The sequence below is a fragment of the Microcoleus sp. PH2017_34_RAT_O_A genome, from assembly GCF_020737885.1.
Taxonomy (GTDB): Bacteria; Cyanobacteriota; Cyanobacteriia; order Cyanobacteriales; family Microcoleaceae; genus Microcoleus.
Genome location: NZ_JAEQDD010000077.1, coordinates 1 through 57671 on the forward strand (window position 1 = coordinate 1; position 57671 = coordinate 57671).

Below are 57671 nucleotides of genomic sequence, written 5' to 3' on the forward strand. Positions count from 1 at the left end.
TATTCCTGTAGTTTTAGGACTGTGGACTAAAATTACTAACGTAGATGTCTAACATTGACTACTTTTGGGTAGCTTTGTCCAGGTTTTTACGAGCGGTAAATTCACTTAAGGAATAAGAATTAAATAACTTACAATTTTTATTCTTCTTGTGGGATGGGCGTCCCGCCCGTCCTTTCTGGACGGGCGGGACGCCCATCCCACAAATATGTGTAAATTATTTAATTCGCGATCCTAAATGAAACGTAAAATACAGCTTGCACTCAAGCTGGCTCTGTTGCTCTTCTTCCTTCCTTTTAGATTAAGTGAACTGTTTGATGCCTTCTTGCTTCTTCATTCTGCTTGGTGACGTTCTTGCAAGTAATTTTGCGACAGGGGAGTCCGTACCGCCGGCAGTAACTCTTCTGGTTTCGTGCCTCGTTGCTGTGAGTGCCGCCACCCAAACAAGCCAGCACTCACAGCAACGGGGAACAAGCAAAGCATCACTACCAGACATTTTTGCAATCCCGATTGTTTGAACGATTTCGGAGTCGGTGTAGTTACCCGAGTTGCTTGGATCGCCGCCGACTCAGAATTAGGAATAGAGTTCGGTGAATTAGCAGCAGAAGACCGATCGCTCTGGTGAACCCAATCCCTGCGATCTTTTAATTGGTCGGGAAAATATTCCCAGACTTCGCCGTCATCTGTGTCTGACTCCTGCGGTTGATTGGCTGCGGTTGGCGGGTATGGGGCGATCGTCGAGAGTGCAGGCGGCGCCTTCCATTCTGTACCCCCTCCCGCCGACGGCGTTCCCGGTAGGATTAAATTTGGCACCGGAGAACCGGATGGGCCGCTTTGGGCTGGGGCGCCCGTCAGATAGCCGTCAAAGTCCGGGTGCTGGTAGAGAATCGGCAAAGCCCAGTATAACTGGTGAGAACCGTAGGCAGAAATTAGTCCCGCCCTGGCCCGACTCAGGCTGAGATCGACTGGATAGCCTTGATTCAGGTTGCGGTAAAACAGTCGCGTCAGAGTTAGGGCTACATCGTCGGGAATGCTTTCTGCCATTGCTAGCACTGCCGGAATGCCCCGCTTGATTAAGGCTGCGGTTAAATTGCGTTCCGAACTGTCCTCGCCGATGTCTGAGGGGTCGCCGTAGGCCCCGCGGCAGGAATTGAACACGGCCATCTGAATGCCGTTGTTAACCAGCAATCCGGCTAAGTCGTCGCCGCTCAAGGTTTCGGTTAACCCGGTGCGGCTGCTGACTAGGTAGAGTTCGCCACCTCTGGAACCTAAGTTGCTGTGGCCTGCGTAGTGCAAGACTTGGTAGTGTCCTTGTTCTAGGGCTTGAGTAAGCTGTTCTCGATCGGGCTGTTCGAGAATCGTCAGTTGAATTTCGGAGTGTGGGCCGTTTTTGAGGGGATTAGCGCTCCGGTTTTGCAGTTCTTGTTGCAAGTGGAGCGCTTCTCGTTTGAGCTGCAAGCTGTCTCGATCGCTCGGAGAGGCGATCGCCACTAAAATTTTTAGCGGGCCGCTGCTGGGTACCACCCGGGTTTGTTTGAACAAACTTGTACCTGGTTGGTAGCGGGAAAACACGACATCGGTGCCGGTTGCTAAAGGGCGATCGCCCGCGTGCAGCACTTCCCACGGCAGCCGCGGCAAGTGCCTGCCTTTGAGTCCCAGGCGCAGTTGCAGCACTTCTCGGCGGTGCTGGGCGATGCCTTGAGCGCAAGTCCAGCTATCGCGCAAGTTTCCTTGAAACAGTCCGCTGTATAATTGTTGCCCCAGGGCTACTAAATTCGGCGCTGAGTTTTTTGTCGATCGCCCTGTGCGACCGGCAGCACCAGTTCCTTGGAACACGCCCACCATCGGGTCATTCATCAGTTGAGCAGACAGTGCCAGCCATTGGTCGATCGGCCAGCGGACTTGTTGCTCTGCTAAGGGTACACCGGGTGCAACCTTTTCTGTCCGCACTAGATATTCGTCGTCCCCAACTGGGGTGACTGAGAGTTTAAATTCTTGGCTCACCAATTTAGCGCCCCCCCGCCTCAAGTCTGAATGTGCCTGCGTTTTTGCAGCTAGCAATCGCGATCGGCAAACTAATTTTTACTCTTTCAATCAAAGTTTCTGAATGCGCTTCCCCCGATCGGGCGATCGCTGGGATCAAATATATTTGTTCAAACACTTTGAGGCTATAAAACTTGTACTTTAATAACAGTTTATTAGTTTTGATTGCCCTATGGCTTGGTGAAAGCCGAATTTTCTCCAATCTTGCTATTTTGAACATTTTGCACCTCTACCGCAGACCCTTTTACATTCGTCGGAAACTTGAGTTTGTCATTGCTCAGTAAAGTTAAATAGGAGGCACTTTACCAGGCGGATCTCTAGTTCTTATTAAGATTACTTCAGCTATCGCCCACCTGTTTCAGGGCAATATCGCAGGCAATTTTGAGTAAATTTTTGGCGGTAGCGATCGATCGCTGTGTCCTCACCACTTATCCTCTACCATCAACCCCCCATTTCAAATCTTGATTTTGTGTCAATTAATGAATTGGTCAGCCGGCGAGTCCTCATCCGTAAGCCCTGAGTCCTCATCCATAAGCCCTGAGCGGCGATCGCTAATCGATAGAGCGACCCTCTAAAATTCCTCATCGATTATTGCTAATTTACCGCTTCTATGTTAATGTTATTTTTTTGTTTAACTGTCTTAATCTAGCTAAAGTGAAGCAGGAAAAATAAAGTCAAGTGTCCGAGAAGTTTTCAGAATACAACTGCTATCGAATATTCCAGCCCTTTCCAGCAACCAGGATTTTTCTCATCTAGAGGACTGAGCCTCATCCAGCCTCTTTTTCGGTGAAATATTGGGAAAAGGCAACCATAAACTTACAAATAAACCGGGTTTATCGTGTCCACCACGGGTCATTTGCGCTCAAAATGCCGATCGAGCTTGTAATTTTAACCAAAAACAATGCCACTTTTCAGTTGACAGTTGACTGTTGACAGTTGACTGTTGACCGCTTGAGGGCTACCTCTCCATAAAAGGAAGAGGATTGAAACAGTGAAGAATTTTGTTTTATTTCCCCCTAAAAGGAGGAGGATTTAAACCCATTCTTCTTGGCAAAAATTAATGCAATTGTAGGCAAGGTTCAAGACAATACAAAATCTGTCATTACTAATCTCAAATTTAAAATCTCAAACCTAAAATCGTATAAATTATGTGTTTATTGCTATGTGTTATAGAATTTTACAAGAAAGAATTAGTCGAAAGCCGGAACCCGGAGCGGGAGAAATTAAAATCAGGCTATTCATTACTCCAATACTCGGACTTTTCGGTAGAGGCCGCTCTCAAACTGTCAACTGTCAACTGTCAACTGTCAACTGTTGAAAATCTGTATTGAGCCAGATATTATTGGGCAGAATTGCTATTTTGTTCTAAAATACAAAATCTTATCAGTTCGCGAGGCTGGCTCGAATTCAGATAAACTTATACGACAGAAAATTAAAACAAATATTTGCCGGGGCGAATCATCTAATTTATTTATTAATCATCGGGAACTAAAATTAGGAGCGTACAGTCACTGGCAAAAGAGATGCAAATCCTAAGTCAGGGAAGGATTTGTCAGAGCTGGGAGTGTTACAAAAAGTTAAGGCAACTAGGCTCGATCGCAGGAAAAGCAAGGTAAAATTTGGGTAATAAAGGTTTTGGGTAGTTATGTGGGAGTTGTCAGTTGCGAGTTTACATTCTGCTAACTTACTGTAGAAATTACGTAGAAAATCTACAATTCGGCGCATTTAGGTGCAGCTTACTGTAGAAATTACGGAGAAAGTCACAAGCGTTTTGCGCTGTGGCACAACTCTTGCGGTGTATGTGGCGGATCAATTATTTTTGGTGCACCATTGCAGAAGATAAAACTCGCAACTGATGGAAATAACCCCTTGCAGTTTAAATAGCATCTATAAACAGAAAGGTCGGAGATCGGCGGCTCTAGCAGGCGAAAGTATGAAATTGTAAAATTATGCTTCTGCTATATCCTCCTTGCTGATAAACTGACTCTAAGAAACTTAGCCCTTTTTTGGAAATATCAAAGATGGAAGAAGAAATGTTGTTAGAAAATGTATCGGGAACACTTTTTCCCGATCGAGATGAAACAGAAATTTCTGACCTGAAAAAAACCAGTTTGTTTTCACCGATCGCCCTGGATGATGAGCAGCCAAAACTCGTGTTTTCCGCCAGCGAACTCGATCGACTCGCCGATTTTCGGGATGCTAGTGCTATCAATTCCGATAGCGGGTTAGGCAAGTTAGTTGACAATGCGATCGCACAAAACAGCGGCATCACTAACGGCAAAGTTCCGAATCCGCCTCCTCCTAAAGACACATCCCCCAAAGTTGCTGATGATAGCAGCAAAATGGCTGAATTGAGCGGCGTACCCGAAGAAGGTACAGGCAACAAAAATGACAAAAATGACAAAAAAGATAACAGCGGCAGCGATCCCCAGACGATCGAAGGTACTGATGGCGATGACATAATTGTTGCCACGGGCGCTAACCAGTCGCTCTACGGCAAAAGAGGCAAAGACAAACTCAAAGGAAAGAGTGGCAAAAATAAACTCTATGGAGGCAAAGACGGCGACGATTGCGAGGGCGGCGATGGCGATGACGAAATAAGAGGCGATCGCGGCGACGACAAGTGCGACGGCGGCGAAGGCAACGATACCCTCTACGGTGGCAAAGACAACGACACTCTTTCTGGTGGCACCGGCAACGATACCTGCAAAGGCGACGACGGCGATGACTGGGTACACGGTAACGACGGCAAGGATGACGTTGACGGCGGCAGCGGCAATGATACCGTCTACGGCGGCAAAGGCGACGACACCTGCAATGGTGGCGAAGGCAACGATACTGTCAGGGGCGATCGGGGTAACGACAACGTTAACGGCGGCGAAGGCAATGACACTGTTAACGGTGGCAAAGATAACGATACCGTCATCGGCGGTGCTGGCAGCGACGTTTGCAGCGGCGACGACGGCGACGACACCGTAATGGGCGGCAGTGGCGACGACACCGTAATGGGCGGTGCCGGCAACGACAACGTTAGCGGCGACGAGGGCGACGACAGCGTTGTCGGCGGTGAGGGCACAGATACCTTGATCGGTGGCGAAGGCAACGACGTTTGCAGCGGCGACGAAGGAGACGACAGCATTGTCGGTGGCGCTGGTGACGACACCCTGATGGGCGGATCGGGCAACGATACCCTCGTTACTGGCGACGGCAATGACATGGCAGACGGCGGCGACGGTGACGACAGCGTTGTCGGCGGCGGATCTGGCAACGATACGCTGATGGGTAATGCTGGCAACGATACGATCGTTGGTGGTACTGGCAACCATACCTGTACCGGCGGTGCTGGAAATGACGTTTTTGTCATGGATATGGGTAACAATACCACTCCCGGAAGTTCCGTCATCACTGACTACGAAGACGGCTTCGACAAGTTTCTGCTGTCTGGCAGCTTGAACTTTAGCAGCTTGTTGTTTGTACAAGTCGGCCTCAATACCGAAATTCGGCTCAGCAGCAATCAGTTGGTGCTGGCACTATTGTTGAATGTTAGCGCCACGATTCTCAATGCTGGCGACTTTTTGGGAGTTAATGGTAGCTCTCCAACCCCAACTCCAACTCCAACTCCAACTCCAACCCCAACTCGAATAGTTAATACCCCTCCGCGATCGCAAGCTAATAAGACACTGATAGTCGGTTCCGACGGCAACCCGCAAACTATTACTGGTGACTTATTGAAGTTTGTCGATAACGAGCAAGGTGCTAGCGACACAGTGTTTAAGTTAACGGAGCTGCCTGATGCTAAAACCGGGAAACTATTCTTTAAGGGAGCAGATGTAACACAAGTCGGTTTGACCTTCACTCAAGTAGAGATTAGCCTCGGCTTGTTAACTTTCCAAGCTACAAAAGGTTTTACCGGTGCGGCCAGTTTTGGTTTTGAAGTTAGCGACGGCAAAAACATTCTCACCAGCCAGCGTTTTAGCTTCAAAGTCGAGCAAAATGTCTTTAATTTTGTTGGCAATACAACTCCTCAAGTGATTGTCGGTTCCGAGACGCTAGATAACGACATCCAAGGCGGCGACGGCGGTGATGACATTACAGGCGGTAAGGGCAAAAACAAAATTAAAGGAGGTAAGGGCAACGACAAAATTAAAGGCGGCGATGGCGAGAACGATATCGACGGTGGTGATGGCGATGACGATATCATCGGTGGTAAAGGCAAAAACAAAATTAAAGGAGGTAAGGGCAAAAACAAAATTAAAGGCGGTGATGGCGATAACGAGATCGAAGGTGGCGATGACGATGACGAGATCGAAGGTGGTAAAGGCAAAAACAAAATCAAAGGAGGTAAAGGCAAAAACAAAATCAAAGGCGGTGATGGTGAGAATGATATCGAAGGTGGCGATGACGATGACGATATCATCGGTGGTAAAGGCAAAAACAAAATCAAAGGAGGTAAAGGCAAAAACAAAATCAAAGGCGGTGATGGCGATAATGATATCGAAGGTGGCGATGACGATGACGATATCGAAGGTGGTAAAGGCAAAAACAAACTCATCGGCGGTATTGGCAATGACAAAATTAAAGGCGGCGATGGCGAGAATGAGATCGACGGTGGCGAAGGAACCAATACTCTAATTGGAGGCGCTGGTAAGAATCGCTTTATTTACAAAGTTTCCCGCGAAAAGATTAAAACAGTTCTAGATGCTGACTTAATTACTGACTTTAAGGCTGATGAAGATCTCTTAGAGTTGTCTGCCGCAGCTTTTGGCAATCTCAGCCTTACCAGCTTGACTCGACTGGCGATTACGGCTACTTCTACTGTTGGATCGATCGGCAGTTCTAACTTACTCGACTTCAGCGCCGATATCACCGTTACCAGCATCGCCACTTTGCAAGCGCGGTTTGCAGCTTTGGGCGGCAACAGTGACGCACCTACTTTCTGTCAGTTTACAGATGCCGAAACTAACCGTTCCGTGCTGGTATTTGCTGTTGGGGCGCGCTTTGAAATTGTCACCAGTTTCTCGCTGAAATTTAGCCTGCAAATCAGGAACTTTGTCTTCAGCGGCCCGCAACTAAATGTTCCTGTCGGTACTTCCGGCCCTGACAATTTAAACTTCGGCACTTATCCGGCCGCAGTTAATTTCAAGGCTTTGGCTGGCGATGACAACATTGTCGGCAGCAACTTTAACGATACCATCGACGGCGGTGACGGCAACGATACCATCACCGGCGGCCTCGGTGCTGATGTCCTCAGCGGTGGCAGTGGCACAGATCTGTTTGTTTACAACACAACTAAAGAAGGTGGCGATAAAATTGCTGATTTCAAATCTGGAACAGATAAATTCCAGTTTGTATCGAGCGAATTCGGCAATGTGACTACTACTAACTTTGACGGTGTTAGCGGTTCAACTCCTGACATTACCGGCAAAGAGTTAGTCATTTTCACTGGCGGAACCTATGCCAGTCTCGAAGCGGCACAAGCTAAGGCTACAGGAAGTTCTACAACTCCTGGTTTCTTCGCATATAACAATGCTGCGAACGAAACGGTGTTGGTGTTTGACTCTAACGGTACAGCACCAGGCGGTTTCACAACTGTTGCGAATCTGGGTACTGCGGCGGGGACTTTGGGCACAGCAGACTTTGTGTTTACTGGTGCGATCGCAACTTCTCCGACTGGTACTTCTACAAATTCCGGCAGCATTGTAGATTTAACTGCTGCTGGGAATACCTATCCGAGTGGTAGCAATAATTTCGGTTCAGGTGTTGGCGGTTACAACTTCAGCACACCCGTCTTATTTACCGGAGATGCGAAGGCTAACAATGTCACTGGTACTCAATTTGCTGACATCTTCAGCGGTGGTAGCGGTGCAGATATTCTGACTGGCGGCAGTGGTGCAGATATCTTTGTTTACAATTCTCCCGGTGAAGGCGGTGATACGATTACTGACTTTGCCTTTGGGGTTGACAAATTCAAGTTTGCCAGTGGTGCTTTCGGGAATTTGACTACTACTAACTTTGACGGTGTGACGGGTTCAACTCCTGACATTACTGGCAAAGAGTTAGTGATTTTCACCGGCGGGAATTATTCGACTGTGGAAGCGGCGCAAGCTAAGGCTTTGGGCGGTTCTACAACTCCTGGTTTCTTCGTATATACGAATACGAACAGCGAGACGGTGTTGGTGTTTGACTCGAACGGTACAGCGGCAGGCGGTTTCACAACTGTTGCGAATCTGGGTACGGCTGCGGGAACTTTGGGCACAGCAGACTTCTTGTTTACTGGTGCGACTGGTTCTGCTCCGACTGGTACTTCTACAAATTCCAGCAGCATTGTTGATTTAGTTGCTAATCCGGGTACTTTCCCGACAACTGGAGTTTACAACTTCGGTTCTGGTGCGGGCGGTTACAATTTTACCACTCCTGTCTTGTTTACTGGCAATTCAACTGTGGCGAATAACGTCACTGGTACTGAGTTGGCTGATATCCTCAACGGTGGTGGCGGTGCAGATACGATCGCTGGTGGCGGCGGTGCAGATACTATCACCGGTGGTGCCGGTGTAGATATTTTGACTGGCGGTTCTGGTGCAGATATCTTTGCTTTCAAGGCTCCCGGCGACGGCCCGGATACGATTACTGACTTTACCTTCGGAACTGACAAATTGCAGTTTGCTGCGAACGCTTTCGGCAATTTGACTTCTACGAATTTTGTCAGTGCGAGCGGTTCAAATCCTGACATTACTGGCAAACAATTGGTGATTTTCACCGGTGCCAATTATTCGACTGTGGAGGCGGCTCAAGCTAAGGCTGTGGGTGGTTCTACAACTCCTGGTTTCTTCGTATATACGAATACGAACAGCGAGACGGTGTTGGTGTTTGACTCGAATGGTACAGCGGCAGGTGGTTTCACAACTGTTGCTAATTTGGGTACGGCTGCGGGGACTTTGGGCACAGCAGACTTTGTGTTCACAGGGACGATCGTTGCTTCTCCAACTACCCCTGCTCCGACTTCTGGTAGCATTGTCAATTTAGTGACTAATCCGGGTACTTTCCCGACAACTGGAGTTTACAACTTCGGTTCTGGTGCGGGCGGTTATAACTTTACCACTCCTGTCTTGTTTACTGGCAATTCAACTGTGGCGAATAACGTCACTGGTACTGAGTTCTCCGATATTTTGAACGGTGGTTCCGGTGCTGATATCTTCAACGGTGGGGCTGGTAATGACAGCATCTCCGGTGGTGCTGGTAATGACAGCATCTCCGGTGGTGCTGGTAATGACACTTTAATCGGCGGTTTGGGAACAAATGCTCTCAGCGGTGGATTGGGTTCTGATGTGTTTGTGTTCACCGGAACTACTGCTGGTGGCGGGGATATCATTACGGATTACAGCATTGTTGATGATGTAATTAACATTGACAAGATTGCTTTTGCTGGGTTGGGTTCGGGGCCTTTGGGTGTGAATTTCTACCGGTACAGCAGCACTGTTGCTACTGTAAGCGCGATCGAGTCATCCTTGACTTCGCCGTCGATTATTGCTCTCTTCGATAGTGCAGCTAATACTACTAAGCTGTATTACGATAGCAACGGTTCGACGGTTGGTGGCAACAGTTTGTTTGCTACTGTCAATGTCAATTTGGGAGTTTCGGGTAATTCTGAATTGTTCTTGTTCTAAACGGCAAGAATTCTAATCTGAATATCAAGGGTATGCACGGGGATACAGCAATGCTGTATCCCAACAAGATAAGGACACGGCAATGCTGTGTCCTTATTTTGTTGTTGTTGATTTTCAAACAATTTAGTGGCTTTGTTTTGGGCGGGGAAACGGCACTACCCCGTCTTTTTTTGCGGTGTTGTTGATGGTGGATACGATCGCGCGATCGCCTTTTTGGGGATTTGTGCGATGGCTTACGCCCCGCTACGCTACGCCGGGATACCGATAAATTTGTAGGGGTGAAGCATTCGGGCGAGAATAGTTGATTCCCAACCTACCATCCAATACCCGAATGCTTCACCCAGCCCCCACAGACAAGTCATAATTACCAAATATTGGTCAACCCTTGATGCGCGAGAGTCAATGAATATTTGGTTTTGATAAACTGCCGGCGTTGCGATCGAGATCCTTTGATGGGGCGAGGGCGAAGCATTTGGGCATGAAATCTTGGGTTTTTTGTTGTGAATTGTCGCCCAAATGCTTCGCCCCTACGAGTAATTCGATCGACTTTTGGGGGAAATGTGCGATCGACTATTAGAAAATTAACTCTTCAACCCACGGAGGTGGGTTTGTCTGTGTAGACGCGGTTTCAACCGCCGTCTCTATTACTGTTGAATGATTTTGAATAATTGGTATTACCTCGTTTCCAACCGCTGCCGCCATTTGCTGCTAATAACATCGATCGCAGTCACGACAACTAACAATACCAACATCATCGTAGTAGCCTTATTGTATTCAAAAGCTCGAATATAATTGACTAATTCAAAACCAATACCGCCGGCGCCCACCACACCCAACACCGAAGCCGCCCGAATGTTGTATTCAAACATCCACAGCGTGTAACCCAACGCTAGCGGCAACACCTGGGGGAAAATGCCGTATTGGGCAACTTGCAGCCAAGATGCACCCGCCACTTGCAACGATTCGATCGATCGCGCTTCCACAGACTCGATCGCCTCCTGATAAAATTTAGCAAGATAACCTATAGTATAAATTCCCAAAGCCAAAGTACCAGCAGGCGCGCCCAAACCAGTCGCGGATACAAACAGCAATCCCAGGACAATTGAAGGAACCGATCTCACCGCATTTTGCAATAAATTAGCTAGCCATTGCAACCACTTTGGTGCTATATTGTGGGCGCTGCAAATCGCAATCGGTACGGAAAGAATTGCGCCGATAGTCGTTCCCCACAAGGACATTTGAACTGTTTCGATTAAGGCATTAATTGCAACATCTATAATTTCGAGATTTGGGGGCCACAAGCGGGACATAAAATCTGTCATGTATGGCCAACTGCTAGCCAATGTTGTGGCATCTATTTCTAATCCCTGCAAGGCCCAGCCATAAATTACAATTAAGATTGTTGTAATACCTGGGGTTTTAATCAAGCTATAATTTTTTGAGAAGTTAGTTGATTTTTTTTCGATCATTTCAGTTGGTTTTGAGATTTATGTACGGCTATTTTTGGGTTTGATGAAGGGGCTTTTTTTGTGAACCGCAGAGGGCGCAGAGGGCACAGAGGAAGAGTTGAGAAGAGGGGAGTTCACACTGCTAGTTTGGGCGGTGTTAGTTTGCTGAATTTGTCGGACAGGTTGTGACATTTGCCATCATAGACTATTTGACCGGCATCTAGGACGATCGCTCTTTCTGGATATCTGCTTGCCATTCCTAAGTCGTGCAATACTACAACTACTGTCATTCCTTGTTCTTTGTGCAGAAGGGCGAGGATTTCCATTACTTGTTGGGCGGCGATTACGTCTAATCCGGTGGTGGGTTCGTCTGCTAGTAAAATCTGGGGAGATTGGATGAGGGCGCGGGCGATCGCCACTTTTTGCTGTTGTCCGCCGCTGAGTTGTCCGGTTTTTTGGTACGCTAGGTCTTGCAGTCCGAAGTTTGCCAGTAATTCAAAAGCTCGATCGCGCTTTTGCTTCGGAAAACCCCACAGAGTCTCCCAAGTATTCAATCCTCCCAAGCAACCACACAGCACATTGTCGATCGCAGGTAGCTGTTTAATCAATCCGCCGCCTTGAAAAATCAAGCCAATATCGCGCCGAATTCGCCTCAATGTGCGCGGAGTTATTACTGTATCGTTAATTCTAATTTCTCCGGTTTTGACGGGAACTAATCCGACAAATGAACGCAAAAGTGTGGATTTTCCTGCACCGTTTAAACCCAGCAGCGCTACAAATTCGCCCTGTTTTATTTTGCAATCAATTCCGTTCAAAATCGGGCGTTTTAGCGAGGTTGAATAAGCTGTTTCTATTTTACTGCATTCGATAGTCATAATAAGAAGGAAGAAGGAAGAGGGAAGAAGGAAGAGGGAAGATTTTTTAATTGTCTTCGCGCGAGAATGAGTAAGAGATACACATAAAAATTTTAGTTTAGCTGACTTTTAATTGGCTGTATTAACTTGGTAAATATTTGTTGATAAACTTTGCCCTTAATATAATTTACGATCTAACTGTTACAATAAAATAGGTTTGTAGTGAGGACTTTAGTCCTTCTTTTTCTGAGGACTAAAGTCCTCACTACGAACCTTTGTTTTACTGTGTAAGGATTTTTGTCCGGCTTTTTTTGCGGACTAAAGTCCTCACTACGAACCTTTGTTTTACTGTGAGGATTTTTGTCCGGCTTTTTTTGCGGACTAAAGTCCTCACTACGAACCTTTGTTTTACTGTGAGGATTTTTGTCCGGCTTTTTTTGCGGACTGAAGTCCTCACTACGAACCTTTGTTTTATGGTTCGAGTTTAGCGCGCTGCAAAGCTTGGCGCAAGGTTGCCAAATGGCGCGCATGATCGACTTTTACTAATTTTTGGGAATTGTACAAACTGCGGAACAATTGATTGTTTGCAGGTTCGTTCATTTTCATGAAAGCATTGATCAGTTTTTCGCGCATCGGTGCCGGAATGCGATCGTCAATTACAATTCCGTGGGCTGGAACTCCTGGAATCTGCTGCAAAACTCGCAATTTCTTGCCTTCTTCTGCTGTAATCCAAGGCGGTAGTAAAGCGTATTCGGAAACTGCTGCGACTTCTGCTTGACCTCTTAAAACTGATTGCAAAGCGCTGCCGTAACCATCGCCGTAGGTAACATTTCCAAAGAAACTTTCGAGTCTATCCGGGCCTGAGACTAATCCTTGACCTACTAATTCTGAGACTGGGAAAATAAATCCCGAACCGGAAGTTCGAGAAGTGAAAGCCATTTTTTTACCCTTCAATTGTTCGAGGGTTTGCTTTGCTGAACCTTTGGGGCGCAGCGGACTATCTTGCCGCACTACAAATACAGAATCGTAGGTATTTCCGCCGGAATAATCGCTGCGAACTTCTGCTAAATACATCCGCGCTTTGGCTAATTGTTCTGCTTTTAATGCCGCGCGCCCTGCTACAAATGCGACATCTGCCCTGTCGGCCCTCAAAGCTTCTACAGCAGCGGTTTCGTCGCCGATGACTGCATCAATAGGAATTCCCATTTCTTTGGATAGTATTTGCGCTACTTGATTGGCTTTGTTTTGCAAGTCTGTAGCATCTCTGCGGTTGGCAAATACGATCCTAATGCGACTTATAGCTGCTTGTGCTGTTAAATCTCGCTCGCCCTTTGGTGCTGTTTGCGCGATCGCCTTCTGCCCAACTCCGACTGCATTCGCTGTCAAACCCGCTAGCAGCAACAATCCTGCGCTAGCGCTTGCTAGCACTTTAAACTTTGCATTCATCAATCGATCTCCTAACCTAACCTAAACTATTTGATAATTAATTGCAATAATCTTCAACTTATCCTACAACGCTTTTGGTAATTAGTTGCAATAGTCTATTGATAATTATTTCCGATATGTCATATCATCAAAATTGATTAAGCTTTGATTCTATGTATGATATAATGCCGCCCAAGCACCCCAGGCAGAAAAAAATATGACAGCCAACCTTACCGATAAAAATGCTTTGCAAGTCTGTTTTGCTGATGTGGAGGCGGCGGCAAAGCGCTTGCAGGGCAAAGCTTTCAAGACACCTGTGCTGACTTCGCACACAGTCAACAAACAAACCCATTCTCAAGTATTTTTTAAGTGCGAAAACTTTCAGCGGACGGGTTCGTTTAAGTTTCGCGGTGCTTGTAATGCTTTGATGCAGCTATCTGAAACGGAAAAACTCAACGGAGTAGTGACTTTTTCTTCGGGAAATCACGCGCAGGCGATCGCCCTTGCCGCACAATTACTCTCAATTCCTGCTACTGTCGTAATGCCAGCAGACGCGCCCAAAGTCAAGCAGGAAGCGACTCGCGGCTACGGTGCCGAAATTGTTTTGTACGATCGCACTCGCAATTCCCGCGAAGATCTCACCGCCCAAATTGCGAGAGAACAACACTTGACAATTATTCCTCCTTATGATGACGCGCGAGTGATCGCGGGACAAGGTACGGCGGCGATGGAATTGATCGCAGAAGTTGGGGAGTTGGATTTGCTGCTGGTTTGCTGCGGCGGTGGAGGTTTATTGTCGGGATGTGCGATCGCAGCTAAAACTTTGTCTCCCAAGTGTACAGTCATAGGTGTAGAACCGGAGCAAGCAGATGATGCCGCGCGATCGTTCCGCACCAAAACGCTGCAAACTGTTAGCAACCCAGATACGATCGCAGACGGCGCGCGCACACCTTCTTTGGGGAAATTAACTTTTCCTTTGGTGCTGCATTATGTGGACGATATGGCAACTGTTTCGGAAGCGCAAATTCGCAATACAATGTTTTTTATGTGGGAGCGGATGAAGATTGTTGTCGAGCCTACGGGAGTGTTAGCTGCGGCGGCTTTGCTGTCAGGAGTTGTGAAAGCAGAAAATAGCAGAGTTGGTGTAATTGTCAGCGGTGGAAATGTGGATATTAGAGAGGTCGATCGCTTTTTTTCGTAGATGGGGATACTTCTCTGATAAAATGCTCCCACAACAAACTTTGATATCACAGCACAATGTCTTCAGAAACAAACTCAGCAGCTCAATCGACAACTGGTGCAGATGCGATCGATGTGGCGATCGCCTCAGGAATCGATTTTGACGGCACTGCGATTCCGAAAGCAAAATTAGACCTGTACGAGAAAGTAATGGGATTAGAAGCCGGAAGACAGCGCAGCGGCGTGTCGAACACCATGCGATCGCGCATTGTCCGAATTGGAGTCAAACACCTGCCTCAAGCAGAACTCGATCCAATGCTAATTGCTGCCGACTTTGCACCGCTAAAAGACAAAGAAGTTGCGTTTTATTACGGCGGTAAATAGAGCGTATTTATATCATTTTCGGTTGCATTCCTTGGTATGGTGCGTCGTTGCGAGATTTTCAAGCTGATTCCTAGATTTTCAACAGTGACGCACCTTACGAGACTGCGAAACTTCTCCCAGATGTGCGCGATTTTTCTCAAAAACCTAATTTTTTGCATTCAGGACTACTTTTGCAATCCCAAATTATCGATCGACCTCCCAACCCCTGCCGATTTTGCTTAAAATAGACATAACCCAAACTCATAACATCTGTCATGCAAAGCTATACCCTCGCAGAAGTATGTAATCCACAGGGGACAGTCTTTAACCGAGCTGCTGTGGAGCCAGTTTTACTCACAGATAAATCGCAGCCCAGCCACGTAATTATGTCGGCTGATGCCTATCAGGGCTTGATAGAGCGACTGATGGAACTAGAAGATATGCTTTTAGGAAAAGCCGCAAAATCTGCCCTGAGTCAGTCTCAAATGGTTGGTACCAAAACCTTTGTAGAAACACTAAAACAACTGGCAAATGGCGAAACTTGATGGTTTACAAACAGTGCTCGACTTTCTCAAGGGTTTGCAACCTAAAATAGCGGCTCAAATTGCTAAAAAAGTGTTAGCGCTGAATGTCGATCCTTTACCTAATGATAGCAAGCAATTAATCGGATATCTGGGTTATTATCGGGTAGATAGTGGCGAGTATCGGATTATTTACAACTTTAATCCCGAAGAAGATTTGGTAGAAATTATTCTAGTTGGTAAGCGTAACGATGATGAAGTATACAAAAAATTAGAGCGCCTTTTCTAAAAAACTCATTCTCAGTGATGCTGCTCTAAATATTGGTAGGGTGCGTCGCTGCGAGATTTTCAAACTGATTCCTAAATTGTCAAGAGCGATGCACCCTACAATACTTTTTTGATAACTCCTATATTTCAACTAAGACGCAAGTATAACTGCAACTATGGCTAGCACAAGAGCGATAATTTGCGGGATTGTAATTGCTTCTTTCAGGAAGAAATATGATAGAAATACAGTAATTAGCGGGTACAGTGATGTAATGCTGATGACGCTGATAACTGGCCCGCTTTCAATGGATCTCAGAAAAATCACCGATGCTACAGTTCCGCAAACACCGATTAATAAAGCAAATACGATTCCTGTAATATTCCCCTCAAGACTCAAGTCTTTACTGCTGGCCAGAATAAATACTGTAGTTAAAATAGCGCCGATTGTTTCATAAACAAAAACTGTTTTATAGTCAATAGATTTAGTTGCTAACTTGCCAAAAAATCCCCAAAAGCCGTATAATAATGAACAAACGAGTGCATAGATTAACCAATTGGGTATTTTAACCATAGTTTCCAGAATTTAAGTAAGTTGTTTGGTGCTGGTTGTACTCGATTTGCGATCGCAGTTGATGAATTTTCGCTAATCGCCACCTGTACGGTTCTTAAATCTCCGGTTTCAAAGCACGTTCCATCAGCGATAAAACAGCTTGTTCGGGAGTAATTTTACCATTCAGCAAACGGTAAACTTGACTGGAAACAGGGACTTCAATCTCGCGCCGATCCGCCAAATCAATTAACACATTAGTAGTATTAACTCCCTCAGCAGTGCTCTGCAATTCCTGCAAAACTTCCTCCAAAGACTTACCTTTCGCCAATCCGAAACCAACCCGATAATTGCGCGACAAAGCACTATTGCAAGTAGCGAGTAAATCTCCCAAACCAGACAAACCATAAAAAGTTTCGGCGCGTGCTCCCAAACGAACCCCTACCCGAATCATTTCCGGCAAGGCGCGAGTTAACAAAGCAGATTTAGCATTAGTTCCTAATTGTAAACCATCGCAAACACCAGCGGCGATCGCAAAAACATTCTTCAAAGTGCCCCCCAACTCAGTCCCCAGGGGATCTTGATTGACATAAACCCGAAAAATATCCGAACTGTAAATAGTTTGTACTTGCTTCGCCGCCGCTAAATCCAAACTCGCCGCTACCGTGGCAGCGGGTAATCCTCGCTGAATTTCTTCGGAAAGATTGGGGCCGGAAAGTACGACAATTGGATTATTAGGAAAGGCATTTTGCCAAATTTGAGATGGAGTGCGCGTCGTGGCGGGATCTAAACCTTTGGTGACAGTAACTATAATTGTACGGGGATTTGGATTTAAGGCAAGCAGGCGATCGACTGTTTCGCCAACTCCTTTCATCGAAACTGCCGAAACCACAACATCGGCGCCAGTTATAACCGATTCTAGACTAAAAGAACTGCGGCGCGACCACAAATTTACCCGATCGCCCTTTTTACCTCCCAGATTTGCCAGGGCCGAACCCCATGCACCTCCACCTAATATTGTCAATATTTTCATTGGTAATGGGTAATGGGTAATTGGTAATTGGTAATTGGTAATTGGGAATTGGGAATTGGGAATTGGTTATTTGGTTATTGTCACCAAAACATAACAACTGTCAACTGTCAACTGTCAACTGTCAACTGTCAAACGCGGCCGCAATCCGTAATGACGGTAACGCCAATAATCGCGTAAAATGCGATCGTGATCGAAACACAATTGCTCGGGAATCTGCCAAGACTCAAAAACTTGTAAATTTTTAGCATCATCCGCAGCTTGAGGTTCGCCAGTTGCCGCAGCCAAGAATACAATACTGATTGTATGTTGCCGCGCGTCGCGATTTGGATCGGAATAAACGTAAAATTGCTCGATTAATTCTACATTCAAACTTGTTTCTTCTAAAGCTTCGCGTTTTGCCGCCGTTTCTACCGATTCCCCATAATCGACAAAGCCGCCGGGAATCGCCCAACCGTAGGGAATATGCAAGCGTTCTATAAGTACGATCGGTCGCTGCGGGCGATCGACCAATTCGATGATAATATCAACTGTAGGAGCAGGATTTTTGTAAGTCATTCTGTTGGGAATTGGGCGAAGCGAAGCGGAGGGATTGAGAATTGGGCATTGAACTGGTTCCTAGGCAGAGCCTGGGAACCGATACCCAGAGGCTCTGCCTGGGGACGAGCATTCTTCCTTTTCTTGTTCCTGCTAAATCATGCTAAACCGCGAACTGGCACGCGCTGCCTCTGCAAAACTTCTGCATAAAGCTTTTCCAACTCAGTAATATTTTGACTGAGAGTGTAGCGCTCGATCGCCCGTTGGCGCGCTTTTTGGCCCAGCAGCATTCCAAACTCAGGATGATCGCAAAACAACGGCAGCAAAGTTAGTAACTGACTCCGCACCCGCTGAGTGTTCAAAACTATCCCCGCGCCTTCCTCCAACGCCTCGCCGTCAGCACCGGCATCCGTTGCCAAGCAAGCTAAACCGCAGGCCATCGCTTCCAGCAGCGACAGGGACAATCCCTCCACCAAAGAAGGCAGAATAAATACATCTGCACCGCGCAGAATTTCGATCCGGCGTTCCTCCTCGGCGACAAATCCGAGCCATACAATGCCGTCCTCTTCGCCGTAGGACAGTTGCAGCGAGGCGGCGAGGGGCCCGTCGCCTACGATCGCCAATACGTTGCCAGGGCCAAAATTACATTGTTTCCAGGCCTTCAGCAAAGCCTCAACATTTTTCTCGGGGGCAATGCGGCCTTGATATACAAATATGCGATCGGCTTTTAATTCCGACTTCAACCCCGAAGGCCCGGGCGAATACTTCTGGGCGTCTACGCCGTTGGGAATCACAGCTACCCGTTCTTCCGGCACTCCCAACTTCACCAAAATATCTCGCTGAATGTAAGAAAAGACGATCGTCGAGTCGTAGTTAGCCAAAAACGGAGCGTACAGTTGATACATCAGGTGTTGGGTTCCCGATGTCAAATTCCGCAATTTGCGATCGAACGGCGGGTGAAAAGTCGCCACCAAAGGCAAATTCAATTCCTGACAAATTTCCGGCAGCAAAAAGTCTAGGGGCGAAAGCGTCAGGGAAGCGTGAACAACATCCGGTTTCAGCCGCCGCAAAGACTTCATCAACACTGTGCGGGATTTGAGAGTTGGAATCGTATAAATTTGCGATTTGTAGTGACAGGGTAAAGAAACTTCGTTGCAACTCGCGGGCGAAAGCGAATTGGTATATGAAGTTGGAGTAATTCCACTTCCCCATTTTCCATTTGCTACGCTCCACGCGGCATTATTCCTGTCAATTTGGCCCGCTTCTTGGGCAAAGTGCAGGAAACTGACCTGGTATTCCCGGTCTAATAAGGCGTTAGTGACTTCCCTGGAGTAAGTTACATTACCGCAAAAAGGTGATTTTTTTCCTAGCCAAGCGATGTGCATTCGAGTAAATCAGAGTTTGTTATGTTTTAAATTCGATCGACTTTGCTATTAGTGCTACGGGAAATATACCAGGTTAAGACGCCACCTGCGATCGCCAATCCCGCTAAAGCCAAAAATACCGTCGGCAAACCCAGAAATGTTTCTGCTACTCCCGCTAAAGCTAATGGTAAACTCAAAGCGATATTAGTCGCATTGTTTTGCAGCCCGAAAACTTTTCCCCGCATTTCTTCTGGGGTTTCTGCTTGAATTGTCGTCTGCATCGGCACTCCCACCAACGAAGCAAACAAACCCAACAGGGTAATGAACAGCACCGAGATCCACAAATGGTGTGTAAATGCAGAAATACCCATCAGAGCAATTGCCATACCAACAGATCCGATTAAACTAAGTTGGGAATGAGAAAATTTGTGGCCGAGATAGCCGACAGTCGTCGCCCCAGCAGCCATCCCGACGCCCACCGCAGCCAGCAAAAATCCAAATTGCGACGCTTTCATACCGGGCAGGATTTCTGCCAGCCGCACCGCTAGAACTGCTAAGGCTGCAAAAATGGAAAATAGAATAATTAGTTGAATTAAAGCATTGCGGACTTTCGGTTGATCGTTGATGTAACGCAGCCCGTCTTTTAAATCTGCTAGGGGATGCGGCGGTTCGTGTTCGACTTCGTTTTTTTCGCCTGTTTTCATCGACAGCAACAGCACTCCGGCGAAGGCGTAACTTCCGCCGACTACTAATTCTTTGCCGATGCCGAGTCCGCCACCGAGATTGGTAAATAGAGTGTCGGCTAAGGCTAGTAAGGGTTCTCCGACTGCAAAGCCGATAATCACCGAACCCATCATGGTTGTGGTGTAGAGCGAGTTTGCCGATAGCAGGTGGCGGCGTTCAACAATTAAGGGAATTACTGACTGTTCTGCTGGGGCGAAAAATTGAGTTAGGGTGGAAACTAGGAATGTCACTAGCAGCAGCAAGCAGAATCCGAGCGGTAGTTGACCGAGTTCCCACCCGTCGGAGAGCCACAACAGCAAAGGCAATGTCAAGACGAAGCCTCCCCGCAGCAGGTTTGTGGCTACGAGCACTGCTTTTTTTGACCAACGATCGACATATACGCCCGCAGCAGCCCCAAATAACACCGCAGGTATGGTAAAGGCGATCATGATTGCCGATACCCACCTGCTGATGGTTTGATCTGGCGCTTGAAATCTGCTGGCTACCAGGGCGATCGTCAGTACGAGATAAACTTTATCTGCTAGTTGCGAGAAAACTTGCCCGCTCCACAGCGCTAGAAAATTTCGGTTTTTGAGCACCGGCAGAAATCCGGTTTGTTGCTCGGGAGTTTCGCCTGCTGCTTCCGCGAGATCTGCTGCGGTTGCTGCTGTTGACAGCGCGGGGATGGCTTCTGGTTGCTGGCTGTTGCCGTTGTTCCAGTCTGTTTCTGGATTTGTGGGATATTTGTCCATTTCTGGGTCTTGGGCGTTACTCCATTGTCGATCGGCAAAGACGGGCGATGAGTTAAAATCTGGAAAATTTTCTCGTTCTTCCATCTTGTGGTGGGTCACAGCTAAAATAGATCTTCTCAAATCAGTATCGGACAGTCGCATCATAGGATTTGGGGTGGATCGCCTGGGATGGTTGAGCTTGGGGGGGATGGGAATTTCAAATTGAGGCGTTAACCTCTAAATTTAATAACTCGTAACTTTTCTTATTATCTAGTTTTGCAAGAATTTTGAGCATTTACCTGAAATTGCTTACAGGTTCGGATATCCCGCAAGCTGGGTGAGATTTTTACTCCACGAGATTCAAAATTTAAAACTCAAAACTCTCCAAGTACGTGTCGATCGAGCTTCCCGATCGAATCGTGCAACCTAAATGATACTGGGCATATTGCCGCAAAATATTTTCTACTGATATCCAAGTCCCCCGATCGGCAATCCCCTCTCCTAGTTCTGCACTCCCCAACTGTTGCAGTGCAGCTAATTCTTTAGCATTAATATGGAAATTTGTCAAGTGTTTGCTGTCGCTCGTTTGCCGGGAACGGGAGCTGGATCTGTACAGGCTGCCAGTTTGTGAGGAAAGTTCTGCCTCTAGGTTAGCTAGCTCTGGCAAGCTGAAGGTTCCCCCAGAGGGTATACTAAACCCGGTTTGCCAGTTCGGATCTGTGAAATTTGGGATGAGTGGCACTCTGGTGGCACAGCAGACTTGGACTTGGGGCGCGAGGCCTGCTAGGGCTAGCAAGTGAAAAATACCCTGGGCTAGATGGGCGACTAGCAGGGCGGCGGATTCAATTTCTGTGCGATCGGACAAACGCTCCAAACGGCTCAAGTGTTCGCCCAGCAAAAAGAAAAGTGATTCTTGCGGTTCGTCGGAAAGGGCGCTGGCGATCGCCAATTCGGCCAAATATTGCGCGGCTGATAGTTTTCCCAGGTTGCGGCTCAAACCCGGATAGGATTCGACGGTGGACGCTTGGGTAATCTTGTCGAGCGATCGACCTTTGGCGATGAGCAATTCGTTGACTACAAATAATTCGCTTCTCCCGCCAATGCTCGATCGTTGTTTGCGAACACCCGGTGCTACGGCTTTAATTAAGCCAAATTCCCGTGTCAAAACTGTCAGCAGGCGATCGGATTCGCCGATCGGCGCACTCTTAAGATTGATTCCAATTGCTTTGTAAGTTCGAGTCACTAGATTATAGATTTTAGATTTACAACGGCACTCTTATACGAATTAATTTTGAGGTATGTTGTTGCGCTTTAGCGCTCTTTTCTTAGATATATGAAAGAGCGCTCAAGCGCAACTACGTACCTTTCCATCACTAATGACTAGGAATTAATTTTGAGGTATGTTGTTGCGCTTTAGCGCTCTTTTCTTAGATATATGAAAGAGCGCTCAAGCGCAACTACGTACCTTTCCATCACTAATGAGTCTGATTTAAATTATCCCGCTGGCGGATTAATTCCGGGCCGCGAGAAGTCCCCAAACGAGTCGCACCAGCCACGATCAAATCTATAGCTTGTTCGTGAGTGCGAATTCCTCCGGCCGCTTTAATACCAACTCTTCCCTTAGTAAATTCCTTCAACAACCGTACATCTTCAACTGTCGCCCCACCAAAAAAGCCCGTGTTAGTTTTGATATAAACGGCGCCCGCCTCCATGCAAAGCTCAGCCGCTAATTGTTTTTCCTCATCAGAAAGCATCGAGCATTCGATAATCGCCTTGATAGTTAGTCCGGTTTCTTCGCAAATTTCGGCCAATTCCCGGTGAAATTCGTCGCTTTTTCCGGCTTTCAACAATCCTAAATTGACCGAGACATCTAACTCAACGGCTCCGCTGTCTGCCGCTTCTAGAGCTTCGTAGAGTTTGACTGCTGATGTGGTTGCTCCCGTGGGAAAACCTATGACTGTCGAAACTTTTGACTTTGTGCCGTGCAGAAGACTTACCGCTTGTCGCACGTAGGCGGGATACACGCAAACTGTGGCAAACCCAAATCTTTCTGCTTGTTGGCAGCAGTGTTCTACTTGCTCGGGAGTGGCGCCCGGATCGATGAGGGCGTGGTCGATATAGGGGGCAATATCGATATCTGGCCCTTGTGCAGCCATTGCTGTTTTTTCTCCGAAGCAACTACATCTTTATTATGTATCGAATTTACCAATTCTTAACTTGCCTCAGGCTCTGAGTTGCTGCTCAGACCAACTGTTGTGGGAAGTTTTTCATCCATTTATGATAAAAAAAATAAATTTTAGTATCTGCCTTTAGATACATTTTTAATCTTTCTTTAGGTATACTTTGTTAAAAGGAGTTGCGGTAGAGCCTGCGTCAGCTACCCTAGAGCAGAGCCTGGTAGCAGTCACTGTTTTTACTCCGATTAGTGCTTTAAAAACATAACAGCCAGTGCCAAGCATGAATCATTTAGAACTCGAACAAGAAATTGGAAAGATGGCTAGAGCGATGATGACTCGCAATAGCTTAATTGGTAAAGATTTGATTGCAGATCTCAGAGGGCGGCTGTCAACAGACAGCGTAGCTGCTTTGATGATTGTCAGTATTGAGCGCTTGATTTGGTCTGACTGTGAGTCGGTGATCTGGAGTTTGAGTTATTTGATTCCTGCTGATGTGATGGAAGAAATTCGCCGCATTACGGCGCTGGTTGTTTGCAAGCGCTTGATGGGCAAGGGTTTTGTGCTGGGGAAGGATTTTAGTATTGATGCTTCAGGCAGGTTGCTGTTGAGCGAGACTGCTCAAACAGCGGTTGTGGTTGCTTGAATTGGGTAAGCAGAAGTTGGATCTATTGGCACTACGAGATTTGCACTTTTAGTGTAATTGCAAACCTAATTTTGGATGGGGTAATAGTTGACAGTTGACAGTTGACAGTTGACAGTTGACAGTTGACAGTTTGAGAGCGACCTCTACCCTTAAGTCCGAGGATTGGAGTAATGAATAGTCTGATTTTAATTTCTGGTAATAGTTGCGTGACTCGCGCCAGCCTGAGATTTGCAGCAGCTCCAACCAGTGATGAGTGTGGTTAGCTAAAAGAGCATTTGATGAGAGGAAAATAGTCGGTTTCAACTGTCAATTGTTGAGGTTGTTAATGGCTGTTTGTACGGGCGATCGCCCTGTATCAAAATTTTCTGATTTGTAGTCAAATTACAGTTTAACTCCGGGCATTTTTCGTGTAGAATCATCCCTAAGATAGATGCGAAGTATTATGAACTTAATTCAAAACTTGGAAGCGGCTTGGTATTATCATCTGGGTTCGCGCCACCTCGAAGCTAACGATCATGATAGTGCTCTGGCGAATTTTGACAGAGCTGTGAACTTGCAATCGGATCATTATAAGGCTTGGTTCGGGCGAGGTATGGCTTTGGGCAACTTAGAACGACACTTAGAGGCGCTTTCAAGTTTTGATGAGGCCTTGGCGGTGCAGCCGGATGCGAGCTTTGGCTGGCACAACCGGGCTATTGCTTTAGGAAAGTTGGGCCGCTTTTTGGAGGCTCTTAACAGTTTTGACAGGGCTCTGGAGTTCAACCCATATGCGGCGAGTATTTGGCACAACCGGGGACTTTTGCTAATTGATATGGGGCTTTACCAGAAGGCGGTTCTGAGTTTCGATCGCTCTTTGAGTTTGCAGCCAGAGGCGCCTTGGGCGTGGTACAACCGAGGGAATGCTCTGTTAGAGCTAAAACTTTACTATCAGGCGCTCAACAGTTTCGATCGCGCGATCGAGTTTAACCCAGATGATGCCAAGGCTTGGTACAATCGCGGTCTAGCTGCCAACTCCATGGGACTTTACAAGCAAGCAGTGGCTAGTTTTAGTCGATCGATCGCTCTGAAACCGGACAGAGCCGAAGCTGTAGGCGAGCGACGAATTGCTTTGCAAAAATTAGTCGGCTTAAATCAGAAAAATGCCAAGTTCACTCCCACATCAGAGTGTATCTTTGAGGATTATTTGATTTGGTACAATCGGGGTGTGGAATTGGCGCGGCAAGGTAGCTATTCAGAGGCGATCGCTTGCTATGAAACTACCTTAGAAATCAATCCTAATTTTGCTAACGCTTTTTACAATCAAGCTTGCTGTTATGCGCTGCTGGGCTTTGCTGATTTGGCCCTTGACAATTTGCAGCGGGCTGTGGAGTTTATGCCTAATTTATACCGAGAGCTAGCTGTAGCTGACTCCGATTTAAGCTGTATTTGGAAACAAGAACGTTTTGCAGCACTGATCGAAGGTTGAGAGGTCAGTTGACAGTTGACAGTTGTCAGTTGACAGTTGTCAGTTACGTTAAATCGAAATTATAGCGCAGTGCGAGCGTCTCGCTCGCGAGCTGTACACTACTCGCGAGCGGGGACGCTCGCACTGTAAAAAAAATGCTTTTTCCAAAACTGAGATGCTCCCCTAATATTGTTTCCGGTTGCATCGGTATTGTTTAATCCGCCAACAATCAACAATCAACAGTTAACAGTTAACAGTTAACTGTCAACATCATTTCGGTGTAACCAGAATTGATATAACTAACCAGAAAGAATTGGTTGAAAGCCCGCCCGCCGGAGCGGGAGAAATTAAAATCAGACTATTCATTACTCCAATACTCGGACTTAAGGGTAGAGGTTATTCTCAAACTGTCACAGGTCAACTAAGAGGGCAGGCACGCACCATCCACTGCCCCTACCAAAGATCAACTGTCAACTGTCAACTGTCAACTGTCAACTGTTGAAGTTCTGGGCGGTTGATTTTACGCAAAAAAAAGCTCGCGTTTCGGGCGAGCTTTTGTGGTTGGGCGAGGGAAATTTAGATCGCCATCAAGAATGTTTTTGCTATCTATCTCGATCTATCGCACCGCAACTCTGATCGAGGATTTAACTGGCCTGTTGGCAACTATCAGCACCTTGTAGGTGCCAGACTCGGGGAGTTGAGCAAAAGTTTGACCTTCGCCTTGATCTAGGAGTTGTCCCGATGGAGATTCGATCGCCACATCGAGATTTTTGTTGCTAGCATTCACGGTGATTGTCTGTCCCTGTTTTCCGGGAACTGTCAGGGGCTGGATTTGGTAGCCGGACATTTTGAGCCTAACTGTGGCTTCTGTTTCCCCGTATGCTATGGGAAGTGCGCGATCGGGCCTATAAGTCCACTTGGCGTTAAAGTCGCGTTCGAGTACGAAGGCGCTAGTCTCACCTTTCGGAGTAACTCGCACGCGATAAATGCCGGACTCTGGCAACTGACCTATCCACTGATTGTCACTTTTGTCAACAACTCCCAGATTTTGACCGTTGGGGCTGTACAGTTGGGCTGTCAGTTTTCCCGCCCACAGCGAGAGTGTGAGTTCTCGCCCTTTGACGCCTTCAAAAATATAGGTGGTTGGTTGGCTGATGGTGGCTCGAATTTCCGAGGTTGACATTCGCTCGATCGGCTCTAGCTTCGCAACCGGGGCTGGGGTAACTGATGTTGGCTCGATCGGTTCTTGCTTAGCAACTAGGACAGAAGTAACGGGTGTATTAACAGTTTGTGTAATTTCCGCAGCGGCCATCCGCTCGCTCGGTTCAAATTTGGGGGCTACAGGGCTGGCAAATACGGATTTTGCCGTCATCATGAGTAGCATTCCAGTCAGTAAAATTAGTTTTTTCATGTCGCACTTGGCAGGGGTAAGGAGTTGTATATGGTTACTTGTGTTTGCCTGTTTGCACCGGATTAAGTAGGCGCGATCGCGATCGGCTACAGCAGTATAGAGGATACCTGAATTTCCCGTACTTGCACCAAACCTACTGGTAGCAAATTTACAATGCGGGAGCTAAGTGGTAGCCTCAGTTTGCCGTGACATTTTAATCATACTCCTGACAGCATAGTATCGGTGAAAATATTAGTAATTTGGTCAAGGAAAATTAAAGCTTTTATCGGGGAGTTGGCCCCAAAAAATGCCAACGCCCAAAAAACCCGGTATCTTCGCTCCGGGATTTAGCTTGCTACTAGAAAACCGCTATCACCCGCAGGGGGTGACGGTTTCTACTGTTAGCTGTTGCGGGCGATCGCACAAACTCTATTTTGTAGAGAGCGCTTAGAGGCGAGTAGCGTTTCTCCAGGCGGGTTTAGTTGCGATTTTTGTGCAAAACCGGGCTTTTACAGCGAGGTTTATTTGTACTAGGAACCCGACAGAATCTTTAGGTAAGCTTCTACTGTGTTCGACAAGCCCATTTCTAACGCTTCCGCAATTAAAGCGTGACCGATCGAGACTTCTAGTATATCAGGAATAGAGCAAAACTTAGCTAAATTTTGCAAATTTAAATCGTGTCCGGCATTCACTCCCAAACCTACAGATTGAGCCGCTTTAGCTGCTAAAACATACTGTTGAAAAACAGATTCTACATTCCCTTCACGAAAAGCAGTTGCATAGGGTTCCGTGTACAGCTCTACTCGGTCTGCTCCAACTTCTTTGGCTAGGGGCATGAGAGCAGCATCTGCGTCCATAAACAAGCTGACTCTGATGCCGTTGTCTTTTAATTTTTCAATAATTGGTAAGAGGCGATCGCGATTTTCGGGAATATCCCAACCGCTATCCGAGGTGAGCACGTCTGGAGCGTCTGGCACTAAGGTACACTGAGCCGGTTTGACATCGCAAACTATATCCATAAATGGCGGCTGAAACGGATTTCCTTCGATGTTGAACTCGACGGTTAGCATTTTGGCTAATTCGTAAACATCGGCAGCTTTGATGTGCCTTTCGTCGGGGCGGGGATGGACTGTGACGCCGTGGGCTCCGGCGGCGATTACTGTTTTTGCAGCTTCGGTAACGCTGGGAATGCCGATATTTCTAGAGTTTCTGAGGAGGGCGATTCTGTTGATGTTGACGCTGAGTTTTGTCATGGGATGTTAATATTTAAGGTTGCTGCTACTATATTAATCGCTTTAGGAACGAAATCTTTAGCACTTTAGGTTATAGCGGTTCTCAAAAAGATTCGCGGACGTTGTTGGGCTTGGGCCCTCTAGGTTTAATAGGATATTCTTGCACAAGATTGACAGTATATTGCTACAATCCTAAATTTTATGCCAATTGTTAAAACTTTCATATTACCTTGATAAACTGGTTTTACCGTTTTCGCGATCTGCGTGGCAAATTGCAGTGCCTTGTCGGTCATCTCTGGGTCGAAACGGCAGTCCTGTTTCCCTAATTTTGAGAATTGGTATTAGAGTATAATAGACCTCTTACAAAAATCGGAAAACACCCGGAAATTATCTGCGTTTATCTGTGTTGCATCTGTCTGACATCTGCGGTTGAAGGATCGAAGATATTGTAGGGTGCGTCAGCGAGGAGCCTAATTTTTAGGTGGGGAGCCAGAAGTGGCTGACGCACCCTACTACTAATTTTGAGAATTGGTATTAGAGTATAATTTCGCTTCTGCCTGCGGTAATGTATCTGCAAAAAAAGCCTCGGCTGTTTGCTGTTTTGCTGCTAAATCTTCCAGATTGGCAATGCAGAAAAGCGGTGTGACGCGATCGACTATTGCGGCCGGAAAATCTCGGGTGAAATATTTGAGTTTAAAGTCGTATCTGTGGGGACGGTAGATCGTGCCCAAGAGTTCGATCAAGGGTAAAAGCGTCCAGTTGTGATAGTTGCCGATCGCATCTACTAAATGCCCGCGATATATCTCTTTTTTGACCAGAGGTTGCAGCAAATCAAAAAGAATTTTGATTTCGTTGAATCTGGCTTGCATTTGGGAAAGATGCTTGTTTGTATCCAAATGAGGCGGTACAATTAAATTGGCTTTGTCAAAAGCGATTCCCTACGGGATAGCTTCGCTTCACGGGACTTTCCCGTGTCTCTCGATTTCCAGAAATTCGTTGCGGCTGCTGCGCCGGAAAACGGCAAAATCAATTAGCAAGAACGGTGGGGTTTCTTTGAGCCGCCAAAAGCACTGGGATTGACCGTGCCAAGCAGGTTATTGAACTCGATATTTGAGTTCGATTTCACCAATTTCGGCGATAGTTTTTTCGACAATCTCAAACGCTTGTTCGACACAGTTATCTGCAACCACAACTGCAATATCGAGGTCTGACCATTCGTCTGTGTAGCCGTGGGCTGCTGAACCTCCCTGCCACAAAGCGAGAACAAAATCTAAAGGTTGTAGGGTTGAAACAATCTTGTCGAGAATGATTTGTCTCATGGGATCAAGCTATAGTTTGAGTTTTCCTTGGCTTCGACAAGTTTAACAAATATCGCGGGTTGAGATTGCTGGGGAACTGTTACGATCGCAATTGCTAATGTGTCCGGTTGGGTGCTGCTGCGGAAATTTAGATGGGAAGTGGCGAAGGAGAGCGGTATTTTTGGGGAAAGTGCGATCGCCCGCCAAGTAGGCAGAGGCATAATTAGTTAGTTGAAATACTCCCCGACCGTCGCGGACGGGGATTCTTCACGCTTCACCGACAGATACTACCGAAATAGTTTTACTCCGTCTCGACGTGCATTTAGAGTCGTGGCGATTCCCCATCCCGACTTTATTTATATTCTTGGCGGCATTCTCGTCGCGGTCGTGTGTAGCCCCGCAATTTACGCACTGCACTGACCGCACTTTTAAGTCTAGCTTGCCCCATTTGTATCCACATTCGGAACAAACTTGGCTGGTCGGTTCCCAACGACTAATTACTACAAACTCTCTGCCGTATTTGACCGACTTAGCCTCGCAAAATACTCTGAATTGTCGCCAACCCTGAAGGCTGATTGCCCTAGAAAGTTTGCGGTTTTTCATCATTGCCGACACATTCAAGTCTTCTAAGATGATGGCTTGGTTTTCGCTGACCACTTTAGTCGATAGCTTGTGCAGGAAGTCTTGGCGCGTGTCCGCAATTTTGTTGTGCGTTTTGGCTCTTTTAATCCGAGTCTTTTCCCAGCCTCTGGAGCCTTTTTCTTGTCGGCTCAACTTGCGCTGCAACTTCCTCACTTTGCGGTCAATCTTTGTGTAGATTGGGCTTTCAGCTTTTGTGCCATCACTCATGAACGCGAAGGTTTTTATCCCCAGGTCAATCCCAATGCTTTGGTTTTTAGGATTGATATTGACTGGTTCGATCTCGACCACGAAACTGAGAAAATAACGGTTGGCACAGTCTTTAATTACTGTTACAGAACTAGGTTCAGACGGCAGTTCTCTTGACCAAATTGGATTTACACTCCCAATTTTTGCCAAGTAAACCGTTTCATTGTTAATTGAAAAACCGCCGCGAGTTAGTCTTGCCGATTGCTGATTGGTCTTTTTCTTAAACCTGGGACTGCCTAACTTTTTGCCTTTGGGCTTGCCATTGAGAGAGCTAAAAAAGTTTTTATAAGCAACACCTAAATCGGCGATGGACTGCTGCAATGGTATTGCTGAAACTTCTGACAGCCAGCACCTTTCTTCAGTCTTTTTCGCTTCAGTGATAAGCAATTTCTGCAAATCTCCGTTGCTTGACAATTTGGAGGAAGCCTTGCACAAAGCCAACGCATCGTTCCAAACTACCCGGACGCAGCCGAACAACCGACTTAAGCTTTGTCGTTGCTGGTTTGTTGGGTAGAATCGGTAGCGATATCTGGCTTTCACGTTGAGGTGCTATAGTTGGTCTGTTGCTCAATTATACATCGGTGCGCTCAAGGTGAAAACTCTTCTTCGCAAAGAAAGGCACAGCATTACGGATCTGAAAATTCACTTGGTCTGTGTGACCAAATATCGTAGGTCGGTATTTACTGCCAACAGCCTTGCGGTGATTGAAGCGTCGTTTAGGGATGTGGCTAAGAAGATGAATTTTCAGATTCGAGAGTTTAATGGAGAAAGCGACCACATCCACGCTTTGATCGAGTATCCTCCCAAGCTATCGATTTCTGCTATGGTGAATGCACTCAAGGGCGTTTCTAGCAGGAAATATGGACAAGAGGGGTTTCCAAAGCCTTGCGGGAAAGAAGCTTTATGGAGTCCTAGCTATTTTGCTGCTTCTGTCGGAGGAGCGCCACTGGAAGTCCTCAAACGCTATATCCAGAATCAAGAAAAGCCGTCTTGAAAGACGGGGCTTTAAACCCATTTCTTTGGTAAGCGCGATCGCCCGCAATTGAAAATCAGTCTTAAATTCTCACTCATCAGAAACCTGCCCGATGTCAGGTAACATGAGAAAGGATTAATTTTTAACAGCGCGGCATGGCTACTATTTGGGAACTCGACTTTTACAGCCGTCCAATCCTAGACGAGCGAGAGAAAAAAAAATGGGAAGTGTTGATTTGCGAAAGCCCGCTGAATGTAGGCGACAAGGCAGAATCTCTGTTTCGCTATTCGCAATTCTGCCCCAGTACAACCGTGAATTCCCTGTGGCTGGCTGGTGCAATTAAAGATGCGATCGCCTCTGCACCGAAACCACCCGAAAAAATCCGCTTTTTTCGCCGCCAAATGGCGAACATGATTACCAAAGCCTGCGAGGAATTGGATATTCCCTCAGCCTCCAGCCGCCGCACCCTCGCCCTCAGCCTGTGGCTGGAAGAACGGATGCAAGACGTTTATCCCGCCGAACCGGGTTATCAGCCGGTTGTGAACCCCACCGTTCAATTTGTACCCGAAACGCCCATAGCGCTGCCGGATGCCTTGATCGGCGAAAAATGGTCGTTTGTGAGTTTGCCGATCGCAGCTTTTGACGAAATGTCCGAGTGGGATATTGGATTTGGCGAAGCTTTCGGACTCCCGATGACACGCCTCGCCCCGGAAACACAAATTCCAGGATTAATCATCTACTCATCGAGAGCAACGGCTTTAGCAGGTTGGATGTCGGGTTTGGAATTAGCTTTTCTCAGATATGATAGCGCCCCTATCCCTAGGCTGGTATTAGATACGGGAGCTAACGATCGCTGGATTATAGCTAATCTCAGAGACTCAGCAACTGAGAAAGAAGCGAAAGGATTTGAAGCGGCGAAAAAGCAAGCAAAACAAGTACATTTTTTAGCAATTCAGTCGAATCCACAATCGGAATCTTTTGCAGGATTTTGGCTGCTGCACGAACTAACTAATTAACTAACTAATTAGTCGATCCCTTGGCAATAACCGATCTGGCATCGGTCGCAAAAATTTGGTAATTGGTAATCGGTAATTGGTAATTGGTAATTGGCAATCGGTAATTGGTAATTGGCAATCGGTAATTGCTTCCAATGACAAATGACAACCGACAAATGACAACAGTCAACTACCAACTGCCAACTGCCAACTGTCAACTGTCAACTGCCAACTGTCAACTGTCAACTGTCAACTGTCAACTACAACAATGACCAATCACCAATCAGCAGAACAACTGCTAGAATTAGCCACCAAAGCAGGTGCCGAAGCTGCTGAGGTATTGGAATCGCAATCGCTCTCGCGGCCGGTCTTTTTTGAAGCAAACCGCCTCAAACAGCTAGAAACTGCCCAAGCAGAAGGCATTGCGCTGCGGCTGTGGCGGGACGGGCGGCCGGGTTTGGCGGTGGCCTACGGGCCCGTGGAACCGCAGATTTTGGTCGATCGCGCGATCGCACTTTCGCAACTCAACGAGCCGGAAACCATCGAACTCGGCACCGGTGACAAAGTTGTGTATCCCGATCGCGGAGTGTCAATCCCAGCCGAACAGCTAGTAAACTGGGGAAAAGAAGCGATCGCGATCGTCCGCGAAGCCTATCCCGAAAGCCTCTGCACCGCCGAGCTCGACTGCGAAATCGAAAGCACCCGCTTGCTGAATACCAGAGGCTTGGATTCTAGCCACACCGACACCACCCTCAGCGGTTACTTGTCAGCAGAATTAGTCCGCGGCGAAGATTTCCTCAACATTTGGGATGGCGAAACCGAACGCGGCACCCTCGACTTAACCACCAGCGCCAAGCGCGTTTTGCAGCGTTTGGAATGGGCGAAAGAAAATGTAGCCCCCGCCACGGGCCGCGTGCCGGTACTGTTTACAGCCAAAGCAGCCGATTTGCTGTGGGGGACTGTCTGTGCGGCGTTGAATGGTAAACAGGTACTCGAAGGCGCTTCTCCTTGGAACGATCGATTGGGCCAACAAGTAACATCGCCCCTTGTCACTCTCTCGCAGCAGCCGGATATCGGGCCCTATAGCTGTCCTTTTGATGACGAAGGTACTCCCACTCGGGCGATCGTCTTTATCAACAGCGGAGTATTGCAGCTATTTTATACCGATCGCACCACCGGTCGAGCCTTGGGAAGCGGCACCACCGGCAACGGATTTCGCCCCGGTTTGGGCAGCTATCCAACGCCGAGTTTGTTTAATGTTTTGATTAAACCAGGAGAGCGATCGTTAATTGACTTAATCACTCAATTAGACGACGGCATTGTCATCGATCAAATGCTCGGCGGCAGTGCCGGAATTTCCGGCGATTTTTCAATTAACGTCGATCTCGGCTACAGAGTCAAAAAAGGTCAAATAATCGGCAGAATCAAAGACACCATGGTAGCCGGCAACGTCTACAGCGTCCTCAAACAATTGGTAGAATTAGGAGGAGACTCCGAGTGGAACGGTTCTTGCCACACACCATCTGTAATTGTAGAGGGATTGTCCGTCACCGGCAAAAACTAAATTCATGGGAATTGGGCAAACAGGGCATACGGCATTGGTAATCGATAATGGGTAATCGTTCATAGTTAATAGTTAGTGGTTAGTGGTTAAGCCCAAGTGCATTTAAATTGTGCAGTCAAGTTTGATAAAATGCTTGTGGGTGGGGTGCATCTGGTTTTAACAAATATGTTTGTAGGGGCGAAGCATGACCGCAGTCAATATGGGATTATAACTAATAATTTATATGCGGTCATGCTTCGCCCTCCCCAAAAGTGAGTGAGATGCACCCGTGTGGTGGCTCCCAGAAACCGCCCAAAAAATACAATTAAGATGCCCAACAGCTTAGTAGTTAATAGTTAGTGGTTAGTGGTTAGTGGTTAGTGGTTACTTGTGAGGAGTTTTTCTAATAAAAAATAACCAATTCCCAATTCTCAATTCCCTGTTTGGCCAATCCCTTCGCTCCGCCCAATTCCCAATTATCCATTCCCAATTCCCAATTCCCAATTCCCCATTCCCCATTCCCAATTCCCAATTCCCCATTCCCCATTCCCAGACATAATATGCGTATTTGTTTTATCGGCGACTCTTTTGTCAATGGTACAGGCGACCCCAAATATCTTGGTTGGACAGGACGTGTTTGTGCGGCAGCCAGCGGGCAAAGACAGGATATCACCTACTATAATTTAGGAGTGCGGGGAGAAACCAGTACGGATATAGAAACTCGGTGGTTCAGCGAAATTTCTTGTCGCTTACCTCACTACTGCGACGGCAGAATAGTATTTTCCTTTGGCGTCAACGACACTTATTTTGAAAACGGAAAAACTCGCGTCTTACTTGAAAAGTCAATTGAAAATCTCCGCTATATTCTCAACTCTGCGAAAGAAAGAGTGCCAGTCTTAATGATAGGGCCGCCGCCAGTTATTGATGTCGAGCGCACAATCAGAATAGCCAGTTTATCCGAGCAGTTTTCCCAAGTTTGTAGCGAGTTAAATGTGCCTTATTTAGATATTTGTACCCCGCTGGAAAAATCAGAGATTTGGATCGAAGAACTTACCAACAATGACGGTTCCCATCCTCGGGCTGCTGGTTACAAGGAAGTGGCTAAAATAATTCACAATTGGGAGGCTTGGAAAGATTGGTTTAAAAATATAAACATATCAGATAAAGAGACGGTAACTCTGTTTAGAGCAGTCGGAAAAAAAGAAATGGAATTAATTAAAGAAAGCGATTTTATGGTATTTCCGCCGCGACTGTCTTTCCAGCCTATTTTTTATCCCGTACTTCACAAAGCATATGCCATACAAATTGCACGAGATTGGAATACCAAAGATGCAGCATCGGGATATTTTGGTTATGTAACCAGGTTTAGAGTTTTGGCTGAATTCTTGAATAAATATCCCGTCCAAACAGTCGGCAGTTCGATTCACCAAGAGTATTGGATTCCAGCAGAAGAGTTGGCAGACTTCAATCGCAATATTGTCGGCAAAATTGAAATTTTTGCTGAATATCAACCGTAAAATAGAATCAACAGGACTTACGGATTGCTGCTCAGAAACCGGGTTTTTTCCTAAGAAACTGGTCGATCGCCTTTAATTCCTGTAAAAAATCGGTTTCTATAGGTTGGACTGGCTCAGTCTCGATAAAATAGGAGGAATGACAGATGTTAGATTTTAATCAATTTGAAGTTGTGAGTTTTGACTGCTACGGCACTCTCATAGATTGGGAAAGTGGGATATTACCAGTCTTGAAACAGTTGCTGTCCAACCGCGAAATCGATTTTAGCGATGAGGGAACTTTAGAAATGTTTGCTGAGTTTGAATCGGAACTGGAAAAAGACAAGGGTGAGTATATCAAATATCGGGAAATCCTGCAAGAAATAGTCAGAAAAATTGGTAAAAAATTTAGTTTTGAACCGACAGAAACAGAGTCGGCAACAGAAATTAATTGTTTGGTTGAATCGATAAAAAATTGGCAGCCTTTCCCGGATACAGTTGCAGCTTTGAGAGCGCTCAAGCAAAAATATAAATTGGCGGTAATTTCCAACATTGATGACGATTTGTTTGTTGGTACTGCCAAACATTTAAAAGTTGAATTCGATTGGGTAATTACGGCGGAACAAGTACGATCGTACAAACCGTCAACTCGCAACTTTGAAATGGCGATCGAGAAAATGGGCATACCACCGTCAAAACTCCTGCACGTCGCTCAAAGCCTGTATCACGACATTGTACCAGCCTCATATATGGGAATATCGACAGTTTGGGTAAATCGGAGATACGATCGAACAGGATTTGGTGCGACACTGCCGGCCAGCGCCCAGCCGGATTTAGAAGTGCCGGATTTGACAACGCTGGTGGAGGCGATCGCCTAAATAACCGCAGATGTCAAAATAGTTGCTTGAAATTACCAAAAGGTGGAGATTAGGATGAAGTTTAAAATCTTGACTGGACTGTTGACAGGATTAGTTGTTTCAAAAACCACAGGTTTAGTAAATTGTCAACCGAGTTATGCCGAAAATAAAAGCTTTTCATTGAGAATTCCAATCGACCAAAATTTCAGATTGTTGGCTTCAACGAAGGTGGATTTAGGCGCGCAGGTAGCGAGTGAGGTTTTGACACAAAACCAAACAGCGGAAGAATTTTACAATCAGGCTGTAGAGAAGTACAAACAAGGAGATTATCCGGGTGCTATAGAGTCTTACACTCAAGCGATTAAACTCAACCCCAATTATGCCGAGGCCTATAACGATCGCGGTGTTGTCCGATCGAACTCAGGAGACAAGCAGGGTGCGAAGGCAGATTTTGACCAGGCAATAAAAATTAAGCCCAATGATGCTAATGCCTATATCAATCGAGGCAATCTCCGCGATGAGTCAGGAGACAGACAGGGTGCGATCGCAGATTACGACCAAGCCATCAAAAATAACCCCAACAATGCCACCGCCTATGTCAATCGGGGCAATGTCCGGGATGACTCAGGAGACAGTCAAGGTGCGATCGCCGATTACGAACAAGCCCTGAAAATTAACCCCAACTATGCTTTAGCCTACTACAATCGGGGGATTACTCGATCGAGGTTAAAAGACAAGCAGGGTGCGATCGCAGATCTTCAGAAATCCACAGAATTATTTCAGAAACAAGGCAATAAAGTTCTTTACGAAAAGGCAATAAATATAATTAATAGACTTCAAGAATCACCATAAACCAATACGGTGGACTTAACGCTTTTTGACGAATGTCATCTCAAGATTTTCTAGGCAATACAGGCATTTCTTGAAAGTCAGATTGTTCTTAAGTCAACCGTATTGTACCATAAACAACTAAACTATTGACCGCATCGATCCATGCCAAGATAAAACTTTTGAGGATCAAACTGTCTCGCCCACTACTCAATTTTCAACTTAAACTATGAATTTACTCTGCCGACTACCAGCGACATTAATTGGTGTGACTGCAACTATTTTGATCTCCCAATCCCCGGCAGTTTACGCCAGAGAAGCTAAATCAATCACTGTTAAATCAATTACTGGGCAGATTGATACTTACGATCGAGTGGATTTGTCTGTGCAAGTTGCGAGTGAGCTATCGGCGGCAGGGGAAACAGCGGAGGATTTTTACAATCAGGGTGGACAGAAGTACGACAAAGGAGATTATCAGGGTGCGATAGAAGCTTACAGTCGAGCAATTTCACTCAATCCTAATTATGCTTTTGCCTATAACGATCGCGGTAATGCCCGCTCTGCCTCAGGAGACAACAAGGGTGCGATCGCAGATTACAACGCAGCCCTGAAAATTGACCCCAACTATGCTAATGCCTACTACAACCGAGGGATTGCCCGCTCAGGCTCAGGAGACAACCAAGGTGCGATCGCCGATTTCGACGCAGCCCTGAAAATTAATCCTAAGTATGCCGAAGCCTACGGCAATCGAGGCAATGCCCGCAATAGATTAGGAGACAAGCAAGGTGCGATACAAGATTACAACGAAGTTCTGAAAATTAATCCCAACGATGCCAAAGCCTACTACAACCGCGGGAAAACTCGCTATCAATTGGGAGACAAGCAGGGTGCCCTCGCCGATTACAACCAAGTTCTGAACATTAACCCCAACGATGCTGCGGTATATACCAGTCGGGGTAATGTTCGCGATGAATTAGGAGACCAACAGGGAGCAATCGCCGATTACGAAAAATCCCTGAAAATTAACCCCAACTATGCCTTTGCCTATCTCAACCGTGCTATTACGCGATCGAGCTTAGGAGACAAACAGGGAGAGGTGGCAGACCTTCAGAAAGCCGCCGACTTATTTCAGCAACAAGGAAACAAAGAGATGTACCAAGAGGTACTAAAGATAATTAAAAGAATTCAAGGGACAACATAAAATTTTCCTTAATCTAATATCTGAAAGTCGCTAGAATCGCAGAAACTTTCAGCTTTGACAGTTATAAAACCACACTCAACCATCAACTAAAAGCATGAATTTTAATCGACGACTACCAGCAGCATTAATTGGTTTAACTGCAACTATTATCATCGCCCAGCCGCCCGCAGTTGCAACAAACTCTGCCAAATCAATCAGTGATAGTTATGCTCGAATGGATTTGTCTGTGCGTGTGGCCAGCAAGCCTCTGGGGAACGAGCAAACAGCAGAGGAATTTTATAATCTGGGTGTCAAGAAGTACCGCGAAAAAGATTATCCGGGTGCTATAGAGGCTTACGATCGAGCAATTGCGCTTAATCCTAATTTTGCCAATGCCTATATCGGTCGGGGTAATGCCCGGGATGATTTAGGAAACAGCCAGAGTGCGATCGCCGATTACGACCAAGCCATAAAAATTGACCCCAAAAATGCCTCAGCCTACTTGAACCGGGGTGTTACCCACTTAAGGTTAAAAAACAATCAGGCTGCGATCGCCGATTACAACCAAGCCATAAAAATTGACCCCCAATATGCTGAAGCCTACATCAAGCGGGGTTTTATCCTGTATATCTTAGCAGACAATCAAGCTGCCCTCGCCGATTACAACCAAGCCATAAAAATTGACCCCAATAATGCACCAGCCTACATAGGCCGGGGTGGTGTACGCGCACAATTAGGAGACAAGCAAGAAGCGATCGCAGATCTTCAGAAAGCCGCCGACTTATTTCAGAAACAAGGAGACAATGAGAGTTCTCAAAAGGTGCTAGAGTTAATTAAAAAAATTCAAGGCACACCGTCAAGTCCTCAATAATCTAGAGAGCATCGAACACGCTAACTTGGGTAGTGCGCCCTCTTGAACTCGCACTACCAAAAACAACTTTTTGCAAAAAAGAGTATAAGTAGGAGGGTAGGCAAAGAAAGGTACTACCCCTACAGATTTATCTAAATCATTTATGATTCAATACGCTTGGGTTAGCAATTGTCCGAAGAGAGGAACGAAGCATAAGCCCTAGCCCTTTCAGGGCGGCTTCGCCAACGGGCAGGCACGCGCCAACGCAGAGTCTATTTTTCATATCGTTTTATTGACCGGACGGTCTTAACCCAAGCGTATTGATTTATGATTGCCATATCAAAAATATTTACTGTTTGGTATAACACAGGATTTCTCAGATTTGACAGTTCGGAAAAAATAAATTTTTAACTAAAATTATGAACTTACATCACCGAATACCAGCAACATTAATTGGTTTAACTGCAACTATTTTCATCGCCCACCACCCCGCAGTTGACGCCAGAGAAGCTAAATCGATCGCGGCGGCACAGATTGAGCATTACGATCGAGTGGATTTGTCCGTGCAGCTTGTGAGTGAGGCTGGGGCGCCTGGGATGACGGCGGAGGAATTTTATAATTTGGCTGGACAGAAGTACCACCAAGGAGATTATCAGGGCGCTGTAGAGGCTTGCGATCGAGCAATTAAGCTTAATCCTAATTATGCCAATGCCTATATGGGCAGGGGTATCGCCCGAGCAAAATTAGGAGACAAGCAGGGTGCGAAGGCAGATTTTGACCAAGCCCTGAAAATTGACCCTAATTATGCGTTAGCCTACTACAACCGAGGTTTAGTCCGCGATCAATTGGGAGACAAGCAGGGTGCGATCGCCGATTACGACCAAGCCCTAAAAATTGACCCCAACAATGCTCATGCCTACTATAACCGAGGTGTCACCCGATCGAGCTTAGCAGACAAGCAGGGTGCGATCGCCGATTACGACCAGGCTATAAAAATCAACCCAGACTATGCTGAAGCCTACGCCAACCTTGGTATTGCGCGAGCGATATTAGGAGATAAGCAGGGTGCGATACAAGATTTACAAAAAGCCGCCGACTTATTTCAGAAACAAGCAAGAAAAGATGATTATGAAAAGGCACTAAACCTAATTAAAAGAATTCAAGAAAAATCATAAATTTTTCAACACTTTGTAATCTCAATTAATGTCGCAGCTAATTCATCTTCTTTAATGTGTTGCCACTCTAATTAAATTTGCTTCATTTTGGAACAATGCTTAGGCAAGAACAAAGATATATAAACCCTGCTCTTCCTACTTTGACCATAACTGTTCAACCTCCTGACATCGATGTATTAGACCGTCGTCTTGTAAAATGATTATTTACGAGAACTGCTATAGTATAGAAATCAAAATTATGGCATCGAAAAAATAGTAAATTAGCCATTAATATTTGCTGTATTTCCCCAAACATACCGAATGTTTGCTAAAGTCTAATCGAGCATACAATTCTTAGGTCATCTACCCTATTTATGCCGTACATTACTATCCCTAAACAACTTAGGGAACCTTCCAGCGTCATCGAATCTCAGCTTTTTTTACGCCCCAAACGCCTCGCTATTTTTGAAGCTTGCCTGATCGGTTTAATTTCAGGATTGGCTGGCGTCTTGCTCAAATTAGGAGTCGGATGGCTCGGCAGTTGGCGAGTTGCTACCTCAACGCTAATTCCAGCTTTAATTTTGCTTCCGGCTGTCGGTTTATTAGGCGGGTTTCTAACAGGTTTTTTAGTTGAACGTTTCGCTCCAGAAACTGCTGGTAGTGGCATTCCTCACGTCAAAGCTGCCCTCGCTGGTGTCAATCTTTCTTTGAATTTACGAGTAGCTGTCGTTAAACTTCTGACCACTATTTTAGCAGTTGGTTCCGGTTTAACCCTGGGAAGACAAGGCCCAACCGTCCAAATTGGAGCGTCTTTGGCCGGCTGGATAGGTAACTTGATGCCGACTTCCCCAGACTACCGCCGCCAATTGATTGCTTGCGGTGCAGCGGCGGGACTGGCTGCTGGTTTTAATGCTCCGATTGCAGGGGTTTTGTTTGTAGTTGAAGAACTGCTGCACGATGTTTCTGGCTTGACTTTAGGTACGGCAATTATTGCTTCTTTCATCGGTGCGGTTGTTTCGCAGCTTTTGGGCGGAGATAGTTTAAATCTCAATTTGCGAGAGTATAAAATTAGTTTTTTTCCTCAGGAAATTCCGTTCTATATACTGTTAGGAGTTTTAGCGGGATTGCTGGGAGCTTTGTTCAGCAAAGGGATTATTGCTGGTTTGCACTTCAATCGAAAAACGCTGAAATTAGCCTTACCTTGGCGAATTGCTTGTGCGGGGTTTATCTGTGGTATAGTCATCGCTGCTTTGCCAGAAAATTTTCGCAATAATACTGGTTTGCGCGAGTTTTTGCTAACCGGAGAAGCTAGCGGAACCACCAGTTTAATTGCTTTTATCGCTCACTTTTGTTTGACAATTCTTTCCGCAGCTTCGGGAGCTCCGGGAGGATTGTTTGCACCTTCTTTAGTTCTCGGTTCGGCACTCGGCCATATCGTGGGAATTATCCAAGCACATTGGCTGGGTGTTGGTTTGCCGGTAACTTACGCTTTGGCGGGAATGGGAGCGTTTTTTTGTGCGGTTTCTAGGGCGCCGATTACGGCGGTAGTTATTGTGTTTGAAATTACGGCGGATTTCAAATTGGTGCTACCTTTGATGATCTGTTCTGTAGTTGCTTATTTAGTCGCCGAAAAGGTGGACAGCGGCTCTTTGTACGATCGCCTTTTGGAGTTTAGCGGCATTCATCTCACCAAAGATAAACCTGCGGTTGATGGTTTGAGCGACTTGTACGCAGCTAACGTGATGCAGCGCCGAGTTGAAACTCTTTCGAGTCAACTGACTTTCGATGAAGTGATGCAGGCTTTTTCGCGATCGCACCACCGCGGCTTTCCGGTAGTTGAAAATGGTAAACTGGTCGGAATTATCAGTCAAACCGATTTAGCAAAAGCCAGCGAGCAGAATTTGTCCGGCAAGACACTGCTCAAAGAATTTATGACTGCACAGCCGATCGCAGTCAAAGCCAAGGATACCCTAAGCGAGGTACTGTACAGACTCAATCACTACAATATCAGCCGCTTGCCCGTCATAGAAGGACGGCATCTAGTTGGAATTATTACCCGCAGCGACATAATCCGAGTAGAATCCGATCGCCTCAGCGGAGAAACAACCCAAGGCCCGCATCCAGAACCCTCCTATGTAGTCTATCAAACCCGAGCGCCACAAGTCGGAAACGGCCGCTTATTAGTGCCGCTTTCCAACCCGCAAACAGCACCCGCCTTGCTGCGACTCGCGGCCGCCATTGCGCGCGATCGCAATTATGAATTAGAATGCCTGCAAATCATCATCGTACCGCGCAACAGTTCCCCCTCAGAAAGCGCAGTGCGAACCACAAAAAGCCGCCGCCTGCTGCAACAAGCCGAGCGCATTATCCGCAATTGGAACTTGCCAGTACACACTCAAATTCGGGTAGCTCACGACGTGCCTCACGCGATTTTAGAGACAATTAGGGAGCGTCACATTGACCTAATTTTGATGGGCTGGCAAGGCGAATTATCCACAACTGGACGCATTTTTGGCGATGTGGTCGATACCGTAATTCGGCAAGCAGGCTGCGAAGTAGTTTTAGTTAAATGGAGCGAAAAACTATTAGTAACACGCCAGAAAAATGAGTTTTCAGCCGCTAGCAGCGGGCGGGAATATGCGTCTACAGAATGGCAGTTAAATGCCGCAGGAGTTGATGACGCAGAAAATTCTCAATTTGTGACATCAAATTCATCAGCGACACCAGAGACTGAATTTTCCTCGCCCAATTCCGACATTCGGGCGCCAGAATTGGGATTGCACACACTGATGGGTTTGCAGCGCTGGTTAGTACCAATTCGCGGCAGTTACAAGCAAGCTGCGGCATTGCGGCTGCTACCTGCTTTCGTGGCTGCGAGTGCCTTATCGGAGATTAAATTGTGTCAGGTGCACCAGCCTTCTGTTGCGGAGCCCTCGCGCGCCGAATTAAAGCAAGCTGCGAAGTTTATTCAGGGGCGGGTTAGTTGTGAAGTAATAGTGACTGCGGTTTGCGCTAAGTCGGTGTCGGATGCTTTAATTGATTTGGCTCAAAACGATCAATGTGATGCGATCGTCCTGGGAGCCAGTCGCGAAGGGCTGCTGAAACAGGTGATTCAGGGGAACATCCCGGAAGCTGTGGCGCGCGGATGCGACTGTACAGTCATATTAGTGCGATCGGCATCCTAGCAAAATCATACCATTGGCGATCTTAGATTTTAGTCGTAGCGTGCGTCGCCATCAACAATCCCTAAATCATAACGGTGTTCAAAAAGATGAGGTACGTTGTTGGGCTTCAGCCCCTCTTAGTGTTTATTATATAAGCCGTCAGCCATACCTCATCTTTTTGAGAAAGGCTATATATGCAAAATCATCAAGCGACGCACCTTACACTTTAGCAAAATCCTAAGCTGTACCGCATTTAAATCGTATATTTTGAGATGTGAGTCGTAGGGTGCGTCGCACTCGAACATCCCTAAATTATATCAACAATCTCATGAATCCGCATCTTTCACGTGGAGGCTTGTACAAATGTTTTTATGAATAATTTATACCAATTTTCAACGAAATAACAGTATTCTTGTTCCCCCCCTGATTCATGAGGGGGCTAGGGGGGGTCGAAGAGTGTTGCACAATTTTAGAGAAATGGTATTAATTAATCAACCCTCAATAAACCCCAAGGTGCGCCAGGGCAAAAATCCTGAATTTGTATTGAAAACCTTCTCACCTCAATAAACCCAAGGTGCGTCAGGGCAAAAATCCTGAGTTTGTATTGAAAACCTACTCGCCTGACGCACCCTACAATCAATAACAAATAACCAATAACCAATAACCAATAACTAATTATGGTTCACTTTAACGTCGGCTTTCAAAATTTTAATTCCTTCGCCGACATTACCCTATCGCTGGCGAAAACCCTAGACAAAATGGGGATTTCTATTTCAGTCGAACCCTCAGAAATCGCATCTCACCTCACACGCTATTCCACAGCCGAAGAAAACCACCTCCTAGCCAAGTGGATGAACACCGCACCATCAGATTTATTTCAGCTAAAATGGTCTCATTATTGGAAACCTTTCTTTTTAAAAGAACTCAGCGGACACCTCAACTTAGAATTTTTTGCCATTAATTACGAATTCGCCAGAAATGATGATGAATATGATTACTGGATTTACGATGCTGTCAACAATTCATCCCACATCATAGCCGTCAGTGAATATTCTAAAAACGTTTTAGTCCAAGCTGGATGTCCGACAAAAAAAGTCTCCGTCATACCTCTAGGTTTCAATCCTTTAATTTCGCAACTCTATTCTTCCAGACCTAAAAAAAACCAGAACGATGTAAAATCTATTCTGCACATGACCAATTCTTTTGACTTGTATAGATTTGGCACGGATCTCGCCATCCAAGCATTTTATCAAGAGTTTCAAGATGATGCCAACGTAGAGTTGATCGTCAAAGATGGTGGCAAAAATCCTGATGCCATAACCGAACATATCATAAATATGGAAAGACAATTCGGCAAATTAAAGCCGAAAATAGAGATAAAGCCTAAATTTTTTACTAAAACAGAACTAGCGGATTTATACTTATCAGCAGATGCTTTTTTGGCTCCGTTTCGTGGCGAGGGTTTTGCGATTAAAATTTTGGATGCCTTTGCTGCGGGTTTACCAGTCGCTATGACTGTGTACGGTGGCCCGACGGAGTACGCAAATAGTGCTAACTGTTATCCCATTGCTCACGATCTAATTCCCGTCGGAGAATGTTACGATACTCAGTATCTTAAAATTAGAAATGCTCCTCATTGGGCCGAACCAAATGTTGAGTCTGTTCGCGAACAGTTGCGAAAAATTGTGGAGGATCCCATGCGTTTTCAGGTAGCCCAAAAAGCTCGGGAGACGGCGGATTTATTTAATTGGGAAGCGACAGGCAAAAAATTGTTAAGATTAATGCGAGAGTTGTTTTAGGAGCAGAAATTATGGGACTCGAACGCAAAATGTTTAGGGGAATGTTTTCGCCTAGCGAAGTGGTAAGATTGAAGCAGCCTTGTTTTACTCCTGGGCGATTGTTTGAAGCAGGAAATTATAACGCTGCCGATTTGCCGGATGTGGCTTTTGATATGGGTTTAGTAGATTATTTGCCGCCAGTCAAAGGCAAGAGTGCAGAAAATTTCAACGCCCCGAACCCCCAACCTCAAAACCTTGAGGACTAAACTCCCGCTAGCAGCAAGGACTTGAGTTCTAAACATTCCCTTTTGTAGTAAGGACTTGAATCCTGAAAATTTAAATCATCAAAGACTCAAGTCCTGACTGCCAAAAATATCAAGTTAATTTAATTTAACCCTTTTGCTCAATCTGGGCAATTAACTCTTTCAAAACTTTACTAGCTTTATCATTTTCAATCTGACAAGTTCCCGCATTCCGGTGGCCGCCCCCACCATATTTTAACATTAACTCCCCTATATTAGTTTGAGAAGTTTTGTTGAAGATTGACTTACCAACGGCGAAAACAGTATTTTGTTGCTTCAGTCCCCATAGTGTGTGAATCGAGATATTGCACTCGGGGAACAAAGCGTAAATTACAAAACGATTTCCCGCATAAATCACATCTTCGTTACGCAAATCTAAAACGACTAAATGATCGTAAACTTTGGCGCAGCGCTGTATTTGGTCTTCAAATTTTTGGGATTGCTCGAAGTAAAGGTCTACTCTTTCTTTCACATCAGAAAGCTGCAAGATTTCATCGATGGTATGATTTTTGCAGTAATCAATTAACTCCATCATTAACTGATAATTGGAAACCGTAAATTCTTTAAACCTGCCCAAGCCAGTGCGGGCGTCCATCAAGAAGTTTAACAGCACCCATTCTTCCGGTTGCAAAACCTCTTCTTTGGCAAATTGAGCGGAGTCTGCTTTGTCAACTGCTAGCATCATCGCCTCGGAAATATCAGGAAATTTTGCTCTGCCTCCATAATATTTATACAGCACTCTGGCTGCGGAAGCTGCATAGGGGTCAATGATGTGGTTGATTTTGATTTTTTCATGTCTGAGAGTTTCGCTAAAATGGTGATCGAAAGCTAGATGAACTCCCTCAACATATGGTAAATTGGTGGTAATATCGTTATTTGTTATTTCGATTTTTCCATCCTGCATATCTTTAGGATGCACGAATTTAATCTCGTCTATCATATCGAGTTCTTTGAGTAAAACGGCACAGACAAGACCGTCAAAATCACTGCGGGTGACTAATCTGTATTTTTTAGTGAGTGGCATATGCTTCTCTGATAGGCAGGGACTGATTATAAGACAATATAACTTATTACTCGATCGCTGGACAATATGAATGCAGACCCTTACGCTTGGCTAGAGAAGTCCCTGGACACTGTTCGCCGGGCCGATTGGTATCGATCGCCACAATTGATCGAAAGCTGTCCGGGGCCTGTGGTAAAATTAGCAAGCCGTTGGCTGATTAACTTTGCCAGCAACGATTATCTGGGACTTGCCGGCGATGACAGGTTGATTCAAGCGGCGATGGCTGCAACTAAGGAATTTGGTACGGGTGCGACGGGTTCGAGGTTAGTCAGCGGACACCGCGATTTGCACCGACAGCTAGAACTGGCTATTGCTAATTTAAAACAAACTGAAGACGCTTTAGTATTCAGTTCCGGGTATTTAGCGAATTTAGGGGCGATCGCATCAGTTGTCGGCCAGCGCGATTTGATATTATCTGACAAGTACAATCATTCGAGTCTCAAAAATGGAGCCATACTCAGCCGTGCAACAGCGCTAGAGTACAATCACTGCAATCTTGAGGATTTAAAAGCCAAGCTAGAACAAAATCGTGCTAAATTCCGCAAGTGTTTAATTATTACCGATAGCGTGTTTAGCATGGATGGGGACTTGTGTCCGCTGCCGGAGTTGTTAGCTTTGGGCGAGCAATTTAACTGTATGGTATTAGTAGATGAAGCTCACGCTACAGGAGTTTTCGGTGCTAGCGGTGCCGGTTGTGCAGAACATTTCGGCTGTAAGGGATTGCCGCTAATTCAAGTTGGCACGCTTAGCAAAGCTTTGGGAAGTTTGGGCGGCTACGTTGCGGGCTCCGCTACTTTAATTGATTTTCTCCGCAATCGAGCCGCGAGTTGGATTTATACTACAGCATTGACGCCGGCTGACACGGCGGCTGCTTTGGAAGCTGTGAGAATTGTACAGCAAGAACCAGAGCGCCGAGTTCGGTTGCAACAAAATATTGAAACTTTCAAATATGGGGCGATTACCAATCGCCAATTACCAATTAGCAATTCCCTCTCCCCAATTTTCAGTCTGCTGTTAAAAGATGCAGCCACAGCTTTAGCAGTTAGCAGCCAACTCAAGGAAATGGGTATTTTGGCTGTGGCGATTCGGCCTCCGACTGTCAGTGTCAGTCGCATTCGGATTTCGCTGATGGCAACTCACGAGCTCGCACACCTTCACCATTTGCTAGAGGCGCTGGGGGAAGTTTTCAGTTTTGACTAAGGCACGTACCTTTGCTTTGGCGCTTTTGTCTATATCAAAGAGCGCTGAAGCGCAACTACGTACCTAAGAGCGCCCAAGCGCAACTACGTACCTAAGAGCGCCCAAGCGCAACTACGTACCTAAGAGCGCCCAAGCGCAACTACGTACGCCCAAGCGCAACTATGTACCTTTGATTTGGGAAATTATTTTGTTGGGAAGCGGGAATCTGACCGACGCCTACTATTTAAATTATTGGAAATGTCAAGATATCGCTATTGACTTATGCGATATAGTATACACTATTGTGGTCGATCGGTCAATAACTGTAAACTTTTTGTAAATTTAGATACTTTTTGAAATTTTGCGCTATATTAAAGAAGTAGGAGTTACACCAAATTTAATATAAGGAAAGTTCACCATGAACACAAATCGCCAAAACGTAAAAAAAATCGCTGAAACCCACCGCGCTAACATTCAAAAGCAACTGATGCACCGCATCGAAGTCGCTAGAGCCAGTGGCAATCAAGATTTGGTTCGGGTGCTTGAAGATGAGATGAGACAGCTTTAAGTCGCTGCCACTAAAATTAGCCCGTAGTTTGGTTGAGAGGGTTGCGCGAGAAATGCAGAATTCCCGCAACCTCTACCCGATAATTTTTCAATCCTCTCTTAGTTGGTAGAAAAAAACCCGGTTTCTTCAAGAAACCGGGTTTTTTATTGAACTCTTGGGTTCGCCGATGGGGATAAAAACTGTTGAGTTCAAAACTCAAAATTCAAAACTCAACAGTTTTTATATAGCGGTTCTAAAAAAAGTGAGGTATGCCCTATGCCCTATGCCCTATGCCCTATGCCCTATGCCCTATGCCCTATCCCCATGAGTACCTCATATGAAAGCTCGAAAGGCTATATATTATCTGCCTCCGACTACAACATTTTTGATTCGCAAATGGGGGCCGCCGACGCTGACAGCTAAACCGCTTTGGCCGCCTTTTCCGCAGCCGCCGTAGGCATAAACTGAGTCGTTGCCGATCGACTCTATATCCTTTAAAGTCTGAAATACGTTGCCGCTTAAGGTGACATCACTCACCGGTTCGGCCAATTTGCCGTTGCGAATCATGAAGCCTTCGGCTGCTGCAAAGGTAAACATTTCGCCGTTGGTTTGTCCTCCCAACATCCGTACTGCATAGACTCCTTCCTCAATGTCGCCCACCATTTCATCGAAAGAATGTGCGCCAGATTCGATCGCAGTATTAGTCATCCGCACCAACGGCATAAAAGTAGCGCTCAAAGCCCGAGCATTTCCCGTCGGAGCTTCCCCCATTTTGCCCGCAGTCTCGCGATTGTGCATTCTCGCTGCTAAAACTCCATTTTTAATTAAATGCTTGCACTGAGCAGGCACTCCTTCGTCGTCGTATTTGAGAGTTCCCGGCAATCCCGGCAATGTTGCGTCGTCAATTACGTTCAATTGTTCGATCGCCACAGGCTTGCCCAAAGTCAATAATTCCTGCATTTTCGGGTTTTCGTAAATGCCGTCAGCTTCCGACAAATGGCCGAAAGCTTCGTGAATAAATACCCCCGACAAATAAGGGTCTAAAATCACTGGATACTGGCCGCCTTTGACCGGTTTTGCTTCTAATTGGCCCACAGCTCGCACCGCCGCGCTCTTAACACGATCTTCAATATTTGTCAAGACATTGTAATCCGATCGCGAATGAATCGATTCAAACCCTTGACGGACGACACCGCCTTCCCCGCGGGCGATCGCCCCGAAGCGCCCCGTCACGTCCAAACGCTCTTGAGCAATGCAAGTGCCTTGAGAATTCACAAAATAAGTAATCCCGAATCGATCGCTGTAACCGGCCATTGTCGTCTGAATTCGCGGGTCGAAATCTAACAGCAATTGGTTGTAAGATTCGAGCAACTTGCGTTTTTCTGCTAGAGTAATCGATCGCGGATCGCGACCGAATTCCACCGCTACATAATCTTGAATCGGAGTGACATCTGCTAGTACAGTTTTTTCGCTACCTACCAAACGAGACTGCACGACAGCTTCTTCAATCCGGGCTTTTAATTCAGCCAAACCGTTAAATGTTACAAAACTCCAGCCGCCTTTGTGACAGGCGCGGATGCCGCCGGCTAGACTGAAACTGCGGTTGACTGCATCTAACTGAGGGCCGCGAAAACTAATGGCTGTTGACTCGCTTTGTTCGAGGCGAACTTCTAGATAATCTACTCGATCGCGGTAAGGTGCGATCGCTTCCATCAACTGTTCCTGCATCAAATTGCCCCTATGAATTATTTGCGCCCAGCGCTGACAAAAATTATTGCTAACCTTATTTTAGCCAACAAATCCCGTGTTTCGGGTGCGCGAGTCTGGAGAGTGGGAGAGGGGGAGAGGGAATTGGTGTCAACAAACACGTCAAATGTAATTCCAGTCTTCTGTCTGATGATTAATGCCAGATCCCCCCTAACCCCCCTTAGGTCGGGGGGGACAAGAAGCACTCAAAGTCCCCCTTCTTAAGGGGGATTTAGGGGGATCTGGCTTCGGCTGCGAACGAAAAATACAAAAGTTTTTGACCTTAAGTTGACACCAATGGGGAGAATGTGCGAGGAAATTGAAATAAACAATTGAGATGTACAACAGCTTAGAACACACAAAACTCGTGCAGAGTTGTGAAAAGCCACGTCTGCCGGAAATCTTGCATCGGCATAGGAAAATGAAACTAAAATAAATCTATCTAAAGACTTAAAAATATAGTTGAACTGCCGACAGATGGAATACTTTAAGCTGAAAAAATTCCAAATTTCACCGTATTTAGCAGCATTTTCGGCATTAGTAGCAATTTTGGTCGGAGTTGGCATTTTAGACCGATCGGAACAAGAGCGATTTTTGCAACACAACCGCGCTAGCACGATCGATCGGCTCAGCACAGTCCGCTCAAAGTTGGAAGGTTCTTTGAATTCCCGGCTATTTTTGATCCGGGGATTGGTAGCTGACATTTCCCACAACCCAGACATCACCGCAGCCGAGTTTGCAGCTACGGCGAGAATTCTGCTGGCACAGCAAACCGGCATTCGCAACATCACTTTAGTTAAAGGGACGACGATCGCTGATATTTATCCGAAGGATGGAAATGAAAAGGCGATCGGCGTTGACTTGATGACGCTACCCAAACAGCGGCAAATGGTCAAAGATGCGATCGACACCAGAAAAACTCTGCTTGCCGGGCCCGTGCAATTATTGGAGGGAGGCGTGGCCTTCATCAGCCGATCGCCAATTTTTCTGACCCCCCCCGACGCCGAGCCCGAAACAGGAGTTTACTGGGGGTTGATCGGTGTGATCCTCGAAAAAAATGTCCTGCTTGAGGAAGCGGGACTCAACGATCCCTCAGCCAAGGTGCAATACGCTGTCCGGGGGAAAGACGCGAAGGGAGTGTCAGGTGAGGTGTTTTTCGGCGACAACTCGATTTTTCAGAACAATCCGGTGGTGTTGGAAGTGATTTTGCCCAACGGTTCCTGGCAGTTGGCAGCAATTCCCGCAGGAGGATGGCCCGAGAATTCGCCACGGCGGGGGTGGTTGCTCTCAGGAGGTGGCTTGCTGGCAGTTTTGAGCGGGGTGGCGGTTTTTACGGGGATGTACGGCCTATCGATGCTGCGATCGAGCGAAGCTAAGTACCGACAACTGGTTGAGAACGCTAACAGCATGATTGTGCAGTTAGACAATGAAGGCAAGATTACTTTTTTTAATGAGTTTGCAGAAAATTTTTTCGGGTATTCACAAGCAGAAATTCTTGGCAAAAGTGCGATCGGCACAATTGTAGATCCGGCCACATTGTCGGAAAATCAGTTAGTCATAATGATTCGAGACTGTGTGGCACAGCCGGACAAATACTTCAAACACGAAAATGAAAACATCCGCCGCAATGGGGAAAAAGTCTGGATAACCTGGAGAAACAAACCTGTGGTCGATTCCAAAGGGCGATCGATCGGGCTGCTGTTCGTCGGTACAGACATTAGCGATCGCATCCTAGCAGAAGCCGCGCTGCAAGCGAGCGAATCTCGCTATCGGGCAATTATTGAAGACCAAACCGAACTTATTTGCCGTTTCTTGCCCAGCGGAGTTGTGACTTTTGTCAACGATGCCTACTGCCGCTATTTCAATAAATCGCGATCGGAGCTGATCGGCAATTCTTTTATGCCTTTGATTTGGGAAGAAGATAGAAACTTTTGCAGCGATATTTTCAATTCTTTAAGCCTACAAAATCCCGCTATTACCTGGGAACACCGCGTAATTCTCGACACGGGCGAAATTCGCTGGATACAGTGGACTGACAGAGCAACTTTTGACGATCGAGGTGCGGCGATCGAATACCAAGGAGTGGGGCGCGACATTAGCGATCGCAAACAAGCTGAACTCGCCCTGCAAGCTTCAGAAGCAGAATTGCGGGCATTGTTCGCTGCCATGAACGACGTAATTTTTGTGTTCGATATTGAGGGACGCTATCTAAAAGTTGCCCAGACAAATCCCGAACTTTTGTACAAGCCACCGACGGAAGTTATAGGTCAAAAAATTCACGATCTATTCGATCCAGAAACAGCAGAATTTTTTTTGGAGCAAATTACTATCGCTGTCTCTACTAATCAAACTTTGAATTGTGAATATCACCTGGAAATTGGCAGCGAACAAAAGTGGTTTGCTGCTACCATTTCGCCAATGAAAGACAACACGGCTTTGTGGATTGCCCGGGACATTACCGAGCGCAAGCAAGCTGAAAATTGGTTGACAGGTCAAAAACAAATTTTAGAAATGATTGCTCAGGACGCAACTCTTGGCGATACTTTAAATACTTTAATTAAAATTATCGAACAGCAATCTAAAAATGTCATGGGTTCGATTTTGATTCTAGCTCCAGACGGCAAACATTTGCTGCACGGAGCCGCGCCCAGTTTGCCAGAAAGTTATAATGCTGCTATTAATGGAGTAGCCATCGGCCCGAATGTCGGTTCTTGCGGCACTGCTGCCTATCGCTGCGAACAGGTGATCGTTACAGATATTGCCAGCGATCCTTTGTGGCAAGACTTTCGAGATTTAGCCTTGAGTTTTGGACTGAGAGCTTGCTGGTCTACTCCTATTGTCTCATCTGGGGGTCAAGTTTTGGGAACTTTTGGTATGTATTACGCCCAACCGCGCACTCCCCAAAATTTTGAGCTGCAATTGATAGAATCTGTCAGGCATTTAGCGGGAATTGCGATCGAGCGGAAACAGGCAGAAGAAAGTCTCAAACAGCTCAATGAAGAACTAGAAAATAGAGTCGAACAAAGAACTGCTCAATTGATGCAAACAGAAGAACGCTGGCAGTTAGCACTCAAAGGTAACAATGACGGCATTTGGGATTGGAACTTGCAAACAGGAGAAATATTTCTGTCCGATCGATTTAAAGAAATCACGGGATACGAACACATCCCCATGCTCGATTACTTTGACGAATGGAACAGAAACACGCATCCCGATGATTTAGATTTAGTAATGCAAGCTTTCCAAGACCATTTAGACAAAAAAACGCCGCATTACATCACCGAATACCGCTTGTGGTGCTACAACAGCACCTACAAATGGATACTCAGTCGCGGACAAGCTTTGTGGGATGCATCTGGAAAAGCTGTCCGCATTGTTGGTTCAATTACTGACATCACGGAGCGCAAAGAAGCAGAGGAAGCACTACAAAAAAGTGAAGCGAAATTCCAAAAAATGTCTGTAAATGTGCCGGGAGTAATTTATCAATGTTTGCTTGGTGGAGATGGTTATTTAAGTTTCCCTTACGTCAGTCCTGCTTCCCTAGAAATGTTTGAGCTAGAACCAGAAAGTCTTCGTAAAAATGCGGCTTTGCTAATAGATTTGGTTCATCCCGACGACCGCCAAGATTATAACGAATCTGTTGCTATTTCAGCGCAAACTTTGCAACCTTGGTACTGGGAAGGACGGTTCGTGCTGCCTTCAGGAAAAATTCACTGGTTTCAGTCAATTTCGCGTCCTGAAGCTAAAGCAAACGGCGATATTCTTTGGGACGGTATCACTATTGATATTACGAATCGCAAACAAGCTGAGTTAGCTTTGCAAGAGAGCCAGCAGTTTATTCAAAAAATTGCGGATGCTACTCCCGGCATTTTGTATCTTTATGACTTGGAAGAACAGCGAAATGTCTATGCTAATTCTTCTATGGGCACGCTTCTTGGCTATACATTTGATGAAATTAAAGCGATGGGTTCATCACTAATGACTCAGTTAATTAACCCCGAAGATTTGCCAAAAATTTTGGAATATCACGCGAGCTTTGCAGAAATTAAAGATGGCGAAATCAGGGAAATTGAGTACCGGATGCTGGCAGCAAACGGTGAATGGTTTTGGCTGCAAAGTCGGGATACTATTTTTAGCAGAAATTCTCAGGGTCAGTCAAAGGTAATAATTGGATTTGCCCAGGATATTACGATTCGGAAACAATCAGAGGAAGCTCTGCGACAAAGCGAGGCGCGAGAAAGAGAAAGAGCTACAGAGCTAGAGTCAGCGCTGCGGTCATTGCGCTCTGCTCAATCTCAACTCATTCAAACTGAAAAAATGTCTTCTTTGGGTCAATTAGTTGCAGGCATCGCCCACGAAGTTAATAATCCGGTTAACTTTATTCACGCTAACATTGCTTATCTACACCAGTATACTACACAGTTGCTGGATCTGGTGAATCTTTACGAACATGAGTATCCCGAACCTAATGCAAAAATTGTCGATCGCATTGCAGAGATTGATTTGGATTTCATGACTGAGGATCTAAGAAAACTTGTAGGTTCGATGCAGGTGGGAACCGATCGCATCCGGCAAATTGTGCTGTCGCTGAGAAATTTCTCGCGGCTGGACGAATCGGCAATGAAGCCTGTCGATATTCACGCGGGAATTAATAGCACTTTGTTGATTTTGCAGCATCGCTTAAAGAGTCACGATAGGCGCCCGGAAATTGAAGTAATTAAGGAGTTCGGGAAACTGCCACCGGTGGAGTGCTATGCCAGCCAACTAAATCAAGTGTTTATGAATATTATTGCTAATGGAATTGATGCTATTGAAGAACAATATCACAAGTTGTCAGTTCCAGAAGCAGCGACTAAGAGCGGCCGGATTGTGATTTGCACTGGTGTCACGGCCCAGGGCACTGTGAGGGTGGAAATTTCGGACAACGGTACGGGGATTCCGCAGGCGGTGATCGATCGCATTTTTAACCCGTTTTTTACGACAAAAGCTGTGGGGAAAGGTACTGGCTTGGGAATGTCGATCGCGCACTCGATTGTGGTAGAAAAGCACAAGGGCAAGATTGACTGTTTCTCCCAAGTCGGAGGCGGAACGACTTTTGCGATCGAAATCCCGATCGGCAAAACCTATCTGTAGGTTCCTTAGGTACGTTGTTGCGCTTCAGCGCTCTTTCATAGATCGTCGAAGAGCGCTGAAGCGCAACAACGTACCTTTATGTAATGTGACAGCGGGGAGCGAGAAGTGGCTAGCTGACGCACCCTACAAATCAGACTGTCAACTGTCAACTGTCAACTGTCAACTGTCAACTGTCAACTCTTCCGAATGCTATAGCGACTAAGATAGATTCACGCTGCTGAGAAAGCGGTGCTGCATGAAACCTTTAATTGTATAAAAACTGACATGATGGGATTAATCCTGGAAGCGATCGCAGCAATGGGACAGAATGTCCGCTGGATGTCTTGGAATTTGTTTTTAGGTTTAGTACCGCTGGCGTTGAGTTTTTGGCTCTTCCGCAAACCTCGATCGCGCTGGCTGCTGTGGGGTACGTGGGTTCTCCTGGGCGCTACTTTTTTGCCTAGCACGCGCCATGTTGTGTCCTATCTCAAGCACATTGTGCAAGATGTGGGTACAACTTACGTTTTGGGGGCGATCGCAATTACGCTAGCACTAATGGCTTTAGATATCTGGGTGCTGCGACAGCGCGGAGTTCGCTCTCTCCGCTGGTGGGGCGGTTTTTTCTGGTTTATCGCGTTTTTGCCCAATGCACCCTACGTTTTAACTGATATCATTCACCTGATCGAGCAGATTAAAGAGGGGAACTCGGTGTGGGTGGTGACATTGGCGCTGATTCCGCAGTATCTGGTGTTTATGTTGGCGGGATTTGAGGCCTATGTACTGTCGGTGATGGGTTTGGGTTACTATCTGAAGCAACAGGGTTGGGGTAGATTTATTCTGGCAACGGAGATAACTATACACGCACTTTCGGCGATCGGCATTTATTTAGGCCGATTTATCCGGTTCAACACTTGGGACATTCTGGCGAATCCCGATGCGTTGGTTAACACCGTCATGAATGATTTGATTGGTAAGCGTCCGGTTGTAGTAATGGCTGCAACATTTGTCGTTATTGCTGTTTTGTATTGGGTACTCAAGCAAGTTAGTTTGGGGATTAGCCACCGATTTTACTACAATCTATCGTCGTCGGAGTCGATCGGCGAAACCACCACTTCTCCCGATCCCATAGATTTAAGATTTTAGATTTACCCCACAACTAACCTACAAACTGTTTGCGTCTCCACGACTTAAATCGGAAAACAAATATTCCTCTGTGAGTGACATCATCTCCGGTAAAATAACCGCGATCTGGTTTGTAGTGAGGACTTTAGTCCTCTGATTTTCATGAGGACTAAAGTCCTCACTACAAACCAATTTAATTGTAGTCGTGACCGCGCACCTCATAGGAGACCAATCTCTTCCCTAAACTCCCAAATAAATTACTGCGACAATGGGGAATCAAACTTGATATGTTAGAACAGTTGAAGTAGTTTTGCAAACAGTAAAAATGAATCGATTTGACCGTCAGTTGTGGGAAAAATTTATTGCGATCGCTCAGCCTTACTTTTATCCTTTAGAGCCTGGAGGAGGCAGGGTTTTTCTGGGATTAGTAGCGCTGTTATTAATATTTCTGTTCGCTGCTATGTTTGTACTCGTTAGTGTTGTATGTTTGGGGGGTGCCGCTCTTTTTCCGGATTTTGTCAATAATATTGCTGCTGGGTTAGTTAGTTTGTTGCAGCAGATTATTGATTCCCCGACAATTATCATTGTTGCCTTGATGCTAATTATTCCTTTGAGCGCTTTTTGGTTTTTTAAAGGCAGATTGATAGCGCATTGGCAGTCGTGGTTTTTTTTAGCTTTATTGCTGTTATTGTCCCTGTCCGTAAGCGGTTTGAATGTAATCATTAGTTACGTCAGTAACTTTTTCAATACAGCACTGGCAAAAAAAGACCAGCTCAATTATTGGAAGTATCTTTTTGTCTATGCAGGGGTTTTTGCAGTCGGCACTCCCATTGTGGTAATTTACGGCTACATCCAAGATAAATTGAGTCTCTACTGGCGACAGTGGATGACAAATAAGTTCCTGGACAAGTATTTTAAGAATCGGGCTTATTACGAAATAAATTCACACAAGGAAATCGACAATCCCGACCAAAGAATTTCTGAAGATGTCAAATCGTTTACTCGTACAAGTTTGACATTTATGCTGGCGCTCCTGAGTTCAATAGTTAATATCATATCTTTCACGGGTATCCTGTGGTCAATCTCGAAACAACTTTCAATTTTCCTGATTGTCTATGCTATGTTGGGGACGACCGCCAGTCTGATTTTTGGTCAAAAATTAGTGCCTCTGAATTTCGAGCAACTTAAACAAGAAGCTAATTTCCGCTACGGACTGGTTCACATTCGCGACAATGCTGAATCCATTGCCTTTTATGGAGGGGAAGAGCGAGAATCGATCCAAATAAAGCAGCGGTTCGTGGAAGTATTCCGCAATTTTAATTTGCTAATTGGCTGGCAGCGAAATTTGGATTATTTTACAACTGGATATGGGTATGCTGTGGTGATTATTCCGGCTTTGTTTCTCGCTCCTGCTTATTTTGCCGACACAACCGATACGATTCAGTTTGGAGACATCACTCAGGCGGGTTTTGCTTTCCGTCAGGTTTTAGCCGCTTTTTCACTGATTGTCAGTCGCATTGAACCCCTTAGTTCTTTTGCAGCTAGTATCAATCGTTTAACTGTATTTACAGATACTTTGGAAGCAAAAAAGGCGGTATCTCGTGCCGGAGGAACTACTATAGATGTCGTAGTAGATTCTCAGTTGATGCTGAAACAGGTTACTTTAGATACTCCGAAGCATCAAAAGACTTTGATTAAGGATTTGTCGGTAGCGGTGTCGCCGGGAGAAGGACTGTTAATTGTCGGTGAAAGCGGTTCTGGGAAGAGTTCTTTGCTGCGGGCTATTGCGGGTTTGTGGGACTCGGGAACGGGTCGTCTGGCGCGGCCGGAATTGGGAGAAATGCTGTTTTTGCCGCAGCGTCCTTATCTGATTTTGGGCAATTTGCGATCGCAACTTCTCTATCCCAATACCAGCAGCAAGGTTGATGAGGAACAATTGCGCTGTGTTTTGGCATTAGTCAACTTAGCAGATTTGCCGGACAGATTGGGCGGTTTTGATGAGGCTTTAGATTGGGTCGAG

At 46.0% G+C, this 57671-nt stretch carries 47 protein-coding genes (1 of these 47 running past the window's edge); 26 read left to right on the forward strand and 21 right to left on the reverse strand.

Features of this window, described 5'->3' with window-relative positions; all coding sequences use genetic code 11:
- Positions 1 to 330: 330 nt before the first annotated feature.
- Both JGK11_RS22855 and JGK11_RS22860 read right to left on the reverse strand, forming a co-directional pair.
- Positions 331 to 2001, reverse strand: coding sequence for a CHAT domain-containing protein (locus JGK11_RS22855; protein ID WP_293198371.1), 1671 nt, complete (start codon positions 1999 to 2001; stop codon positions 331 to 333).
- A 4-nt stretch (positions 2002 to 2005) separates the two neighbouring features.
- Entirely contained in the window at positions 2006 to 2260 is a 255-nt protein-coding gene (locus tag JGK11_RS22860) for a hypothetical protein (RefSeq protein ID WP_293193679.1), read from the reverse strand.
- Between the two features lie 1801 nt (positions 2261 to 4061).
- Here JGK11_RS22860 and JGK11_RS22865 point away from each other — a divergent pair.
- Both JGK11_RS22865 and JGK11_RS22870 read left to right on the forward strand, forming a co-directional pair.
- Positions 4062 to 9704 carry a cadherin-like domain-containing protein gene (locus JGK11_RS22865; RefSeq protein WP_293213002.1) on the forward strand — a complete coding sequence of 1881 codons (5643 nt, stop codon included), beginning with the start codon at positions 4062 to 4064 and terminating at the stop codon, positions 9702 to 9704.
- A 126-nt stretch (positions 9705 to 9830) separates the two neighbouring features.
- Positions 9831 to 9980: a hypothetical protein gene (locus JGK11_RS22870; protein ID WP_293213004.1), complete on the forward strand. Its 150-nt coding sequence runs from the start codon at positions 9831 to 9833 to the stop codon at positions 9978 to 9980.
- Between the two features lie 398 nt (positions 9981 to 10378).
- On the opposite strand, the gene phnE is transcribed toward JGK11_RS22870, so the two are convergent.
- From phnE to JGK11_RS22885, 3 genes are all read right to left on the reverse strand, one after another.
- Positions 10379 to 11131 carry a phosphonate ABC transporter, permease protein PhnE gene (gene phnE / locus JGK11_RS22875; protein ID WP_293185189.1) on the reverse strand — a complete coding sequence of 251 codons (753 nt, stop codon included), beginning with the start codon at positions 11129 to 11131 and terminating at the stop codon, positions 10379 to 10381.
- A 155-nt stretch (positions 11132 to 11286) separates the two neighbouring features.
- The gene (locus JGK11_RS22880; protein WP_293213006.1) at positions 11287 to 12027 is read right to left on the reverse strand and encodes an ATP-binding cassette domain-containing protein; all 741 of its coding nucleotides are present in this window, start codon (positions 12025 to 12027) and stop codon (positions 11287 to 11289) included.
- A gap of 450 nt (positions 12028 to 12477) precedes the next feature.
- Positions 12478 to 13452, reverse strand: coding sequence for a phosphate/phosphite/phosphonate ABC transporter substrate-binding protein (locus JGK11_RS22885; protein WP_293185187.1), 975 nt, complete (start codon positions 13450 to 13452; stop codon positions 12478 to 12480).
- A 196-nt stretch (positions 13453 to 13648) separates the two neighbouring features.
- Here JGK11_RS22885 and JGK11_RS22890 point away from each other — a divergent pair, with 196 nt between their 5' ends.
- The 4 genes from JGK11_RS22890 (at position 13649) to JGK11_RS22905 (ending at position 15783) form a co-directional block, all read left to right on the forward strand.
- Positions 13649 to 14632: a threo-3-hydroxy-L-aspartate ammonia-lyase gene (locus JGK11_RS22890; RefSeq protein ID WP_293213008.1), complete on the forward strand. Its 984-nt coding sequence runs from the start codon at positions 13649 to 13651 to the stop codon at positions 14630 to 14632.
- Between the two features lie 56 nt (positions 14633 to 14688).
- Positions 14689 to 14994 (forward strand): DUF4090 family protein, encoded by a 306-nt coding sequence (locus JGK11_RS22895; protein ID WP_293185185.1) that lies wholly within the window; start codon positions 14689 to 14691, stop codon positions 14992 to 14994.
- A gap of 254 nt (positions 14995 to 15248) precedes the next feature.
- On the forward strand, positions 15249 to 15518 hold the full coding sequence (locus tag JGK11_RS22900) for a prevent-host-death protein (protein WP_293185184.1): 270 nt from the start codon (positions 15249 to 15251) through the stop codon (positions 15516 to 15518).
- On the forward strand, positions 15505 to 15783 hold the full coding sequence (locus JGK11_RS22905; RefSeq protein ID WP_293185183.1) for a type II toxin-antitoxin system RelE/ParE family toxin: 279 nt from the start codon (positions 15505 to 15507) through the stop codon (positions 15781 to 15783). Before JGK11_RS22900 ends, JGK11_RS22905 begins: the two co-directional genes overlap by 14 nt.
- 129 nt (positions 15784 to 15912) lie before the next feature.
- On the opposite strand, the gene JGK11_RS22910 is transcribed toward JGK11_RS22905, so the two are convergent.
- The 7 genes from JGK11_RS22910 to deoC all read right to left on the reverse strand — a co-directional run bounded on the left by JGK11_RS22910 (position 15913) and on the right by deoC (position 22849).
- A complete protein-coding gene (locus tag JGK11_RS22910; RefSeq protein WP_293185182.1) occupies positions 15913 to 16332 on the reverse strand; it encodes an EamA family transporter in 420 nt (139 codons plus the stop codon).
- 94 nt (positions 16333 to 16426) lie between these two features.
- Positions 16427 to 17341, reverse strand: coding sequence for an NAD(P)H-dependent glycerol-3-phosphate dehydrogenase (locus JGK11_RS22915; RefSeq protein WP_293185180.1), 915 nt, complete (start codon positions 17339 to 17341; stop codon positions 16427 to 16429).
- A 114-nt stretch (positions 17342 to 17455) separates the two neighbouring features.
- Positions 17456 to 17896: an NUDIX hydrolase gene (locus tag JGK11_RS22920; protein WP_293185179.1), complete on the reverse strand. Its 441-nt coding sequence runs from the start codon at positions 17894 to 17896 to the stop codon at positions 17456 to 17458.
- Between the two features lie 137 nt (positions 17897 to 18033).
- Positions 18034 to 19260: a glycosyltransferase family 4 protein gene (locus tag JGK11_RS22925; RefSeq protein ID WP_293185178.1), complete on the reverse strand. Its 1227-nt coding sequence runs from the start codon at positions 19258 to 19260 to the stop codon at positions 18034 to 18036.
- Between the two features lie 26 nt (positions 19261 to 19286).
- Positions 19287 to 20858 carry an MFS transporter gene (locus JGK11_RS22930; protein ID WP_293213010.1) on the reverse strand — a complete coding sequence of 524 codons (1572 nt, stop codon included), beginning with the start codon at positions 20856 to 20858 and terminating at the stop codon, positions 19287 to 19289.
- A 202-nt stretch (positions 20859 to 21060) separates the two neighbouring features.
- Positions 21061 to 21936, reverse strand: coding sequence for a DNA repair protein RecO (recO, locus tag JGK11_RS22935; protein ID WP_293185175.1), 876 nt, complete (start codon positions 21934 to 21936; stop codon positions 21061 to 21063).
- A 232-nt stretch (positions 21937 to 22168) separates the two neighbouring features.
- On the reverse strand, positions 22169 to 22849 hold the full coding sequence (gene deoC, locus JGK11_RS22940; protein WP_293185173.1) for a deoxyribose-phosphate aldolase: 681 nt from the start codon (positions 22847 to 22849) through the stop codon (positions 22169 to 22171).
- Between the two features lie 301 nt (positions 22850 to 23150).
- Here deoC and JGK11_RS22945 point away from each other — a divergent pair, with 301 nt between their 5' ends.
- Both JGK11_RS22945 and JGK11_RS22950 read left to right on the forward strand, forming a co-directional pair.
- Entirely contained in the window at positions 23151 to 23513 is a 363-nt protein-coding gene (locus JGK11_RS22945) for a hypothetical protein (protein ID WP_293185172.1), read from the forward strand.
- A gap of 442 nt (positions 23514 to 23955) precedes the next feature.
- Positions 23956 to 24978, forward strand: coding sequence for a tetratricopeptide repeat protein (locus JGK11_RS22950; RefSeq protein ID WP_293185170.1), 1023 nt, complete (start codon positions 23956 to 23958; stop codon positions 24976 to 24978).
- 595 nt (positions 24979 to 25573) lie between these two features.
- On the opposite strand, the gene JGK11_RS22955 is transcribed toward JGK11_RS22950, so the two are convergent.
- Positions 25574 to 26368 (reverse strand): hypothetical protein, encoded by a 795-nt coding sequence (locus JGK11_RS22955; protein ID WP_293185169.1) that lies wholly within the window; start codon positions 26366 to 26368, stop codon positions 25574 to 25576.
- 286 nt (positions 26369 to 26654) lie between these two features.
- Between JGK11_RS22955 and JGK11_RS22960 the strand changes: the two genes are divergently transcribed.
- Entirely contained in the window at positions 26655 to 26798 is a 144-nt protein-coding gene (locus tag JGK11_RS22960) for a hypothetical protein (protein WP_293185168.1), read from the forward strand.
- Positions 26799 to 26877: 79 nt separating this feature from the next.
- Here JGK11_RS22960 and JGK11_RS22965 read toward each other — a convergent pair whose 3' ends face one another.
- The 5 genes from JGK11_RS22965 to JGK11_RS22985 form a co-directional block, all read right to left on the reverse strand.
- Positions 26878 to 27600, reverse strand: coding sequence for a pyridoxine 5'-phosphate synthase (locus tag JGK11_RS22965; RefSeq protein WP_293185167.1), 723 nt, complete (start codon positions 27598 to 27600; stop codon positions 26878 to 26880).
- A gap of 494 nt (positions 27601 to 28094) precedes the next feature.
- On the reverse strand, positions 28095 to 28448 hold the full coding sequence (locus tag JGK11_RS22970; protein ID WP_293213012.1) for a hypothetical protein: 354 nt from the start codon (positions 28446 to 28448) through the stop codon (positions 28095 to 28097).
- A gap of 225 nt (positions 28449 to 28673) precedes the next feature.
- Positions 28674 to 28898, reverse strand: a complete 225-nt coding sequence (locus JGK11_RS22975) for a nucleotidyltransferase domain-containing protein (protein ID WP_293213014.1) — start codon at positions 28896 to 28898, stop codon at positions 28674 to 28676.
- Positions 28895 to 29098, reverse strand: a complete 204-nt coding sequence (locus JGK11_RS22980) for a hypothetical protein (protein ID WP_293213016.1) — start codon at positions 29096 to 29098, stop codon at positions 28895 to 28897. The genes JGK11_RS22975 and JGK11_RS22980 overlap by 4 nt, the downstream gene beginning before the upstream one ends.
- Before the next feature lie 46 nt (positions 29099 to 29144).
- Positions 29145 to 30305: a transposase gene (locus JGK11_RS22985; protein ID WP_293213018.1), complete on the reverse strand. Its 1161-nt coding sequence runs from the start codon at positions 30303 to 30305 to the stop codon at positions 29145 to 29147.
- A 52-nt stretch (positions 30306 to 30357) separates the two neighbouring features.
- Between JGK11_RS22985 and tnpA the strand changes: the two genes are divergently transcribed.
- The 3 genes from tnpA to JGK11_RS23000 all read left to right on the forward strand — a co-directional run bounded on the left by tnpA (position 30358) and on the right by JGK11_RS23000 (position 33297).
- On the forward strand, positions 30358 to 30759 hold the full coding sequence (tnpA, locus tag JGK11_RS22990) for an IS200/IS605 family transposase (RefSeq protein ID WP_293185162.1): 402 nt from the start codon (positions 30358 to 30360) through the stop codon (positions 30757 to 30759).
- A gap of 134 nt (positions 30760 to 30893) precedes the next feature.
- Complete coding sequence (locus tag JGK11_RS22995) at positions 30894 to 31754, forward strand: Tab2/Atab2 family RNA-binding protein (RefSeq protein ID WP_293185160.1); 861 nt, start codon at positions 30894 to 30896, stop codon at positions 31752 to 31754.
- A 247-nt stretch (positions 31755 to 32001) separates the two neighbouring features.
- Entirely contained in the window at positions 32002 to 33297 is a 1296-nt protein-coding gene (locus JGK11_RS23000; protein ID WP_293185156.1) for a TldD/PmbA family protein, read from the forward strand.
- Between the two features lie 382 nt (positions 33298 to 33679).
- Here JGK11_RS23000 and JGK11_RS23005 read toward each other — a convergent pair whose 3' ends face one another.
- Positions 33680 to 33823 carry a hypothetical protein gene (locus JGK11_RS23005; RefSeq protein ID WP_293193387.1) on the reverse strand — a complete coding sequence of 48 codons (144 nt, stop codon included), beginning with the start codon at positions 33821 to 33823 and terminating at the stop codon, positions 33680 to 33682.
- A gap of 13 nt (positions 33824 to 33836) precedes the next feature.
- Between JGK11_RS23005 and JGK11_RS23010 the strand changes: the two genes are divergently transcribed.
- The 9 genes from JGK11_RS23010 (at position 33837) to JGK11_RS23050 (ending at position 44846) form a co-directional block, all read left to right on the forward strand.
- Positions 33837 to 34793 (forward strand): GDSL-type esterase/lipase family protein, encoded by a 957-nt coding sequence (locus JGK11_RS23010; protein ID WP_293193388.1) that lies wholly within the window; start codon positions 33837 to 33839, stop codon positions 34791 to 34793.
- Positions 34794 to 34936: 143 nt separating this feature from the next.
- Positions 34937 to 35647, forward strand: a complete 711-nt coding sequence (locus tag JGK11_RS23015) for a haloacid dehalogenase type II (protein WP_293198334.1) — start codon at positions 34937 to 34939, stop codon at positions 35645 to 35647.
- Between the two features lie 54 nt (positions 35648 to 35701).
- The gene (locus JGK11_RS23020; RefSeq protein WP_293213020.1) at positions 35702 to 36478 is read left to right on the forward strand and encodes a tetratricopeptide repeat protein; all 777 of its coding nucleotides are present in this window, start codon (positions 35702 to 35704) and stop codon (positions 36476 to 36478) included.
- A gap of 244 nt (positions 36479 to 36722) precedes the next feature.
- Complete coding sequence (locus JGK11_RS23025) at positions 36723 to 37655, forward strand: tetratricopeptide repeat protein (protein ID WP_293213022.1); 933 nt, start codon at positions 36723 to 36725, stop codon at positions 37653 to 37655.
- Between the two features lie 94 nt (positions 37656 to 37749).
- A complete protein-coding gene (locus JGK11_RS23030; RefSeq protein WP_293193390.1) occupies positions 37750 to 38505 on the forward strand; it encodes a tetratricopeptide repeat protein in 756 nt (251 codons plus the stop codon).
- A gap of 398 nt (positions 38506 to 38903) precedes the next feature.
- On the forward strand, positions 38904 to 39659 hold the full coding sequence (locus tag JGK11_RS23035) for a tetratricopeptide repeat protein (RefSeq protein ID WP_293185144.1): 756 nt from the start codon (positions 38904 to 38906) through the stop codon (positions 39657 to 39659).
- Positions 39660 to 40012: 353 nt separating this feature from the next.
- Positions 40013 to 42823 carry a chloride channel protein gene (locus tag JGK11_RS23040; protein WP_293185143.1) on the forward strand — a complete coding sequence of 937 codons (2811 nt, stop codon included), beginning with the start codon at positions 40013 to 40015 and terminating at the stop codon, positions 42821 to 42823.
- Between the two features lie 656 nt (positions 42824 to 43479).
- Positions 43480 to 44601, forward strand: a complete 1122-nt coding sequence (locus JGK11_RS23045; RefSeq protein ID WP_293185141.1) for a glycosyltransferase family 4 protein — start codon at positions 43480 to 43482, stop codon at positions 44599 to 44601.
- Positions 44602 to 44612: 11 nt separating this feature from the next.
- A complete protein-coding gene (locus JGK11_RS23050) occupies positions 44613 to 44846 on the forward strand; it encodes a hypothetical protein (RefSeq protein ID WP_293143588.1) in 234 nt (77 codons plus the stop codon).
- A 124-nt stretch (positions 44847 to 44970) separates the two neighbouring features.
- Here the strand turns inward: JGK11_RS23050 and JGK11_RS23055 are convergent, their stop codons facing one another.
- The gene (locus JGK11_RS23055) at positions 44971 to 45906 is read right to left on the reverse strand and encodes an exopolyphosphatase (protein ID WP_293185139.1); all 936 of its coding nucleotides are present in this window, start codon (positions 45904 to 45906) and stop codon (positions 44971 to 44973) included.
- Between the two features lie 66 nt (positions 45907 to 45972).
- Here JGK11_RS23055 and bioF point away from each other — a divergent pair, with 66 nt between their 5' ends.
- Together bioF and JGK11_RS23065 are read left to right on the forward strand one after the other, a co-directional pair.
- Positions 45973 to 47145 (forward strand): 8-amino-7-oxononanoate synthase, encoded by a 1173-nt coding sequence (gene bioF, locus JGK11_RS23060; RefSeq protein ID WP_293185137.1) that lies wholly within the window; start codon positions 45973 to 45975, stop codon positions 47143 to 47145.
- Positions 47146 to 47542: 397 nt separating this feature from the next.
- The gene (locus JGK11_RS23065; RefSeq protein WP_293143575.1) at positions 47543 to 47692 is read left to right on the forward strand and encodes a hypothetical protein; all 150 of its coding nucleotides are present in this window, start codon (positions 47543 to 47545) and stop codon (positions 47690 to 47692) included.
- Positions 47693 to 48031: 339 nt separating this feature from the next.
- Here the strand turns inward: JGK11_RS23065 and JGK11_RS23070 are convergent, their stop codons facing one another.
- Complete coding sequence (locus JGK11_RS23070) at positions 48032 to 49399, reverse strand: TldD/PmbA family protein (RefSeq protein ID WP_293185135.1); 1368 nt, start codon at positions 49397 to 49399, stop codon at positions 48032 to 48034.
- A gap of 495 nt (positions 49400 to 49894) precedes the next feature.
- On the opposite strand from JGK11_RS23070, the gene JGK11_RS23075 reads away from it, so the two are divergent.
- The 3 genes from JGK11_RS23075 to JGK11_RS23085 form a co-directional block, all read left to right on the forward strand.
- Complete coding sequence (locus tag JGK11_RS23075) at positions 49895 to 54550, forward strand: PAS domain S-box protein (RefSeq protein ID WP_293213024.1); 4656 nt, start codon at positions 49895 to 49897, stop codon at positions 54548 to 54550.
- Positions 54551 to 54814: 264 nt separating this feature from the next.
- Positions 54815 to 55672, forward strand: a complete 858-nt coding sequence (locus JGK11_RS23080) for a DUF1361 domain-containing protein (protein ID WP_293185131.1) — start codon at positions 54815 to 54817, stop codon at positions 55670 to 55672.
- Positions 55673 to 55976: 304 nt separating this feature from the next.
- On the forward strand, positions 55977 to 57671 hold the 5' portion of the coding sequence (locus JGK11_RS23085; protein WP_293193395.1) for an ABC transporter ATP-binding protein/permease. 279 nt of this gene lie beyond the right edge of the window; 1695 of the gene's 1974 nt are visible here — the first part of the coding sequence; it begins with the start codon at positions 55977 to 55979; its stop codon lies beyond the right edge, outside the window.

What these genes read in the sequence shown, in the direction of transcription:
- JGK11_RS22860 (WP_293193679.1), bottom strand. Translation starts at nt 2,260, where the DNA reads ATGTTCAAAATAGCAAGATTGGAGAAAATTCGGCTTTCACCAAGCCAT.
- JGK11_RS22865 (WP_293213002.1), top strand. Translation starts at nt 4,062, where the DNA reads ATGGAAGAAGAAATGTTGTTAGAAAATGTATCGGGAACACTTTTTCCC.
- JGK11_RS22880 (WP_293213006.1), bottom strand. Translation starts at nt 12,027, where the DNA reads ATGACTATCGAATGCAGTAAAATAGAAACAGCTTATTCAACCTCGCTA.
- JGK11_RS22885 (WP_293185187.1), bottom strand. Translation starts at nt 13,452, where the DNA reads ATGAATGCAAAGTTTAAAGTGCTAGCAAGCGCTAGCGCAGGATTGTTG.
- JGK11_RS22890 (WP_293213008.1), top strand. Translation starts at nt 13,649, where the DNA reads ATGACAGCCAACCTTACCGATAAAAATGCTTTGCAAGTCTGTTTTGCT.
- JGK11_RS22895 (WP_293185185.1), top strand. Translation starts at nt 14,689, where the DNA reads ATGTCTTCAGAAACAAACTCAGCAGCTCAATCGACAACTGGTGCAGAT.
- JGK11_RS22900 (WP_293185184.1), top strand. Translation starts at nt 15,249, where the DNA reads ATGCAAAGCTATACCCTCGCAGAAGTATGTAATCCACAGGGGACAGTC.
- JGK11_RS22905 (WP_293185183.1), top strand. Translation starts at nt 15,505, where the DNA reads ATGGCGAAACTTGATGGTTTACAAACAGTGCTCGACTTTCTCAAGGGT.
- JGK11_RS22910 (WP_293185182.1), bottom strand. Translation starts at nt 16,332, where the DNA reads ATGGTTAAAATACCCAATTGGTTAATCTATGCACTCGTTTGTTCATTA.
- JGK11_RS22915 (WP_293185180.1), bottom strand. Translation starts at nt 17,341, where the DNA reads ATGAAAATATTGACAATATTAGGTGGAGGTGCATGGGGTTCGGCCCTG.
- JGK11_RS22920 (WP_293185179.1), bottom strand. Translation starts at nt 17,896, where the DNA reads ATGACTTACAAAAATCCTGCTCCTACAGTTGATATTATCATCGAATTG.
- JGK11_RS22925 (WP_293185178.1), bottom strand. Translation starts at nt 19,260, where the DNA reads ATGCACATCGCTTGGCTAGGAAAAAAATCACCTTTTTGCGGTAATGTA.
- JGK11_RS22930 (WP_293213010.1), bottom strand. Translation starts at nt 20,858, where the DNA reads ATGATGCGACTGTCCGATACTGATTTGAGAAGATCTATTTTAGCTGTG.
- deoC (WP_293185173.1), bottom strand. Translation starts at nt 22,849, where the DNA reads ATGGCTGCACAAGGGCCAGATATCGATATTGCCCCCTATATCGACCAC.
- JGK11_RS22945 (WP_293185172.1), top strand. Translation starts at nt 23,151, where the DNA reads ATGAATCATTTAGAACTCGAACAAGAAATTGGAAAGATGGCTAGAGCG.
- JGK11_RS22950 (WP_293185170.1), top strand. Translation starts at nt 23,956, where the DNA reads ATGAACTTAATTCAAAACTTGGAAGCGGCTTGGTATTATCATCTGGGT.
- JGK11_RS22955 (WP_293185169.1), bottom strand. Translation starts at nt 26,368, where the DNA reads ATGAAAAAACTAATTTTACTGACTGGAATGCTACTCATGATGACGGCA.
- JGK11_RS22960 (WP_293185168.1), top strand. Translation starts at nt 26,655, where the DNA reads ATGCCAACGCCCAAAAAACCCGGTATCTTCGCTCCGGGATTTAGCTTG.
- JGK11_RS22965 (WP_293185167.1), bottom strand. Translation starts at nt 27,600, where the DNA reads ATGACAAAACTCAGCGTCAACATCAACAGAATCGCCCTCCTCAGAAAC.
- JGK11_RS22970 (WP_293213012.1), bottom strand. Translation starts at nt 28,448, where the DNA reads ATGCAAGCCAGATTCAACGAAATCAAAATTCTTTTTGATTTGCTGCAA.
- JGK11_RS22975 (WP_293213014.1), bottom strand. Translation starts at nt 28,898, where the DNA reads ATGAGACAAATCATTCTCGACAAGATTGTTTCAACCCTACAACCTTTA.
- JGK11_RS22980 (WP_293213016.1), bottom strand. Translation starts at nt 29,098, where the DNA reads ATGCCTCTGCCTACTTGGCGGGCGATCGCACTTTCCCCAAAAATACCG.
- JGK11_RS22995 (WP_293185160.1), top strand. Translation starts at nt 30,894, where the DNA reads ATGGCTACTATTTGGGAACTCGACTTTTACAGCCGTCCAATCCTAGAC.
- JGK11_RS23000 (WP_293185156.1), top strand. Translation starts at nt 32,002, where the DNA reads ATGACCAATCACCAATCAGCAGAACAACTGCTAGAATTAGCCACCAAA.
- JGK11_RS23005 (WP_293193387.1), bottom strand. Translation starts at nt 33,823, where the DNA reads ATGGGGAATGGGGAATTGGGAATTGGGAATGGGGAATGGGGAATTGGG.
- JGK11_RS23010 (WP_293193388.1), top strand. Translation starts at nt 33,837, where the DNA reads ATGCGTATTTGTTTTATCGGCGACTCTTTTGTCAATGGTACAGGCGAC.
- JGK11_RS23015 (WP_293198334.1), top strand. Translation starts at nt 34,937, where the DNA reads ATGTTAGATTTTAATCAATTTGAAGTTGTGAGTTTTGACTGCTACGGC.
- JGK11_RS23020 (WP_293213020.1), top strand. Translation starts at nt 35,702, where the DNA reads ATGAAGTTTAAAATCTTGACTGGACTGTTGACAGGATTAGTTGTTTCA.
- JGK11_RS23030 (WP_293193390.1), top strand. Translation starts at nt 37,750, where the DNA reads ATGAATTTTAATCGACGACTACCAGCAGCATTAATTGGTTTAACTGCA.
- JGK11_RS23035 (WP_293185144.1), top strand. Translation starts at nt 38,904, where the DNA reads ATGAACTTACATCACCGAATACCAGCAACATTAATTGGTTTAACTGCA.
- JGK11_RS23040 (WP_293185143.1), top strand. Translation starts at nt 40,013, where the DNA reads ATGCCGTACATTACTATCCCTAAACAACTTAGGGAACCTTCCAGCGTC.
- JGK11_RS23045 (WP_293185141.1), top strand. Translation starts at nt 43,480, where the DNA reads ATGGTTCACTTTAACGTCGGCTTTCAAAATTTTAATTCCTTCGCCGAC.
- JGK11_RS23050 (WP_293143588.1), top strand. Translation starts at nt 44,613, where the DNA reads ATGGGACTCGAACGCAAAATGTTTAGGGGAATGTTTTCGCCTAGCGAA.
- JGK11_RS23055 (WP_293185139.1), bottom strand. Translation starts at nt 45,906, where the DNA reads ATGCCACTCACTAAAAAATACAGATTAGTCACCCGCAGTGATTTTGAC.
- bioF (WP_293185137.1), top strand. Translation starts at nt 45,973, where the DNA reads ATGAATGCAGACCCTTACGCTTGGCTAGAGAAGTCCCTGGACACTGTT.
- JGK11_RS23065 (WP_293143575.1), top strand. Translation starts at nt 47,543, where the DNA reads ATGAACACAAATCGCCAAAACGTAAAAAAAATCGCTGAAACCCACCGC.
- JGK11_RS23070 (WP_293185135.1), bottom strand. Translation starts at nt 49,399, where the DNA reads ATGCAGGAACAGTTGATGGAAGCGATCGCACCTTACCGCGATCGAGTA.
- JGK11_RS23075 (WP_293213024.1), top strand. Translation starts at nt 49,895, where the DNA reads ATGGAATACTTTAAGCTGAAAAAATTCCAAATTTCACCGTATTTAGCA.
- JGK11_RS23080 (WP_293185131.1), top strand. Translation starts at nt 54,815, where the DNA reads ATGATGGGATTAATCCTGGAAGCGATCGCAGCAATGGGACAGAATGTC.